This window comes from uncultured Porticoccus sp. (genome assembly GCF_913061305.1).
Classification (GTDB): Bacteria; Pseudomonadota; Gammaproteobacteria; order Pseudomonadales; family Porticoccaceae; genus Porticoccus.
Map to the genome: position 1 here is coordinate 1 of NZ_CAJXST010000007.1, position 57,671 is coordinate 57,671.

General features: G+C 55.7%; 50 protein-coding genes, 1 other RNA gene and 1 pseudogene (1 of these 52 running past the window's edge). 20 read left to right on the forward strand and 32 right to left on the reverse strand.

Annotated elements, in window-relative coordinates:
• Window positions 1–613: sodium-dependent transporter (locus QZ516_RS09560; protein ID WP_297188804.1), on the reverse strand; the 613-nt coding region annotated here is incomplete at its 3' end.
• Between the two features lie 126 nt (window positions 614–739).
• Here QZ516_RS09560 and smpB point away from each other — a divergent pair.
• Both smpB and ssrA read left to right on the forward strand, forming a co-directional pair.
• On the forward strand, window positions 740–1,219 hold the full coding sequence (smpB, locus tag QZ516_RS09565; RefSeq protein ID WP_297188807.1) for an SsrA-binding protein SmpB: 480 nt from the start codon (window positions 740–742) through the stop codon (window positions 1,217–1,219).
• A 120-nt stretch (window positions 1,220–1,339) separates the two neighbouring features.
• Window positions 1,340–1,717: a transfer-messenger RNA gene (ssrA, locus tag QZ516_RS09570) on the forward strand.
• Window positions 1,718–1,973: 256 nt separating this feature from the next.
• On the opposite strand, the gene katG (QZ516_RS09575) is transcribed toward ssrA, so the two are convergent.
• The gene (katG, locus tag QZ516_RS09575; RefSeq protein WP_297188810.1) at window positions 1,974–4,148 is read right to left on the reverse strand and encodes a catalase/peroxidase HPI; all 2,175 of its coding nucleotides are present in this window, start codon (window positions 4,146–4,148) and stop codon (window positions 1,974–1,976) included.
• A gap of 259 nt (window positions 4,149–4,407) precedes the next feature.
• On the opposite strand from katG (QZ516_RS09575), the gene katG (QZ516_RS09580) reads away from it, so the two are divergent.
• Window positions 4,408–6,621 carry a catalase/peroxidase HPI gene (gene katG / locus QZ516_RS09580; protein WP_297188813.1) on the forward strand — a complete coding sequence of 738 codons (2,214 nt, stop codon included), beginning with the start codon at window positions 4,408–4,410 and terminating at the stop codon, window positions 6,619–6,621.
• Window positions 6,622–6,913: 292 nt separating this feature from the next.
• Window positions 6,914–8,605 (forward strand): diguanylate cyclase, encoded by a 1,692-nt coding sequence (locus QZ516_RS09585; protein WP_297188816.1) that lies wholly within the window; start codon window positions 6,914–6,916, stop codon window positions 8,603–8,605.
• A gap of 143 nt (window positions 8,606–8,748) precedes the next feature.
• Here QZ516_RS09585 and QZ516_RS09590 read toward each other — a convergent pair whose 3' ends face one another.
• The 6 genes from QZ516_RS09590 to QZ516_RS09615 form a co-directional block, all read right to left on the reverse strand.
• Window positions 8,749–8,931, reverse strand: coding sequence for a DUF6435 family protein (locus QZ516_RS09590; protein WP_297188819.1), 183 nt, complete (start codon window positions 8,929–8,931; stop codon window positions 8,749–8,751).
• A 169-nt stretch (window positions 8,932–9,100) separates the two neighbouring features.
• Window positions 9,101–10,123, reverse strand: a complete 1,023-nt coding sequence (locus QZ516_RS09595) for a hypothetical protein (RefSeq protein ID WP_297188822.1) — start codon at window positions 10,121–10,123, stop codon at window positions 9,101–9,103.
• A gap of 184 nt (window positions 10,124–10,307) precedes the next feature.
• Window positions 10,308–10,691 (reverse strand): hypothetical protein, encoded by a 384-nt coding sequence (locus QZ516_RS09600; protein WP_297188825.1) that lies wholly within the window; start codon window positions 10,689–10,691, stop codon window positions 10,308–10,310.
• A gap of 136 nt (window positions 10,692–10,827) precedes the next feature.
• Entirely contained in the window at window positions 10,828–11,352 is a 525-nt protein-coding gene (locus QZ516_RS09605) for a pyridoxamine 5'-phosphate oxidase family protein (protein ID WP_297188828.1), read from the reverse strand.
• Window positions 11,353–11,371: 19 nt separating this feature from the next.
• Complete coding sequence (hutX, locus tag QZ516_RS09610) at window positions 11,372–11,770, reverse strand: heme utilization cystosolic carrier protein HutX (RefSeq protein ID WP_297188830.1); 399 nt, start codon at window positions 11,768–11,770, stop codon at window positions 11,372–11,374.
• Window positions 11,771–11,796: 26 nt separating this feature from the next.
• Window positions 11,797–13,869 (reverse strand): TonB-dependent hemoglobin/transferrin/lactoferrin family receptor, encoded by a 2,073-nt coding sequence (locus QZ516_RS09615; RefSeq protein WP_297188833.1) that lies wholly within the window; start codon window positions 13,867–13,869, stop codon window positions 11,797–11,799.
• Between the two features lie 221 nt (window positions 13,870–14,090).
• Between QZ516_RS09615 and QZ516_RS09620 the strand changes: the two genes are divergently transcribed.
• The 6 genes from QZ516_RS09620 (at window position 14,091) to QZ516_RS09645 (ending at window position 18,641) form a co-directional block, all read left to right on the forward strand.
• Entirely contained in the window at window positions 14,091–14,846 is a 756-nt protein-coding gene (locus QZ516_RS09620) for an energy transducer TonB (RefSeq protein ID WP_297188837.1), read from the forward strand.
• 202 nt (window positions 14,847–15,048) lie between these two features.
• Entirely contained in the window at window positions 15,049–15,600 is a 552-nt protein-coding gene (locus QZ516_RS09625) for a MotA/TolQ/ExbB proton channel family protein (protein ID WP_297188840.1), read from the forward strand.
• Window positions 15,597–16,010: a biopolymer transporter ExbD gene (locus QZ516_RS09630; protein ID WP_297188841.1), complete on the forward strand. Its 414-nt coding sequence runs from the start codon at window positions 15,597–15,599 to the stop codon at window positions 16,008–16,010. The genes QZ516_RS09625 and QZ516_RS09630 overlap by 4 nt, the downstream gene beginning before the upstream one ends.
• Complete coding sequence (locus QZ516_RS09635; protein ID WP_297188844.1) at window positions 16,007–16,849, forward strand: ABC transporter substrate-binding protein; 843 nt, start codon at window positions 16,007–16,009, stop codon at window positions 16,847–16,849. The genes QZ516_RS09630 and QZ516_RS09635 overlap by 4 nt, the downstream gene beginning before the upstream one ends.
• Window positions 16,849–17,871 carry an iron ABC transporter permease gene (locus QZ516_RS09640; protein WP_297188846.1) on the forward strand — a complete coding sequence of 341 codons (1,023 nt, stop codon included), beginning with the start codon at window positions 16,849–16,851 and terminating at the stop codon, window positions 17,869–17,871. The genes QZ516_RS09635 and QZ516_RS09640 overlap by 1 nt, the downstream gene beginning before the upstream one ends.
• Complete coding sequence (locus QZ516_RS09645) at window positions 17,862–18,641, forward strand: heme ABC transporter ATP-binding protein (RefSeq protein WP_297188849.1); 780 nt, start codon at window positions 17,862–17,864, stop codon at window positions 18,639–18,641. Before QZ516_RS09640 ends, QZ516_RS09645 begins: the two co-directional genes overlap by 10 nt.
• Window positions 18,642–18,651: 10 nt before the next feature.
• Here QZ516_RS09645 and QZ516_RS09650 read toward each other — a convergent pair whose 3' ends face one another.
• Window positions 18,652–19,332 carry a TetR/AcrR family transcriptional regulator gene (locus QZ516_RS09650; RefSeq protein ID WP_297188852.1) on the reverse strand — a complete coding sequence of 227 codons (681 nt, stop codon included), beginning with the start codon at window positions 19,330–19,332 and terminating at the stop codon, window positions 18,652–18,654.
• Window positions 19,333–19,639: 307 nt separating this feature from the next.
• Here QZ516_RS09650 and QZ516_RS09655 point away from each other — a divergent pair, with 307 nt between their 5' ends.
• Window positions 19,640–20,824: an efflux RND transporter periplasmic adaptor subunit gene (locus QZ516_RS09655; RefSeq protein ID WP_297188855.1), complete on the forward strand. Its 1,185-nt coding sequence runs from the start codon at window positions 19,640–19,642 to the stop codon at window positions 20,822–20,824.
• A 27-nt stretch (window positions 20,825–20,851) separates the two neighbouring features.
• Window positions 20,852–24,004, forward strand: coding sequence for a multidrug efflux RND transporter permease subunit (locus QZ516_RS09660; protein ID WP_297188858.1), 3,153 nt, complete (start codon window positions 20,852–20,854; stop codon window positions 24,002–24,004).
• Window positions 24,005–24,014: 10 nt separating this feature from the next.
• Here the strand turns inward: QZ516_RS09660 and QZ516_RS09665 are convergent, their stop codons facing one another.
• The 5 genes from QZ516_RS09665 to QZ516_RS09685 form a co-directional block, all read right to left on the reverse strand.
• On the reverse strand, window positions 24,015–24,872 hold the full coding sequence (locus QZ516_RS09665) for a PA2778 family cysteine peptidase (RefSeq protein WP_297188859.1): 858 nt from the start codon (window positions 24,870–24,872) through the stop codon (window positions 24,015–24,017).
• A gap of 113 nt (window positions 24,873–24,985) precedes the next feature.
• Entirely contained in the window at window positions 24,986–25,366 is a 381-nt protein-coding gene (locus QZ516_RS09670) for a PA2779 family protein (RefSeq protein WP_297188862.1), read from the reverse strand.
• Between the two features lie 272 nt (window positions 25,367–25,638).
• Window positions 25,639–27,006: a Do family serine endopeptidase gene (locus QZ516_RS09675; RefSeq protein ID WP_297188865.1), complete on the reverse strand. Its 1,368-nt coding sequence runs from the start codon at window positions 27,004–27,006 to the stop codon at window positions 25,639–25,641.
• Window positions 27,007–27,222: 216 nt separating this feature from the next.
• Window positions 27,223–27,714: an Hsp20 family protein gene (locus QZ516_RS09680; RefSeq protein ID WP_297188868.1), complete on the reverse strand. Its 492-nt coding sequence runs from the start codon at window positions 27,712–27,714 to the stop codon at window positions 27,223–27,225.
• A gap of 186 nt (window positions 27,715–27,900) precedes the next feature.
• Complete coding sequence (locus tag QZ516_RS09685; protein WP_297188871.1) at window positions 27,901–28,320, reverse strand: universal stress protein; 420 nt, start codon at window positions 28,318–28,320, stop codon at window positions 27,901–27,903.
• A 215-nt stretch (window positions 28,321–28,535) separates the two neighbouring features.
• On the opposite strand from QZ516_RS09685, the gene QZ516_RS09690 reads away from it, so the two are divergent.
• Together QZ516_RS09690 and QZ516_RS09695 are read left to right on the forward strand one after the other, a co-directional pair.
• Entirely contained in the window at window positions 28,536–29,543 is a 1,008-nt protein-coding gene (locus tag QZ516_RS09690) for a zinc-binding dehydrogenase (protein WP_297188873.1), read from the forward strand.
• A 60-nt stretch (window positions 29,544–29,603) separates the two neighbouring features.
• Complete coding sequence (locus QZ516_RS09695) at window positions 29,604–30,953, forward strand: sodium-dependent transporter (RefSeq protein ID WP_297188876.1); 1,350 nt, start codon at window positions 29,604–29,606, stop codon at window positions 30,951–30,953.
• Window positions 30,954–30,962: 9 nt separating this feature from the next.
• Here the strand turns inward: QZ516_RS09695 and QZ516_RS09700 are convergent, their stop codons facing one another.
• Both QZ516_RS09700 and QZ516_RS09705 read right to left on the reverse strand, forming a co-directional pair.
• The gene (locus tag QZ516_RS09700; RefSeq protein WP_297188879.1) at window positions 30,963–31,730 is read right to left on the reverse strand and encodes an SDR family oxidoreductase; all 768 of its coding nucleotides are present in this window, start codon (window positions 31,728–31,730) and stop codon (window positions 30,963–30,965) included.
• 115 nt (window positions 31,731–31,845) lie between these two features.
• Complete coding sequence (locus QZ516_RS09705) at window positions 31,846–32,406, reverse strand: HNH endonuclease (RefSeq protein ID WP_297189300.1); 561 nt, start codon at window positions 32,404–32,406, stop codon at window positions 31,846–31,848.
• A gap of 546 nt (window positions 32,407–32,952) precedes the next feature.
• Between QZ516_RS09705 and QZ516_RS09710 the strand changes: the two genes are divergently transcribed.
• The 3 genes from QZ516_RS09710 to dxs all read left to right on the forward strand — a co-directional run bounded on the left by QZ516_RS09710 (window position 32,953) and on the right by dxs (window position 36,103).
• On the forward strand, window positions 32,953–33,186 hold the full coding sequence (locus QZ516_RS09710) for an exodeoxyribonuclease VII small subunit (protein ID WP_036859363.1): 234 nt from the start codon (window positions 32,953–32,955) through the stop codon (window positions 33,184–33,186).
• Window positions 33,186–34,076 carry a farnesyl diphosphate synthase gene (locus QZ516_RS09715; protein ID WP_365333466.1) on the forward strand — a complete coding sequence of 297 codons (891 nt, stop codon included), beginning with the start codon at window positions 33,186–33,188 and terminating at the stop codon, window positions 34,074–34,076. The genes QZ516_RS09710 and QZ516_RS09715 overlap by 1 nt, the downstream gene beginning before the upstream one ends.
• Window positions 34,077–34,165: 89 nt before the next feature.
• On the forward strand, window positions 34,166–36,103 hold the full coding sequence (gene dxs, locus QZ516_RS09720; RefSeq protein ID WP_297188882.1) for a 1-deoxy-D-xylulose-5-phosphate synthase: 1,938 nt from the start codon (window positions 34,166–34,168) through the stop codon (window positions 36,101–36,103).
• A gap of 41 nt (window positions 36,104–36,144) precedes the next feature.
• Here the strand turns inward: dxs and QZ516_RS09725 are convergent, their stop codons facing one another.
• The 10 genes from QZ516_RS09725 to QZ516_RS09770 all read right to left on the reverse strand — a co-directional run bounded on the left by QZ516_RS09725 (window position 36,145) and on the right by QZ516_RS09770 (window position 47,614).
• Complete coding sequence (locus QZ516_RS09725; protein WP_297188884.1) at window positions 36,145–36,984, reverse strand: SDR family oxidoreductase; 840 nt, start codon at window positions 36,982–36,984, stop codon at window positions 36,145–36,147.
• A gap of 75 nt (window positions 36,985–37,059) precedes the next feature.
• Window positions 37,060–37,425, reverse strand: coding sequence for a YqcC family protein (locus tag QZ516_RS09730; RefSeq protein ID WP_297188887.1), 366 nt, complete (start codon window positions 37,423–37,425; stop codon window positions 37,060–37,062).
• Window positions 37,426–37,450: 25 nt separating this feature from the next.
• A complete protein-coding gene (gene dinG, locus QZ516_RS09735) occupies window positions 37,451–39,583 on the reverse strand; it encodes an ATP-dependent DNA helicase DinG (protein WP_297188891.1) in 2,133 nt (710 codons plus the stop codon).
• Between the two features lie 2 nt (window positions 39,584–39,585).
• Window positions 39,586–40,734, reverse strand: a complete 1,149-nt coding sequence (locus tag QZ516_RS09740; RefSeq protein WP_297188893.1) for a 1-acyl-sn-glycerol-3-phosphate acyltransferase — start codon at window positions 40,732–40,734, stop codon at window positions 39,586–39,588.
• 58 nt (window positions 40,735–40,792) lie between these two features.
• Entirely contained in the window at window positions 40,793–41,809 is a 1,017-nt protein-coding gene (locus tag QZ516_RS09745) for an aspartate carbamoyltransferase (RefSeq protein WP_036859352.1), read from the reverse strand.
• Window positions 41,810–41,883: 74 nt separating this feature from the next.
• A complete protein-coding gene (gene sbcB / locus QZ516_RS09750; RefSeq protein WP_297188899.1) occupies window positions 41,884–43,302 on the reverse strand; it encodes an exodeoxyribonuclease I in 1,419 nt (472 codons plus the stop codon).
• 89 nt (window positions 43,303–43,391) lie between these two features.
• Window positions 43,392–44,363 (reverse strand): OmpA family protein, encoded by a 972-nt coding sequence (locus tag QZ516_RS09755; RefSeq protein ID WP_297188902.1) that lies wholly within the window; start codon window positions 44,361–44,363, stop codon window positions 43,392–43,394.
• A 140-nt stretch (window positions 44,364–44,503) separates the two neighbouring features.
• Complete coding sequence (locus QZ516_RS09760) at window positions 44,504–46,018, reverse strand: fumarate hydratase (RefSeq protein WP_297188905.1); 1,515 nt, start codon at window positions 46,016–46,018, stop codon at window positions 44,504–44,506.
• Window positions 46,019–46,067: 49 nt separating this feature from the next.
• On the reverse strand, window positions 46,068–46,841 hold the full coding sequence (locus tag QZ516_RS09765) for a hypothetical protein (RefSeq protein ID WP_297188908.1): 774 nt from the start codon (window positions 46,839–46,841) through the stop codon (window positions 46,068–46,070).
• Window positions 46,842–46,975: 134 nt separating this feature from the next.
• Complete coding sequence (locus QZ516_RS09770; RefSeq protein ID WP_297188911.1) at window positions 46,976–47,614, reverse strand: antitermination protein NusG; 639 nt, start codon at window positions 47,612–47,614, stop codon at window positions 46,976–46,978.
• Window positions 47,615–48,085: 471 nt separating this feature from the next.
• On the opposite strand from QZ516_RS09770, the gene QZ516_RS09775 reads away from it, so the two are divergent.
• Together QZ516_RS09775 and QZ516_RS12775 are read left to right on the forward strand one after the other, a co-directional pair.
• A complete protein-coding gene (locus QZ516_RS09775) occupies window positions 48,086–48,667 on the forward strand; it encodes a Fe-Mn family superoxide dismutase (RefSeq protein ID WP_297188914.1) in 582 nt (193 codons plus the stop codon).
• A 106-nt stretch (window positions 48,668–48,773) separates the two neighbouring features.
• Window positions 48,774–48,878: pseudogene (locus QZ516_RS12775) on the forward strand (DDE-type integrase/transposase/recombinase); the annotation flags it as partial.
• A gap of 367 nt (window positions 48,879–49,245) precedes the next feature.
• On the opposite strand, the gene QZ516_RS09780 reads toward QZ516_RS12775, so the two are convergent.
• The 6 genes from QZ516_RS09780 to QZ516_RS09805 all read right to left on the reverse strand — a co-directional run bounded on the left by QZ516_RS09780 (window position 49,246) and on the right by QZ516_RS09805 (window position 56,817).
• Complete coding sequence (locus QZ516_RS09780; RefSeq protein ID WP_297188916.1) at window positions 49,246–49,872, reverse strand: peroxiredoxin; 627 nt, start codon at window positions 49,870–49,872, stop codon at window positions 49,246–49,248.
• A gap of 211 nt (window positions 49,873–50,083) precedes the next feature.
• Window positions 50,084–51,805 (reverse strand): sulfate permease, encoded by a 1,722-nt coding sequence (sulP, locus tag QZ516_RS09785; protein WP_297188919.1) that lies wholly within the window; start codon window positions 51,803–51,805, stop codon window positions 50,084–50,086.
• Window positions 51,806–51,821: 16 nt separating this feature from the next.
• The gene (locus tag QZ516_RS09790) at window positions 51,822–53,495 is read right to left on the reverse strand and encodes a bifunctional protein tyrosine phosphatase family protein/NAD(P)/FAD-dependent oxidoreductase (RefSeq protein ID WP_297188922.1); all 1,674 of its coding nucleotides are present in this window, start codon (window positions 53,493–53,495) and stop codon (window positions 51,822–51,824) included.
• 52 nt (window positions 53,496–53,547) lie between these two features.
• Window positions 53,548–54,444, reverse strand: a complete 897-nt coding sequence (locus tag QZ516_RS09795; protein WP_297188924.1) for an MBL fold metallo-hydrolase — start codon at window positions 54,442–54,444, stop codon at window positions 53,548–53,550.
• Window positions 54,445–54,466: 22 nt separating this feature from the next.
• A complete protein-coding gene (locus tag QZ516_RS09800; RefSeq protein WP_297188927.1) occupies window positions 54,467–55,459 on the reverse strand; it encodes a cytochrome d ubiquinol oxidase subunit II in 993 nt (330 codons plus the stop codon).
• Entirely contained in the window at window positions 55,459–56,817 is a 1,359-nt protein-coding gene (locus tag QZ516_RS09805) for a cytochrome ubiquinol oxidase subunit I (protein ID WP_297188929.1), read from the reverse strand. The genes QZ516_RS09800 and QZ516_RS09805 overlap by 1 nt, the downstream gene beginning before the upstream one ends.
• A 272-nt stretch (window positions 56,818–57,089) precedes the next feature.
• On the opposite strand from QZ516_RS09805, the gene QZ516_RS09810 reads away from it, so the two are divergent.
• A protein-coding gene (locus QZ516_RS09810) for a sigma 54-interacting transcriptional regulator (protein ID WP_297188932.1) crosses the window boundary here: on the forward strand, window positions 57,090–57,671 show its beginning. 726 nt of this gene lie beyond the right edge of the window; 582 of the gene's 1,308 nt are visible here — the first part of the coding sequence; its start codon is at window positions 57,090–57,092; the stop codon falls past the right edge of the window.

The following is a 57,671-nucleotide window of genomic DNA, read 5'->3' on the forward strand; positions in this document are numbered from 1 at the left end:
GCAACAGCACAAACAACACCGGCATCAATACTCTTACCGCAACACCGAGCCCACGGGTTACCCCGCCAATCACCACTAACAGGGTCAGAATCATAAAGACTGTCTGCCACAGAATCAGCGCTTTCGGGTCGGACAACAGGTCTGCAAAAATAATGGCAACCTGATCGGCACTGGCGCCCTGGAATGCACCACCGGCCATCTTCCCAATGTAATTGAGCGCCCACCCGGCAATCACCGCGTAATAGGAAAGAATCATCAGTCCGGCCATGACACCCAGCCAGCCTATCGCATGCCAGTGCCGTTCCAGACCCGCCTCTGTGGTCAGGCGACGCATCGTATTGATCGGACTCTGTCGGCCCCGCCGACCCAACATGACCTCCGCCACCATGACGGGAATGCCTACCAGTAAAATACACAGCAGATACACCAGCACAAAAGCGCCGCCGCCATTTTCACCGGCAATATAGGGAAACTTCCAGATATTCCCCAGACCGACCGCCGAACCAGTTGCCGCCAGCACAAAGGTCCAGCGACTGGACCAGACAGGGTGCCCCCCGGGAACCGGTCCAGACCCATCAACCTCTGCCGGGGATTGCTGCTGTTGTTCCGCCATCGGCGATACCCTTGTCAAAACTGAACGGATTGTACCGGCAATCCCCGTTATACAAAACCAAGGCAATCACGCATAACGCCACAAAACCATAGGCGCACCCCAATGCAATCCTTATAATGCCGCCCCATGGCTAACAAATCCCAACACCCTCAAAAAAACCCCACCATTGCACTCAACAAGCGGGCCCGCCACGAATACCAGCTCGAGGAAAAATTCGAAGCGGGTCTTGTTCTGCAGGGCTGGGAAGTAAAAAGCCTGCGCGCCGGCAAAGCCCAGCTCACCGACAGCTATGTATTACTGAAAGACGGCGAGGCTTATCTGATTGGTACACATATCACCCCATTGGGAACCGTGTCTACCCACTACGTCACCGACCCCGGTCGCACCCGCAAACTGCTGCTCAATCAGCGTGAACTCGGCAAATTGTTCAGCGGTGTCAATCAGAAGGGCTACACCTGTGTAGCCACCGCGCTGTATTGGAAAAATCACCTGGTAAAGTGTGAAATCGCGCTGGCCAAGGGCAAGAAAGAACACGACAAACGCGAAACTGAAAAAAATCGTGACTGGGCGCGGCAGAAACAACGCCTGGTCCGTCACGCCCGGTGATCAATTAACGTCCTCGTAGTGAACTTCATCCACAGAATAAGTCTAATGAACCAATGGTCTCTGTGGTAACATCCAATTTGAGACGATGTTTTTTAACAGAAACACTCAACAGCAGTTTCAGGGGGCGATTTGGATTCGACGCCGGTTACAAAACCCTGGGTGCATGCCGAGATGGCGACCAATCTCGTAAATCCAAAGTCGCAAATTATAGTTGCCAACGACGACAACTACGCACTCGCCGCTTAATACCCGGTAGGGTGCCATCTGACCGGAGCCGTGCTTGTGCGTCCGGAGCCTTTCGGGGCTATCAGGTGTCATATCTCACATGATCGCGATGAAGCTCGTCCGGGGTGGATTCGTTAAAAACTCACCGGAATCGCGGTTTGCGCGCCCTGTCTGTCGGGTTGCAACCCGCTAAATTTAATAGACTGTACTAAGCATGTAGATCTCTCGGCAGAGGACTGACGGACGCGGGTTCAATTCCCGCCGCCTCCACCATATAGCAAAAAGGCCTCACCTTCGGGTGGGGCTTTTTTTGTGGGAAGCAGACTGAGCACCCGCGTAGCGGGATCAGCCGCAGTGAGCACAGCGAACGGAGACAGCGCCCGTATGGGCGACCCGAAGGGCGAGCCTCGCAGAGGCGAATAATTCCCACCTCCACCAACATTAAAAAGCCCCAGCTCAAATCCACCGGGGCTTTTTAATTATTGTGACCTGACCAGCACCCGCATGACGGGTTCAGTCAGTCCAAACATTACACAAGATCAAAACGGTCGGCGTTCATGACCTTGGTCCAGGCAGCAACGAAGTCCTGCACGAACTTTTCTTTGCTGTCGTCCTGGGCATAGACCTCGGCGTAGGCGCGCAGGATCGAGTTGGAGCCGAATACCAGATCAACCCGGCTCGCCGTCCACTTGACTGCACCGGTCTTGCGGTCGCGGATTTCATACAGGTTGTTGCCGGTGGGCTTCCACGTGTAAGCCATGTCCGTCAGGTTGACGAAGAAGTCGTTGCTCAACACACCCACGCGGTCGGTGAACACACCGTGCTGGCTATCACCGTGATTGGTACCCAAAACACGCATGCCGCCCACCAGTGCGGTCATCTCGGGCGCTGTCAGCCCCATCAACTGAGCGCGGTCGAGCAGCATTTCCTCGGGCTTGACCACATAGTCTTTCTTTTGCCAATTGCGGAAACCATCGGCCAGCGGCTCCAGTGGTTCAAAGGATGCGGCATCCGTCATCTCGTCGCTGGCATCGCTACGACCCGGCGCGAAGGGAACGGTGATATTCACACCTGCGGCCTTGGCCGCCTGCTCAACACCCAGATTACCGGCCAGCACAATCACATCGGCCACACTGGCACCGGTGTCGGCGGCGATCTTTTCGTAGATGGCCAGGACCCTGGCGAGGCGTTCCGGCTCGTTGCCGGCCCAGTCCTTCTGCGGTGCCAGGCGGATGCGTGCGCCATTGGCACCGCCGCGCATGTCGGAGCCACGGAAGGTGCGGGCGCTATCCCAGGCGGTGCTGACCATTTCACCGATGGACAAGCCGCTGTCGGCAATTTTGGCTTTTACCGCTGCCACATCGTAGTCGCGATTGCCGGCGGGGACCGGGTCTTGCCAGATCAGGTCTTCAGCGGGCACTTCCGGACCGATATAGCGGGATTTTGGCCCCAGATCACGGTGGGTCAATTTAAACCAGGCGCGGGCAAAGGTATCGCGGAAGTACGCCGGATCGGCCATGAACTTTTCACAGATGGCCCGGTATTTGGGGTCCATCTTCATCGCCATGTCGGCGTCGGTCATGATCGGGTTAAGGCGGGTGGTCATGTCTTCCACATCCACCGGCTTGTCCTCTTCCCTGATGTTCACCGGCTCCCACTGATTGGCCCCGGCCGGGCTCTTTTTCAGCTCCCACTCGTAACCGAACAGCAGGTCGAAGTAACCCATATCAAACTTTGTGGGATAGGTGGTCCAGGCGCCCTCAATACCGGAAGTGACGGTGTCGCGACCCTTGCCGGAACCATTGGGGTTTTTCCAGCCAAAGCCCTGTTCTTCCACATCGGCGGCTTCGGGTTCGGGGCCGAGCGCCTCGGCGTCGCCATTGCCGTGGCATTTGCCCACGGTGTGGCCACCGGCGGTCAGCGCTGCCGTCTCTTCGTCATCCATCGCCATGCGGGCAAAGGTCATACGTACCTGCTCGGCAGTTTTGAGCGGGTCGGGTTGACCGTTGACGCCTTCCGGATTCACGTAGATCAGACCCATTTGCACCGCAGCCAACGGGTTCTCCATGGTCTCGGGCTTATCGACATCGCCATAGCGCTCGTCGGAGGGAGCCAGCCACTCTTTCTCGGCACCCCAATAGGTATCCTTCTGAGGGTGCCAGATGTCCTCGCGACCGAATGAAAAGCCGAAAGAGGGCAGGCCCATGGACTCATAGGCCACGGTGCCGGCCAGAATAATCAGATCGGCCCAGCTGACTTTGTTGCCGTACTTTTTCTTGATCGGCCACAATAAACGACGGGCCTTGTCCAGGCTCACATTGTCCGGCCAGGAGTTGATCGGCGCAAAACGCTGGTTGCCCTTACCACCGCCACCACGGCCATCAGCGATCCGGTAAGTACCCGCAGAGTGCCAGGCCATACGGATCATCAGACCACCGTAGTGCCCCCAGTCCGCGGGCCACCAATCCTGACTGTCGGTCATTAGGGCATGCATATCTTTCTTGAGCGCCGCGACATCCAGTTTTTTGACCTCTTCGCGGTAGCTGAAGCCCTCTCCCATCGGATTGGTCTTCATATCGTGCTGATGCAGGATGTCTAGATTCAGGGCCGTCGGCCACCACTCCATATTCGATATGCCGGTCGATGTAGCGCCGCCATGCATCACCGGGCATTTGCCACCGGTCGTCGTGTTGGTGTTATCCATCGTCAAGTCCCTCTTGGGTATCCAGAAAATTCACAGTAGCAGAATGCCAGGTATCAAACTACAGAGAAAAATGCTTGAGCAGCGGCGTTGACTGTAACCGCAACCATGTTCTTGCAAACATGAAACGATCAGTGTGCTCACCGTTACCAATATAATTTTTCAATCCATTTCATAGTGAATGTAAATGCTGTATTCACACTGGGCTACGCTATATTGAGTATTGAAATATTGTATTTCTTATATAAAGGGAGCTACGTCAATGCTTACAAAAACAATACCTATAGTTGCCGCTCTGGTGATAGCCGTGTCGCAGGTCGTGACACCAAGTACGGCGATGGCTGAGGGTGAGCCAAAATCAAACCAGTTCTGGTGGCCTGAAAAGCTGAATCTGAGTCCACTTCGCCAGCACAGCGAGGAGTCCAATCCAATGGGCGACGACTTTGACTATGCCAAGGCGTTCGCCAGTCTGGATCTCGACACCGTCAAGCAAGACATTGAGACGTTGATGAAAACGTCGCAGGACTGGTGGACGGCGGACTATGGCCACTATGGGCCCTTCTTTATTCGGATGGCCTGGCACTCTGCGGGCACCTACCGTGTCGCTGATGGCCGCGGTGGTGCTGGCGGTGGTCAACAGCGGTTTGAGCCACTGAATAGCTGGCCGGACAATGTGAGCCTGGACAAGGCCCGTCGTTTATTGTGGCCGATCAAGCAGAAATACGGTCGCAGCCTCTCTTGGGCCGATCTGATGGTTCTGACTGGCAATGTGGCGCTGGAATCCATGGGTTTTGAAACCTACGGCTTTGCCGGTGGCCGTCAGGACGACTGGGAACCGGATATGGTGTACTGGGGACCCGAGAAACAATGGCTTGCCGACGAGCGCTACCATGGCGACCGAAAACTGGAGAATCCCCTGGCCGCAGTCCAGATGGGTCTGATCTACGTGAACCCGGAAGGCCCCAACGGCAATCCTGACCCACTCCTTGCTGCCAAGGATATTCGCGAAACCTTTGGCCGTATGGCGATGAATGACGAAGAAACCGTCGCCCTGATCGCCGGCGGACATACTTTTGGTAAGGCCCACGGCGCCCACAAGCCCGATGAGTGTCTTGGCGCCGACCCCGCCGGGGCACCCATTGAACAACAGGGGCTGGGCTGGAAAAACAAGTGTGGCAAAGGTAATGCAGAAGATACTCTCACCAGTGGCCTGGAAGGTGCGTGGACGGCCAACCCGACTGCCTGGACTTCATTGTATTTGGAGAACCTGTTTGCCTTTGAATGGGTACAAACAAAAAGCCCCGCAGGCGCTGTTCAGTGGATTCCTGCGAACAACCAGGCAACAAATACCGTTCCGGATGCCCACGATAAATCCAGGCGTCATGCTCCCATCATGTTTACTACGGACTTGTCTCTGAAAGAAGATCCCGTTTATCGGGAAATCTCCTTGCGCTTCAAGGAAAACCCGAAGGAGTTCGAACTCGCTTTCGCCAAGGCATGGTTCAAACTGACGCACCGTGATATGGGCCCCCGCGAGCGCTATATTGGCAGTGATGTCCCCGATGAGAACTTTCTGTGGCAGGATCCTGTCCCTGCGGTCGATCACCCGCTGATTGATGCGAGCGATATCGCCAAGCTGAAGTCTGACATTCTGGATTCCGGCTTGACCACGTCCGAACTGGTCAGAACCGCATGGGCATCGGCCGCCACTTTCCGCGGTACCGACATGCGCGGTGGTGCCAATGGCTCACGGATTCGTCTGGCGCCACAAAACCAGTGGGCCGTTAACAATCCAGCGGAACTTGCCAAGGTGCTGAAACGCCTGGAGGGAATCCAGAAAGGCTTCAACGATGCACAATCCGGTGACAAAAAAGTATCACTCGCCGATCTGATTGTCCTGGGCGGTGCCGCAGCCATTGAGCAGGCCGCGGAAAAAGCCGGACAGGATGTGGATGTTCCCTTCAAACCGGGTCGCACAGACGCCACCCCCGAACAGACTGATGCCGACGCTTTCGCCGTGCTGGAACCCACTGCAGACGGCTTCCGCAACTACTTCGGCAAGGGCCATTCCAGATCGCCTGCAGATATGCTGGTGGATCGCGCTAACCTGCTCACCCTGACGGTGCCTGAAATGACCGTTCTCGTGGGGGGTATGCGGGCACTGGATGCAAACACCGGAAAAGCCAAACACGGTGTATTTACCGACCGGCCCGGAACATTGAGCAATGATTTCTTTGTCAATCTGCTCGATATGTCCACCAAGTGGTCAAAAGCCAAGGCTGACGGGATTTATGAGGGCAGTGATCGCAAAACAGGCAAGCTCAAATGGACAGCAACACCTGTCGATCTTGTTTTTGGATCGAACTCCGAATTGCGAGCCATTGCAGAAGTCTATGCTGCCAATGACGCAAAAGAAAAGTTCGTCAATGATTTTGTCGATGCATGGCACAAGGTAATGACGCTCGACCGTTTCTAACCCGGTCAACTTTAATCTCAATGGGGAAGGTGCTCGCAACGGCAGCAAGACGAGGTCATTCGAGCACCGGACTCCGGTTCTGAGAAGCGGTTATTTATCCTTTTCGGAACTGACACAAAAAACGGCGGTGTTACCGACACCGCCGTTTTTATTGATTAACGAAGAAACAACAGCACACTGTTCCCCGACCAGAGCTCCCGCAGGCCCAATAATTGATGTTAGATTTATTGTCCGGACTGTTTAATCAAGGGATAATAACCTCAACAATTACAGGGGCACTTCTTTCTTGAGTTTGAGCATCAAGACACGTTTTCAACTTCTGACGGCAGCCCTGATCGTTATTTCCTCCCTGTGCGCCTGGTTGCTGTTCCAGCAGGTTGCAAAAAATATTATCGAGGAATGGGGGCTGCGCGCCGCCGATATTCAGGTGCGCTACGACAGCACCCGCCTACTCAAACCGATTGAGCGGGAAATTGCGCTGGCCCGGCAGATGGCCGATTCCCGTACTATCCAGAACTGGGCAAAGAACGAAGACAATCCCGCACTCGCCGCCGAGGCCATCCGTGAGATGGAGAGCTATCGCCGGAACTTTAGTGCGCACAATTATTTTGTAGCACTCAAGCAATCCGGCTCCTATTACTACAATAACGTCGACGACGAGTTTGCCGGCAAACAGCTTCGCTACACGCTGGACAATGACAAACCCGATGACGCCTGGTTCTACCAGCTACTAAAACTGAACAAGTCCTTTCATATCAATGTCAATCCGGATACGCAGCTGGGCATTACCCAGCTGTGGATTGATGTGCAGATGAAAGACGGCGATGACACGCTGGGTATTGTCGGTACCGGCCTGCCTCTGGAAGCGTTCCTGGAGGAAATCGTCGATATCGAGCAACCCGGTATCACGACTGTGTTTGTGGATCATACCGGTGCTATACAGTTACACCGCGATCCCGGCATCATCGACTACGCCAGCCTGGTAAAGCCGGAAGGCCAGAAGAACACAATTGAGCTGCTCTTTGACCAACCACGTGATCAACAGGCACTTCGTAATATGATGACCACCCTACGCGAGGTCGGCGGGAAAACCAGTGAAGTAAAAAGCCAGTTCGTGGTCATTGACGGCAAGCGCTATCTGGCGGGTGTTGTCTACCTGCCCTCGCTGGACTGGTTTGAGATCACACTGCTGGATCTGGAGGAAGTGATTCCTGTCAGCAGTTTTGCAGCAATGATGCTGCTGTTTACCCTCATCCTGTTGATCGCCATATTGCTGGTCCACCTGGCTTTAAAAAAACTGATTCTGGCGCCTGTCGCGGCACTGGATAATGCCATGCTGAATGTAAAAAGCGGCGATCTTCGACCTGCCGACCTGCCGACCGGGTCGGGAGAAATCGGTCGACTGATCAACCATTTTTCCGACATGGCCGAGGCAATTCGCACTCATACAGAAGAATTGGAGACCCGGGTCAAGAATCGCACACAGGCGCTCAATGAACTGACCAAACTCGATCCGCTGACCGGCCTGCTCAACCGCCGGGGCATGAATTTTCAACTGACCCAGGAGATCGACCGTTCGAGTCGTCAGCAAAACACCTTCGGCATCATCTGGCTCGACCTTGATCACTTCAAGACCATCAATGACAGCTTCGGACATGCGGTCGGCGACCGGGCACTGGTCAATGTTGCCGGGCTCCTGAAAGCGGGTATCAGGCCCTATGATCATGCGGCTCGGTGGGGCGGGGACGAATTTCTGGTGTTGCTATCACCCTGTGATGAGACGACGCTACAGCAGATCGGGGAGCGTCTGCGACTGAGCATTGAGCAGGCCAATCTGCCGGAGGGTCGGAAAATCACGGTCAGCGTTGGCAGTTGTCTGGCTCAGCCGGGAGACCAGCTGGAACAGCTGCTGAAATCCGCAGACGATGCACTTTATGAAGCCAAGGCTTCAGGCCGCAACAGGATGATCAAGGTCAGCAACTGACCGAAGGACATAGCCAGGAAGCCGGACGTTCCAGTAACGGTTGTCCAAAGCTCGGGCTGATAGTGTGAGCTCAGCTCGTTGGTGAACCAGAATGATCCTGTGGTCAGGTGGGGTGAGGTTCTCGTACAGAGGCGCCCGACGAATTACTCCCGGCTGTCGGTATTCTCCAACGCTTTGATTTTCTGATAGATACCGTCAGCCTCTTCGCTCAATTCCGCGAACCGCTGAATGTTACCCGATCGCTGTGCTTCCATGGCTTGCTGAAGCTTGCTCTGGTACGCCTTATTCAGTTTTTCCAACGGATTTTTTCTGAACAGTCCAAACATAATGATTCTCGCGCCGCAGGGTTCATAACAACCGCGATGACAAAGCGGTCAGTCACTACTCCTACGACCCGAGCGACGTTTTGGACCGGAACCCGGCAGTGGACGGGAAAATCCAGCCACCGGGTTTTGATATCGCCCCCTCGTACCTCCTGACCACAAGGCGAATCTGTCAGGACAAGTAGGTTTCCAGACTGAATGCCCGATAGCGCAGCCTGGGTAATTTCTCGACAGTGATAAAGCCGGGCCGGGCGTTGATCACATCGGGGATTCGGTTGACCAGTTGGGTACAGGTAGTCATGGCGGTGGGAACAGCCCCGTTGGACAGTTCAACGTCGGGCTCACCCGCTATTTGCCAGTGGTTCATGTCGGCCTGATCAGGCCGATACACACAGCCGGTCATTTCGAACACAAAGCTCGGCCCTTCACTGGTTTTAATTTCATCGATATCGGTAAAACCCAGAACATTGCCGACCGGAACCGTGATTCCCAGAGAGGCAACCGGCAGAGGTTCCGTCGCCAGTACCGGCCGCGATGTTGTGGTAATCGACAGGGGCGTCAGCCCGGTATCCGCCACCAGAGCATCCAGCACGTTGCGACCAAAGGTGGGTGGGCGCGAGGCGGACTCCAGCCACGCCTTGAACTGCGCCGGGGTAGTACCAACCTGCTGTTCGCGGGCCAGCTCGGGGCCGTAATCATCGACATTCCAGCTGGCCTGCCCCAGGACTTTGTCTATACGGTGGGTCGTACCCATCAGCATGCTCACCATATTGAGCCAGTAGCTGTCCTGATGACCGGAACCCGTCAATGTCACACCGGTGCGTTTGGCGATCCCGTCCAGCTCAGCAGTAATCTCGGGCGAGGTGTCCCACGGGTACAGTGCTTCTTCAGACAGTGTCACCGCATTCACACCGTGCTCGGCACAGAGGCGGAGCTGCTCCTGTGCATCGGACATATAGCTGTTGACGGCGATCACCGCGATATCGGCTCCACGGCTCAACACCTCCGCGGCATCATCGCTCACGGCAACCCCCAGCTGGCGTCCGAGTCCGGTGAGCTCCCCCAGGTCCTTGCCGACTTTTGCCGGACTGCGGGAAATGGCCCCGATAATCTCGACGCCTTTGTCGAGCAACATACGGGTAATGATCGAATTCATTGTCCCGACACCATAGACCACGGCTTTGATTTTTTTCATGGATACCACCCTCATCGTTATTATCGTGTTCGGTTACATCGGTATAAGGTCGATATAACAGTGCCACAGTATAGGCAAGCTCAAGGGCAGATGGTAACCCCGACCCATGTCGCTGTTATTCCACAGATAACTGACTCGATGGAGAACAACCCGGATGGGGGCAATGATGAATTGTGAGCAGGCCCTAGTGCATCGCACGGCTCAGCACAAGGCGCTGAGCCGGATCGCTATCGGGCAGGCCATAGCTGGCCAGGGAGGCTTCACTGATTTTTTCCAGCGCCCGGGAAATGGCTTCCCGATAAATCACTGACTGGTCTCCACGGACAAACTCACCTGCCTCGAGTACCGCATAGTACGTCGTGAACAGATAGTTTTTCTCGAGATAAAATTGCCCCAGTTGCCTGTAACAGGCAGCCGTGCCATGACCGGCATCCACCAGCCTTTCCACATCGGCACACCCCCCGGCCTGAACCTGTACCGGCTGACAGTCATTGGCCAACAGAATCATGGCAATCTCAAAACTGCTACCGAAGTGGGGCAGCGCTGCCCGATAGTGGCTGCGAGTCATAAAGACCTGCCCCTCCTGCATACACCGCTCCCAGTAACGCCTTGCCATACAGGGATTGGCCGACAGAAATTGTCTGTGATGTACACACAGGAATTGTGGCTCCATAGCGATTTCCCCTCTCCGGTTGATGGATATGTCAGGCCACATCCCTTTTCTGGTGACCATCCCTGAGGTGATCCACTGTTTCACCGGCGAGGGTTTTTCCCGCCAGAGAAAATGCCCGACCAAAGCCTTTCACATAACGCCCACCCTGGGGAATAAGTCGAAACAGCTTGAAATCTGCCAACTGACTGAGGTGATTAATGCGCTCGCCATGCCTGTCGGCCAGTCGGGCTATGCCCTCGGCCCAATGCTTGCCATCCGGCTCAATGTGTTTTGCCTGCACGCTGTAATTCACCCTGATCCGGGCGAACAGCTCGCCGGCACTGTCCTCATCCTCAATGATCAGGACAGAGGCTTCCGGAAAATGCTGAAGGTTAACGGCATGCAGGGCAATTTCACTGATCAGCACATACAGACATTCCTCACCAATCGCAAAAGGGGCGTAGGAGGCATAGGGTGTTCCCTCCATCGTGAGGGTCGACAACATCAGACTTTTGCGGCTACTGATAAAGTTGATCACCTCTTCATTAATACGTTTCTGCACAATAGACTCTCTCATTCTATTCTCCTGACATTCGTCACTGCACCGAGCGGTGCTCGCTAATACGATGAAATTCGGCCACCTGTCCGGGACACAACGCGCCATCGTTATCCCTGCCCAGGAAGACCTTGAAAATGGGTTCGTTGTCCTTGTCCAGAAAGACAAAGGCATAGCTCTCCCTGCCCCGGTGGGGGCGCGCCTGGAAAGCCACTTGCCGGATCCTGCCGAGATTGATGTGCCCGTGCAGCCCCGAACTGCCACCGTCGAGATTGTAGTAACCCTCGCCGAGGCTACCGGCGGGAAAAGACCCCTTGAACTCGAACACACAACCGCCGTGCACGATGACGGTAGTTGTATTGCCCCACTCGGCCAATAGCCGAAGCAGTGCTTCTGCCTGATCCCCGGACATCCCCTGATTGTCGTCCCACGCTGTCATTGTTGGTTACCCATACCCTGTCGCCACTAGAAACGGTAAGTTGCCGTCAGGATAATTTCGCGTCCTGACTCATAGAGTTCTTCCCAGGCCCGCCGATAGTGCTTGTCCGTGACGTTGTTGACCGTGAGATCAAGCTTGACGCCGTTCAGACTTTCCGGCTGCCAGCTGGCATACAGGTCCGTGATGTTGTAATCACTGTACTCCTGACCCGCCGTGTTCTCCGGGTAGTCGGTACGATCCTGCCTGGCGGCATGGGTAAAGCGTACTCCGGCCAACCATGGCCTGGCACCGAAACGGTAATTCAGGTCAGCCGAGAAAGTATCGGCAGGAATATTGGTGAGATCATCACCGGTTTTATCGTCCTCACCCCGTGTTTGGCCATAGGCCAGTTTCAACTGCCACTGGTCAAGCCGATAATCCGCACTCAGCTCATAGCCTTTTATCTCCGCCTCATCCACATTCACCCAGGTGGTATAACCGGGATCCATCACCGGGAAGAAGGTGGGGTCTGTGACGATCTGTTCGATAAAGTCATCCACTTTGTTGCGGAAAACCGCGGCATTGATACGCAGGCTGTCATCGGCAAACAGGTTCTCGAATTGCATATTGGCCAGCAGTTCTGTGTTGGCCGCTTGCTCGGGCTTCAAATCCGGATTGGGCAGGAAGCTGTTGCAAAATCCCGGGAACATACAGAAATGGGTTCCCGTACTGTAAAGGGCTTCCGCCCCGGGGGCCCGAAATGCCCGATCGTGGCGGAGGGTCAGTTTCAACCAGTCCGATGACTGCCAGATGACAGCAATCGATGGGGAGACATCGCTGTCACTGCTGTCAGCATTGAGGTTCCTTGCCTCGGTTTCAAAGCGGTCATAACGGACGCCAAGCTCCAGTTTCCAGGCTTCCGAGAGAGGCACGGTAGCCTGTACAAATGCGCCCCAGACATCCGTTTCCGCATCCGGAGGTGCAGGGCGGTCTGTGCCACCCCGACGGGCATCGAATTCTTCTCGATAACCATCAATCCCGTAGAGCAGTGCGATATCACCTATCATGGAAAGATTGTTCAGATTAATTCCCCGCACCACCAGTTCAGTAGAGTCGGAGCGTCCATCACCGACCCTGGACTCATCCATTTCCACCTTGTTTCTATAGGCCAGCAGCCGACTGTTCACCAGGGGTGAATCGGTATCCAGGTGGTATTCCATCGACCAGGTGGTCGCGCGCTGATCCCGGTCTATCAGGAAGTTGCTGCTACCCAGATTAGCGGAGCCATTGGAAGGCACACCGCCCTCCACCTCGGCACGGCGGTAATTAATCGCCAGGGATTGCTGGTCGTCGATTTGCCATTCTGCCTTCAGTAATCCCCCCTGATCCCGAGTGGATGAGCCCGCCAGGGCGTCGCCATTACCGAGCTCAATATCATTGGCATCCCGGTAATAACCACTGGCCAACAGGTCCACATTACCCACGCGCCCGGCCAGCGCCGTGGTGGTGGTTTGCTGATGGTTGTTACTGTTGTAGCCCGATTTGACCAGGCCACCCAGACTGGCGCCAGGCTTCAACATATCTCTGGCAGAGATTGTATTTTGTGAAACCACCCCGCCAAGTGCACCTGAACCCCACAGGCTGCTGGTAGGCCCTTTGAGAACTTCCACTTCACGGATTAGCTCAGGATCCAAAAAGTAGGTGGGCCGATGACCGGATTCAAATGTCTGACGTACACCATCTATCGTTTGCAGAACTTTCTGGCCGGTCAGCCCCCGGATATTGACAGACTGATTACCGGGCCTGGGGCCACCAGACACCGTAATATTTGGCTGATAGCGCAATATTTCCGCCACCGACTGGGGTTGCATGGTTCTTATCTCGTCCTCTTCTACCACCGCAATGGCGCGGGATACGTCATCAATGTCCTGCTCTACCCGCGTTGCACTGACCAGCACCGGTGCGACTTCAAAGGCCGAGGATTCTGGAGGCTGACCAGAACTGTCGTTGACATCGACGGCAAAAGTGGCCGCCGGGTACGACAGGAGCAACGTTGGCAGCAGGCCCAGCTGATACCAGCCAACTGCAAAAGGATTTTTCTGTTTTTGCCGATCGTTCATAACGGATTCCCCATCACTATTCCCTATTCCCCATCACTAATTGCACCCGGGAACGCGACGCTTTTGGCAACAAGCCAAATTAACCTGCCCGACTACTTACTTGACTATGGGAACAGCAATTTACACACACCAATCTCAAATGTAAATACGAATCATTATCATTTACAAAAAGATATTGACTGTATACCATGGGCACCACTGACATTTGAATCATCTCGGCTATGGGCAAAGCACTGAAAAAATACTGGCCAACACTACTTTGGCGGAGCGGGGGCCTGGTGATGGCTGTGGCTGCCCACAGCTGGGCAATCACTGTCCCACCAACGGAAGCACCGTCTGCTGAATCGGCATCCTCGTTTCACACCGCGCCAGTGGCGGTATCGCTCTCATTCCGCCGCGAACCGTCCGGGCAAAAAGCTGTCGAGCCCGTTGCCACCGCGCAGCACAGACCATCCCCTGCTCCAGAGCCAGTGGTCACCCGCACCCCTGAAAAAAAACAGCCTCAGAAGACAGCTGAGCCGGCTGTCGAGCCCCCTGCAGAGACAAAACCATTTCGGGAAAAAACACCGGAAGCGCAGCAGCCTCTCGCCACAACGGAGGACAACACTGGGCAGCCTGACGATACGGCAAGCGTTGCGGCGAGCCAGCCTGAGTCACCAAAACAGCAGGGCATTCATACAGCGCCGCTGGTTACCGAACCTCTGTTCGCCAGGCCGCCAACACCGCCCAATTACCCCACTGTTGCCCGCAAGCGGGGCCAGCAGGGCACAGTCTGGCTGGATATCTGGCTCGACGACGAGGGGGAACAGCGCCAGCTGTCAGTCAGCAAAAGTTCGGGAATTGCTGTCCTGGATGATGCCGCGCTACAGGCCGTTGCCAGTTGGGAGTTCATGCCTTATCGGATAAACGGCAAGAGCGCCGCATCAAGGGTCAGGGTTCCGGTGCAATTCGCCCTGAAAAAATCAACCTACCACTAGGGCCTGTTAACACTAATTGGATTGCCACTGTTGTGGCTAAAAAAGCGCCAATCAAGGCGCGAGGAGCGTAGTTTGGTGATTCTAAATAAGAGACGAGCAACGAAGAGTGGCGTTTTTTTAGCCGCAACCCTTTGGGCTGGGGACATTTTTGCCGCCAGCAGAGATAACCCAATTAATATTAACAGGCCCTAAGTAATTTCCCATGAGTCTGATGACACTGCTTGAACAACAACTTGGCCCACTGGCATATCCACTCTCGCTGTGCGCGCTACTGTCCTTGATCATCCTGACAGAACGGCTGGTTGTGATTGGCTACACAACCGTGCGCGGCAAACTCAGACAGGACAGCCTGGCGGTCATGATGGGACACGCTGGACAGCCAAAACATATCCAGCAGGAAATTGCTGCCGTGTGGTTGCAACACCGTCAACGGCGGCTGGCGAGTGGCATCCGGCTGCTGCAGATTCTCGCCCTGCTGTCGCCACTATTGGGGCTGTTGGGTACTGTGGTCGGACTGATCCAGGTCTTTGATACCCTGGGAGAACAACGGGGCCCCATTGAGCCCGCCATGCTTGCCGGTGGGCTGGGGGTCGCCATGAAGACAACCGCCGCCGGGCTGATCATTGCGGTGCCAGCGCTGGTGGGCGCACATGGCTTCAATATGTGGGTCGACCAGTTGGTCAGCAGCACTGAACAGTTTATCAACCTGCAACTGCTGAAGCTCGATGGCGTCTCGATGGGAACCCTGCCGTGATTCGCTCGCCCCGCCAGGTCAAGCTGGAAGCCGGACTGGAACTGACCCCGTTGATTGACATCATCTTTATCGTCGTGGTGTTCCTGCTGCTTACCGCCAACCACCGACTGCTGTCCCTGCCGGTGGATATTCCGGACACCGATCAGGCTGTCAGCGAACTGGAGGCCGGGCCTCAACGGCTGCTGATCACGCTCTATCGGGATTCTCCCCAGTGGGGTATCGGCGAACAACGCTACAACCATTGGCAGGAATTTCAGTCCCGGCTTTTGCCCCAGCTGGATGACCAAAACCGGCCTGTGACGGTCGCCCCCGACAGCCGTGCATCCGTGGAATCGCTGGTCAAACTGCTGGCGCTGTTAAATGACCGACAAATGACCGACACCCAAATCTTGATGGAAGCGAAACCATGAACAGATCCCCCCGCTCGTCCCTGATGTCAGCCCTGTTGGCCGGGGTATTATTTGGCGTCGTTGCCACGGCACAGGCCGACACACGGCTGGTCAGCACCGATGCGCTGGCCACCGAGCTGATCTTTGCACTGCGGGCAGACCAGCATCTGGTCGCCGTGGATGTCACCAGCCATCTGCCACCGAATTACCGGCCACTGAAAATCGTCGGTTATCACCGCAATCTGTCTGCAGAAGGCCTGCTGAGCCTGTCACCCACCCTGGTGATTGGCAGTGAACATATGGGTCCGGCACCCGCACTTGATGCACTCAGGCAGGCGGGTGTCACTCTGCTGCAACTACCCTCTCCAGATCATCCGAGGCAGTTGCGTGACAATATTCAGCGGGTGGCCAAACCACTGGGTCTGACTGAGACAGTGGCACCCTTGCTGGCCAGACTGGATCAACAGTTGCTCGCCCTGGAAAGCCAGCCTATAACAGGCAGCAGTGCCGCTTTCCTGCTGGCCACGGATCCCGCCAAGCTTCGTCTGGCCGGCCACGGCACCACTGGCGAAGCATTCATTCGCCTCACCGGCGGCCACAATGTTGCAGATTTCACCAATTACCGCACTGTCTCGGCAGAATCCCTGCTGGCCATGGATCCCGACATCATCATTCTCGCCGGACAGGAAAAAGACAGCGCCCTGGACAGCTTTCTCAAAAGCAATCCGGTACTGGCGCACAGCCGGGCCGCCCGATCCGGGCACATTATCGCCGTTGATGGCAGCACGCTGGTCGCAGGGCTGAGCCTGGCGTCCATCGAAGAAGCCAGACAACTGACCCTCGCAGTAAAGGCGGACTGATGCGACTTCCCGTTCTGATCTGCGGTATCGCGCTGGTCGCCATGATTATCCTCGGCAGCTTGCTGTCGCTACTGCAGGGCGCGCTGGATTTACCACCAACAGAGTGTCTGCTGGCACTCTGCGATACCCTGTTCGGCACCCACTGGAGCACACTGGACGACTACCAGCGGGTAGTAGTCACTGAGCTGAGACTGCCAAGACTGGTGCTGTCTGTGTTTGTCGGCGCCATGCTGGCACAGTGTGGCGCAGTGATGCAGGGACTGTTTCGCAACCCGCTGGCAGACCCCGGCATTATCGGCGTCTCCTCTGGGGCGGCGGTCGGCGCTATTGTTGCTATCGCTATCTTTCCCGCCTCCATAGACCCCCTGGCCGTGCCCGTGAGCGCTTTTGTCGCCGGTCTGCTCACCACAATGCTGGTCTACAGCCTGTCCCGGTCAAAACAGGGCACCTCCGTGCTGGTACTGCTGTTGGCCGGAGTGGCCATCTCCGCCTTTGCCGGCGCGACCATCGGGTTTATCAGCTACTTTTCAAACGACGAAAAACTTCGCCAATTGAGTCTGTGGCAGATGGGCAGTCTTGCCGGCGCCAGCCAGGTAAACCTGTGGCTGGGATTTTTCGCCGTTGTTGCCCTGGCTGTCGCGTTCCAAAGGAAGGCTTTCGCACTGAATGCCTTGGTACTCGGAGAATGTGAGGCCCGTTATCTAGGTATCAACGTGGAAGCACTCAAACGGCAACTGATTATTCTGGTCGCCGTAGGGGTGGGCGTTTCCGTCGCCTACGCCGGCATTATCGGCTTTATCGGTCTGGTGGTGCCGCACCTGGTAAGGCTGGTGACCGGGCCTGATCACCGCAGCCTGATTCCGCTCTCTGCACTCTGTGGCGCTCTGCTTCTGCTGGTGGCGGACCTCATGGCAAGACTGGTGGTACAGCCGGCCGAACTGCCGGTGGGTCTGGTCACCGCACTGCTGGGGGCGCCCTTTTTTCTGGCGCTGTTGATTCAGCAACGACGCCAATGGAACTAGACCCTACCGCTATGCTTGAATTGACCAATCTCCGTTCTCAACACGGCAAAGTGCCACACCTTGCCGTTGAGCAGCTGCGTATCGGGACGGGCATGATGGTGGGGGTCGCCGGTCCAAACGGGTCGGGAAAATCCACCTTGCTCAGGGCCATCGGTGGAGAGCTGTCAGTCACTGGTGACATCCTTTTTTATCAACGATCCTTGCACCAGTGGGATCCACTGGACAGGGCGCGGCACCTGGCCGCACTCCCCCAGTTCAGCCAGATCGGCTTTTCATTTACCGCCGACGAAATTGTTGCCATGGGAATGATCCCCCTGTCCCTGTCACGTCAGGAAGGCAGGCAGCAGGTGGCCGCTCTGATGAAAGACACGGATTGCCACCACCTGATGGGCAGGGCATTTCCATCACTGTCCGGAGGAGAGAAGCAAAGAGTCCATCTGGCCAGGGTGCTACTGCAATTGAGCCAGGCCACACAGCCACCCCTGCTGGTACTGGATGAACCCACGTCGGCACAGGATCTCAAACAACAGCACAGGATACTGGCACTGACCCGTTCCCTGTGCCGCCAACGCGGTTACGCGGTCATCGCCGTACTGCACGATCTCAACCATGTGCTGCGCTACTGCGACCATTGTGTCTTGATGAAGGAAGGCAGGTTATCTGCACAGGGAAAACCCGGCGATGTGCTCACCCAGGATACCATCGAGGCACACTGGGAATACCGGCCACAGCTGGCTGGTCATATGGAATCCATCCCGGTTTTTGTATAACCGTACGCGGCTACTTGAGCCTTGGCAGCAGTATCTCGCCGACCAGCGGGGAAACCCCCGGCTGTGGCTCCCAGGTGGGCCTGGCGCTAAACCAGTAGCCCGTTTTCAATGCCAGCAACCGGTAGAGGCCAGTGGGCAGATCACGTTTGATTTCCTCGTCATCACTGTGCACCTGGGCATAACTGAGCACGCCGTGGATGTAGTGATAGAGCAATCTGGCGGTTTGCTCGGCATCAACACCGTCATCGAGATAACCCGCTGACTGCAGGGCATTTACCAGTGACAGGTTGTATTTTACTGCGGTTTGCGACAGCAGCTGGAGCGCTTCGATCACTTTGTCGTCACTGGAGCCAATCTGTGCACCGGCATTGTAAAAAGGGCAACCCCGGATACCCGCACGATCGTTGCCCATCTTCGCCACAAACAGGAAATGCACCAGGTTTTCAAGTTGCTCCAGCGGGGTATTGACCGGGGAAAAAACCGCATCCAGATCACTTTTTATCGCCTGCCAGTAATAGGCAGTGGCCTCACAAAACAGCGCCGCTTTCGAATCAAAGTGGTGGTAAAAGGCACCCTTGGTGACACCCGCCTGTTTGCAGATTTCATTCACACCGACACTGTTGTAATTACTCTGCCAGATCAGCTCAAGCGCTGTTTCCAGCAGGCGCTCGCGGGTTTCGGTTAACGACATATCAGGTATCTTTCAGGTTGGCGTCAGGCCTTACAGTATAGATACCTAACGGTTTGCCCGGCAACCCACGTCAGGTGGCAAAATTCCTGACACCGCTCTCATCTAAAAACCTGCAATGGGCCAACTGCGCTTACCTGTTGAAATATAGCTATAAATTATTCAAATACAAAACAATGCCCTAAGCAGCCTATTTTAATTTCAGCAATTGACGGACATACCGGTCGGTATGTAAGCTGCTCTGTTAGATAACAAATAGCCGCCTGCGGCAACAGAAAGCCGTTTAACACCTTACATCTGGAGCTCAACCATGCCTGACACATCCGGCAAGAGGTACCCTCGCTTTGCTGCGGGCACAACCGTCGCTGTATTGTTGGCCCTGCTGGCGGTCATCTATTACATCGCATTCCCCCACCAGGGCTATTCCAGTGACGAGACGGCATCAGCGGCACCACCCGCAAGACAGGTCTTCGTTACAGCGGTGGCGCTGGAATCCGTTCGCCTCTGGACACGCTTTGCCGGCCGCCTGACCGCAGTGCATACCGCCGAGATAAAACCCCGGGTGGGCGGCGAGATTCAGCAGGTGCTGTTTCAGGATGGACAGCTGGTCGAGCGGGGTGAACTGCTCTTTGTTATCGACCCCCGGCCCTACCAGGCCGCTGTGCAACAGGCAAAAGCACAACTTGCCTCTGCAGAGTCCCGCACCACCCTGGCGCGAGACGAACTGGCACGGGCCAGCAAGCTGGTCGAGCGGAAACTGGTATCAGACAGCATTTATGATGCGGCGAAAAATGAATACCAGGTAGCCAGCGCGATGATACGGGAAGCGGAAAGCGCTGTGGTCAGAACGGAGCTGGATCTTCAGTATGCGCACATCAAGGCCCCCTTTTCAGGCCGGATAAGCCGTGCAGAACTCACCGAGGGCAACCTGGTGGAAGCCGGTGCCAGCGCACCCGTACTGGCAGCACTGGTATCCAATCAGCAGCTGTACGCCGAATTCAATGTGGACGAGCAAACTTATCTGCAATCAATCCGGAGTGCCGATCATACAGAGGCGATGCCGGTAGAGCTGACACTGGCAAACGACGAGAGGGTGTATCGGGGCACAATCCATGCCTTCGACAACCAACTGGATATTTCCAGCGGCACCATCCGGGCGCGGGCCATCTTTGACAATACCGACGGCGCTCTGACACCCGGCATGTACGCCAATGTGCAACTCGGTGCAGCCACTGAAGTCGAGGTATTACTGATCCCCGTCGGCGCTGTGGGCACCAATCAGGACAAGAAGTTTGTCTATGTGGTCGGCGAAGACCATATCGCCGCCTACCGGGAAGTCACCCTGGGCTCCTATCACAAGGGGCAGCGGGTTGTGCTGAGAGGGTTGCAACCTGGCGATCAGGTGGTGATCAACGGGCTCGCCCACATTCGACCGGGTATGCCGGTCGATCCCGCACCTGCACAGCCCCGGACTACCGACACAACGGCTGAATAAGTCTCAATATTTCCCTGAAGGACCGCCATGAACATTTCCAGATTTTTTATAGATCGCCCGATCTTCGCCGGCGTGCTCTCCCTGATGGTGATGATCGCCGGTCTGCTGGCGATGTTTCAGTTGCCGATTTCTGAATACCCCGAGGTTACGCCGCCCTCAGTGGTGGTGAATGCTTCTTTTCCCGGCGCCAACCCCAAGGTCATTGCCGAGTCAGTGGCGACGCCGCTTGAAGAGCAACTCAGTGGTGTGGAAAACATGATTTACATGTCGTCCCAGGCCACCTCGGATGGGCGAATGACCCTCACCGTCACCTTCAAAATAGGCACGGACCCCGATCTCGCCCAGCAGATGGTGCAAAACCGGATATCCCAGGCCCTGCCCCGCTTGCCGGAAGTCACGCGGCAGCTTGGGGTAACGGTCGTGAAAAGCTCGCCGGATCTCACCCTGGTGGTCCACCTGGTGTCACCGGATCAGCGCTACGATGAACTCTATCTGCGCAACTATGCGCTGATGCATGTCAAGGACGAGCTGGCCAAGGTCAATGGGGTTGGCACAGTGCGCCTGTTTGGCTCCGGTGACTATGCGATGCGTATCTGGCTCGACCCGGAAAAAATTGCCGAGCGCAATCTCTCGGCCAATGAAGTAATTGCGGCGATCCGGGAACAGAATGTGCAGGTGGCAGCGGGCATCATCGGCGGCGCGCCCATGGCGGAGCCGGTGGATGTGCAGCTGCCCGTCAATGCCATGGGGCGACTGGAAACCCCGGAGGAATTCGCCGACATCATCGTGCATGCCGGCAACAGTGGTCAGATCACCCGACTCAGGGATGTCGCACGCATTGAGATGGCAGCTGCCGATTACAACCTCAATGCCATGCTGGATAACAAACCCGCTGTGGCAATCCCGATCTTTCAGGCGCCCGGTGCCAATGCCATCGCCATCTCCGATGAAGTACGCCGCACCATGGAGGCACTGAAGCCACTGTTTCCCGAGGGCCTCGATTACGAGGTGGTCTACGATCCCACGGTATTCGTCAAGGACTCAATCAAGGCCGTGGTGAAAACCCTGCTGGAAGCCCTGTTGCTGGTGGTGATTGTGGTCGTGGTCTTCCTCCAGACCTGGCGTGCTTCGATTATTCCGCTGCTGGCTGTGCCGGTGTCGATTATCGGTACCTTCGCCCTGATGTGGCTGTTCGGCTTTTCCATCAATACCCTGTCACTGTTCGGGCTGGTGTTGTCCATTGGCATCGTGGTGGACGACGCCATCGTGGTGGTGGAGAACGTCGAGCGCAACATTTCCGAGGGGCTTGACCCCCGCGAGGCCACCTATCGGGCCATGCAGGAAGTCAGTGGGCCGATTATCGCGATCTCGCTCACCCTGGTGGCTGTATTTGTGCCGATTGCCTTTATCAGCGGGCTGACCGGCCAATTCTACAAGCAGTTCGCCCTGACCATTGCCATCTCAACCACCATCTCGGCTTTCAACTCCCTGACGCTGAGCCCCGCCCTGGCGGCGTTGCTGCTGAAAAGCCAGGATGCACCCAAAGATCGTCTGACAAGAATCATGGACAAATTGTTTGGTGGCTTCTTCCGGTTGTTCAACCGGGGCTTCAAAAAATCGTCCAGCGCCTACTCCACATCCATCGCTGGCTTGCTGAGTCATAAAACCACGTCTTTTGCGGTTTATCTGGTGTTGATCGGCGTGACCGCTATTGGCTTTAGCAGTCTACCGAAAGGGTTTGTCCCGCCCCAGGATAAGCAGTACCTGATCAGTTTCGCGCAGCTGCCCGATGGTGCGTCCCTGGCCCGAACGGAAGCCGTCATCCGGGAGATGGGCAGCATCGCCATGGCCGAAGAGGGTGTCGCCAATGCGGTGCAGTTCCCCGGCCTTTCGGTGAACGGCTTTACTAATAGCGCCAGTGCCGGCATCGTCTTTGTCACGCTGGAAAACTTTGACAGGCGCAATTCGCCGGAGCTGTCCGCCGCGGCCATCGCCGAACGCCTGCAAATGCAATACGCCGGTATCGAAGAGGCGTTCATTGCGATTTTCCCACCACCGCCGGTCATGGGCCTCGGCACCACCGGCGGATTCAAACTGCAGATCGAGGATCGCGCCAATCTCGGCTATGAGCAGCTGGCCGCGGTTGTAGACAATGTTCAACAGGCCGCGTGGCAGGACCCGGCACTGGTCAATGTCTATTCCAACTACAAGATCAATGTCCCCCAGCTATACGCCGATCTTGACCGGACCAAAGCCAAACAGCTCGGCCTGGATATCAAGGAAATCTTCGATACCATGCAGGTCTACCTCGGCTCGCTGTATGTGAATGATTTCAACCGTTTCGGTCGCACCTACCAGGTTATTGCCCAGGCGGATGCCGAATACCGAACCAACCCTGAAAATGCCTTGAACCTCAAAGTGAAAAATGACCGGGGGGAGATGGTACCGCTGGGCAGCGTGCTGGAAATGAAAGAGAGTTACGGCCCGGAAAGCGCCATTCGCTACAACGGCTATCTGGCGGCAGATATGAATGGTGATGCGGCACCCGGCTATTCCAGTGGTCAGGCTCAGGATGCCATCAGCAAAATCCTCGACAGGGTGTTGCCACTGGGCATGACCTTTGAGTGGACGGACCTGACCTACCAGCAGGTACTGAGTGGCAATACCGCCATCTTTATTTTCCCCCTGTGCCTGTTGCTGGTCTTTCTCGTGCTGGCTGCACAGTACGAAAGCCTGGTGCTGCCGTTGGTGGTAATCAGTATTGTGCCGCTGTCGGTATTGTCGGCGGTGGCCGGCCTGTGGCTGACCGGTGGCGACAACAATATTTTTACCCAGATCAGCCTGTTCGTGCTGGCGGGTCTGGCCAGCAAAAACGCCATTCTGATCGTGGAGTTTGCCCGGGAGCTGGAGCACAAGGGCATGGACACCTGGCACGCTGCGGTGACGTCAAGCCGGATGCGGTTGCGGCCAATTCTGATGACGTCCTTCGCATTCATCATGGGTGTAGTCCCGATGGTACTGTCCACCGGCGCTGGTTCCGAAATGCGCAGTGATATCGGGATTGCGGTTTTCTCCGGCATGCTCGGCGTGACGTTTTTCGGGTTGTTCTTTACCCCGGTTTTCTATGTGCTGTTCAGAAAACTGTCACGCACCAGCAAGGTGCATGTGCCGGCAGAATAAATCGGGCGGATCACTGCCGAAGCGCGTCGAGGGTCTTCTGATACAGCGATGCGTGTGGCCCGCCCAGGGCCACCGCTTTTTCAGCCATGGCAATCGCCTCGGTGTGCTCACCGAGTTCCGAGAGCAATTGGGCGAGATTGTTATAGGCGGGGGCATAGTTCGGGGCGACGGTGAGTAACCGGCGATACCCGGCAAGCGCCTCCGACAGTTTGCCCATGCCGTAGTGCAGGTTGGCCAGGGCAAACCCGAGTGTCTTGCTGTTCGGCCAGCGTTCCAGTCCCACCTGATAGGCTTTCACCACGTCCACTGCGGGATTGTTGCGCGCAAAGTCGACCACCGAAAGGAAGTATTTCTGCTCATCCGCCTGCCGGGGCAACAGCCCCGGCTTCAGCAAGACGACACCCCAGTAACCACTGCGCCTCCAGGTCTGTTCAAACACCCCCAGCCTGGTCATGCGCCGCTTCTTCTCACCGGAATGCATCACCAGTTTTTCACTGTCCAGGTCGTAACCAACCACGACCGCGTAGTGCCAGACCTCATACCAACTGACGCCGAGATTCTGCAACACTAACACCGGGTTGCCGGCCTGCACTTCACTGATCAGATGTTCGATATGGGGTTCGATGAGGTAGGGGATACGTCCGTAGGACCTGGCCGCAGCCAGCATTTCCACCTGAAAGCTGCCCTTTCTGTCGGGCACATACACCTTGCTCACCAGATCGTCGGGCACCACGGTGGAAAGCCCGGAGGCAGAGAGCACCGTGGCGAGAGCAGCGGGACCACAGTGATAATCGTTTTGCGGAAAAAAAGGCACCCCCTCTATGATGTGGGATACATGCCGGGAGCTATCTTCCGCTTGTCCAGCCAACAGCTGGTCTGTCTGGGGTGTACTGACACACCCGGAAAGCAGAACAGAACACAGAAAAAAAACACGCGAGATCATCGCGTGTTTTTGAAGGACCAGATTACTGTGAATCAATTTCAGACACCGGGGAAGATATCTGTCACCCCGGCAACATCAAGAAGAATCAGAATCAACAGTACCAGTACGATTGCACCCAACACACCACCTGCGGGCAAGTCGGCCATCTGCTGGTTCAGCTCGGCGACCTCCGCATCGCTCATTGAGTCCACCCGATCACTGACATCGGCAATATCGACACCCAGACTGGTCAGTTTGTCGGATACATCCTGACGAGCCAGAAGGTCTTTGATCTCTGCACGACCCAGATCGGAAGAAACCTCGGCGGCAACCGTATCGGTACCCACCATCACCGCATGGGACTGGCTAACCAACCCAGCGAACATCACCATGGTAACCAGTATGTAGCAGACCAGTTGTCTAACGGATTGATTGTTCATACTTAAATTCCTTGTTGAAAAAATATTGACCATTGCAAACCTGCAAGAACCTCTCCTTTGAGGATAGCAGACAATGTTACTGACTTCCCGACACCGGCTGGCCACTCAGGGAACACCTTCATCCTACTCCGGTTCCGGCTGAATAACTGTTAAATCGCTCATTGCATGACAAATGAATGCAATCGGCACAGGAAAAGGGATTTTCCATGACAAAAAAGGGGGGGTATCCGGTGAAACCTGCAAGACACAGGTCCACCGGATAATAGAAAAAGCTAGCGAATCACCAGGTAAAGGGAATTGCCATTCCTGCTGACGTGGAGCAAGACTGACTGCTTGCTCAGGGAAAGCGCTTTTTTGAAGCTGTCGAGGTTGGTGACGCGCTGCCGGTTGGCACCCAGAATCACATCACCGGGGCGCAGACCGTTATAGGCAGCAATGGAGTTCGGGGACAAGCCCGACACCAGTACACCCTCGCCATCCGGGTTGTTTTCAAAGCGGGCACCCTCCAGCAGCTTGTGCAACTCACCGGTGGTGGACGTCAATTGCTGTGGCTCACCCACCTTGACATCAGCTTTTTTCACCTTGCCATCGCGAATGAAGGAAAGCTGCACCTTGTCACCAATGGATTTGATACCTATCTGGCTGCGCAACTGCCCGGAAGAGTTGGTCGCTTCACCATCGACCGCAATAATCACATCACCCGCCTGCACACCTGCTTTCTTGGCAGTGGAGTCGTCACTGACGCCTGTCACCAGTACGCCTCGCTGGCCGTTCTCGAGGTTGAAGGCTTCGCGCAACTCGGGCGTAATATCCTGGATACCAATACCCAGCTGACCACGCTTCACTTCGCCATGTTCAAGAATCTGCGCCATACTGGCTTTGGCCATGTTGATTGGAATGGCAAAACCGATGCCGATATTGCCGCCGGCCGGTGCCAGAATGGCCGTATTGATTCCCACCAGTTCCCCGCGCAGGCTGACCAGTGCACCACCGGAGTTGCCGGGATTGATGGACGCATCTGTCTGTATGAAATTTTCATAGCCTTCGATACCCAGGCCAGTGCGATCCAGCGCACTGACGATACCGGTTGTCACGGTTTGTCCGAGCCCAAACGGGCTACCGATGGCCACAACAAAGTTACCGACCTCCAGTTTGCCGGAATCACCCAGTGGTACTTCAGCCAGATTGTCGGCCTCAATCTGCAAAATGGCGATGTCCAGCTCGGGGTCGGAACCTCTGACTTTGGCGGTAAACGAACGGCCATCCTCCATGGATACCTGAACTTCGTCTGCACCTTTGATCACGTGATAATTGGTCATCACAATACCGTCATCGGCGTTGACTATCACCCCTGAACCCGCACTTTGCTGGCGTTTTCTGGGCGGCTGCTGGCGCTGCTGACGAGGGTCGGGTGCGTTGAAAAAATGCCGAAAAAAGGGATCGTTCATCAGGGGATTATTTGTAGCCTGCTGACTGGAAAATGTCGCGATATTGACAACCGCCGGACTGACACCCTTCAGCATCGGCGACAGCGAGGGCAGCTCCCTGCCCGAGCCATCGTGCAGCGGCAGCGCCGCCTGGGTAAAACCGGCCACCAACAACATGGATACCGCGAGCATGAAATGTCTGAACTGATGCATGCTAAAAACTCCTGAGGATTACCGAAGGCCTGGCTGTCTAATGACAGTGCCCAACCCGTTTACTATTACTTGTTTGATCATGGAACCACTTGCCTTGACGCCGGGCCGATCAGCTACGTTCTCGCCCCTGACAATGTTGTGGGACACGGTTTGGAAAAAATAATTCCCAACTATTTTTAGTGGGTGGGGCGGCAATCACCTTGCCGCCCCGTTTGTTCAGGCCGCCTTGCTATTCATCTGGCTGCTGTCCTCGCTACTGTCCTTAGTACCTTCAAGCACATTTCCGCCATCACTGATCGGGATGGTTTTTGGCTTCATGGCCTCCGGAATTTCCTTGAGCAGGTTGATGGTCAGCAGGCCATTGTTAAGATCCGCAGAGGTCACTTCAATATGATCCGCCAGGTTGAATTTGCGTTCGAAGGCGCGCCGGGCGATCCCCTGATGCAGGTAGTTGCGGGATGTCTTGTCACTCGCCTTTTTGCCATACACCGTGAGCACCCCTTTCTCGACCTGGATATCCAGTTCGGTGCGCTCAAAGCCAGCCACAGCTATGGTGATGGCATAACGGTTTTCATCAAGCACCTCAATATCGTAGGGCGGGTACACCGTCGAGGTCTGCTCAGTGCGCAACGCGGTTTTCAGCATCGGTTCGAGACGATCAAAGCCGATTGTGCTGCGATACAGCGGGGTCAAATCAATAGTTGCCATAACATATCCTCCATTAGAAGCAATATAAAAAGTAATGGTCGTGGGCATGCACTCTGCGAGAGACGTGACACCCACAGGGCTTATGTAGGTACGGCAATCTGAATTTCAAGGGTCGCTGTTGATGGTTGCTGAAACCACTCTAATCCTGGACACTCTCCTCCTGGAAACAAGGACAAAAAAGGCGTTTCAGCGGACCATCAACACGGATACCGGCGCGAACAGGGCGACCTGATGGCTCAGGGTGCCAAACGATTTTTGCCCCGGTTTGACGGTGCGGGCTGCCATCACAATCAAGTCTATCTCCTCTTCCTCACAACAGTGGATGATTTCAGGGGCCCGCTTACCCACTGCAATCACCTTTTCAATTGGCACGCCGGGATACTCTGACTGAAAATGTTGCTGCCAATGCGTCAGGGTCTCGTCGGCCTGACTGGCAAGCTTCTGGTAGAAGGCCTCCAGCTCTCCATCGATTTCACCACCCAGTTTTTCCAGTACATGCAGCAGACGTAGCTGGCCGCCGGACCGAATAGCTATCGACAGTGCCTCCCGGATAGCGGGCTCACTTTTATCCGTCAAATCTGTCGGAACCAGAATATTTTTATACATCACTATGCCCCTTTTAAGTATTCCAATATGACTCGGTTATGTAACCATCCGACCTGCCAAACCGGTAAGGATGACTGTCGCAACTGTTTACACTCCCTGCCCATAATGACATGTTAGTATCATTGCGGTGTAGTCGATATCCATGACCCAAATCGCAGGCAACGCGGCTACTGTCACGGTTATCTGTTTTCGCCTGTGAACAATGGAGAGTCAACATGAAGGCAGTGGTACTCGACAGTCTTGGTGGACCTGAAAAACTGACACTGCGTGATATTGAACAAAAAGCCCCCGGGCCGGGCGAAGTAAGCGTAAAACTGGCTGCCAGTGCACTGAACCGCCGCGACCTCTGGATCACACAGGGCAAGTACCCAAAAATAGCGTTGCCCTGTGTTCCCGGCTCTGACGGCGCAGGGGTTGTCGATGCGCTGGGCGATGGTGTCCAGAGCGACCTGCTGGGACAGCAGGTGGTGATATACCCTGCCAAAAACTGGGGCCCCGAACAACGTCACTACGGCCCGGATTTTCGGGTATTGGGTATGCCGGACCAGGGCACTTTTGCCGAATACATCTGTGTTGCCGCGAGCGATGTTTACCCGAAACCTGCCCACCTCGACTGGCCACAGGCGGCCGCCATTCCGCTGGCGGGACTGACGGCCTGGCGTGCCGTGACTACCCAGGGGCATGTGCAACCCGGTCAGCGGGTATTGATTACCGGTGCCGGCAGTGGTGTTTCGACCTTTGCCATTCTCTGGTGCCTGAATCTCGGCGCCGAAGTCTATGTCAGCAGTGGCAGCGATGAAAAACTGGCTGCCGCCAAGGCCATGGGGGTAGCCGGTGGCGAAAATTACTGCGACCCAGCGTGCTATAAAAAACTTCGGCAACAATCCGGCGGCTTTCACACGGTGATCGACAGCGCTGGTGGCGACGCGCTCAACAGCCTGCTGGACAGTTTGTTGCCCGGTGGACGGCTGGTCTTCTTTGGTGCGACCCTCGGCAACCCGACCAAAGGGCTGGAACTGGCAAAGCTTTTCTTCCGACAGATCCGTATACAGGGTACCACCATGGGCAGCAATGCAGAGTTTGCCGCCATGATCGACTTTGTGGCAGCACACCGGATCCTGCCTGTTATTGATCGGGTGATGGCGCTGGAGGACGCGGTCGCGGCCCATCAGCGGATGGAAGGGTTTTCACACACCGGTAAAATAGTGCTGCTGAATGACTAATATCCCAGCAAGACGGCAATTTCGGTCGTCAGAACTCACCGCTCAACACGAGTGATCGCCATGTCATCCCCCCGCGGGCAGTTCTCATCCAGGATTGGCTTTATTCTGGCGGCCTCGGGGTCGGCAGTGGGGTTGGGGAATATCTGGGGGTTCCCCACCAATGCTGCCGAGAATGGCGGCGGCGCCTTTGTACTGGTGTATTTTCTGCTGGCGTTTTGCCTGGCCTACCCGGCACTCATGGCCGAATTGATTATCGGCCGTCATACCCGCGCCAATATGGTTTCTGCACTGCAAATCATATCACCCGGAAAAACCACCAGATTGCTGGGAAAACTGACCGGTTTTTACGGCATTATTGTCGCAGCACTGATCCTCAGCTTTTACAGCATTGTGGCCGGCTGGATGCTCGCCTATCTGCTGGAGCCGATGGTCAGTCTCAGCGGACTGCCGGGATTGGCCAACTGGCTCACGGAATTCAGCGCACCCAGAAACCTGCTGTTTTGCGCGATTTTTCTGATTGTTACCTGCGCAGTTATCAGTGCCGGCGTTGAGCACGGCATCGAAAAATGGTCGTGTCGGTTGATGCCAGCCCTGCTGGCGATGATGATTTTTCTGATCGTCTATGTGCTCACCCAGCCCGGAGCAGTCGATGGGCTCAAGCTCTACCTGATCCCCGATTTCAGCCGTATCGGTGATCCCAAGTTGATCCTCAGCGCCCTCGGCCAGGCTTTCTTTTCCCTGTCGCTCGGGGTCGGCACCATGCTGATCTACGGCTCTTACCTCAGGCCAGACGACAACCTGCCCGCCATGGGTGCCATTGTCACGGCACTGGATTCATCCGTGGCCTTTTTGGCGGGACTGCTTGTGCTGCCAGCGATGTTTGTCGCCCAACATCAGGGGGTGGAAATCTATACGCCCCAAGGGGCGTTGATGGCAGGACCAGACCTGATTTTTCAAACACTGCCCGCCCTGTTTAAAACCATGGCTGGCGGCACTGTGGTTGCTTTACTGTTCTTTACCCTGCTGTCAATCGCGGCGCTCACATCATCGATTTCCATGCTCGAAGTGCCCGTGTCCTACACCCTCGAACAACATGTTGCCAGTCGCCCTATGGCTACCTGGCTATCCGGCGCGATAGTCTTTGCCATAAGCGCGGTGATCGTGATGAATTTTGACACCCTGTTTGCGGCCGTTGTGACCCTCACCACCCGCTACAGCCAGCCCCTGCTGGGACTGATGTTATGTGTTTTTGCCACCTGGGTCTGGCGCAGGGATCGGGTTCTGGAGGAGATTCGCCGAGGCTTGCCCGACGTACAGCACAGCCTGTTCTGGCGAATCTGGCCCGGCTACGCAAAATTCTGCTGCCCGGCACTGATACTGTTGGTGCTGGCACAGAGCCTGATGAACTAGCGCTACACCTCAGAAAGTGCCGCGGTAGTTACCACCATCAATCAGGATATTCTGGCCGGTGATATAGGCTGCCTGTTGGCTGCAAAGGAACGCACAGGTGGCACCAAATTCCTCGACCATACCCAACCGGCCGGCGGGCAGACCGGCGATAATGTCCTGGGCAGAAAGCCCCTTGCTGTTACCGATCAGTGTAGCGGCACCATGGCCCCGCTCGGTATCAAAGAGTCCCGGTAATAAATTATTGATGGTCACATTAAAGCGCGCCGGGTCCCGGGAAATTCCGGCAACAAAACCGGTCAACCCGGAGCGGGCGCCGTTGGACAATCCCAGCGGCTCAAACGGCTGCTTTACCGCAGCACTGGTGATATTGATAATCCGCCCAAACCGTCGCTCGATCATGCCATCCAGGGTACGGCGAATCATGTCAATCGGGCTATACATATTGCCATTGACCGCTTCGAACCATTCTTTCTGCCCCCAGTTGCGAAAGTCTCCCGGCGGCGGCCCTCCGGCATTATTCACCAGAATATCCGGTGCAGGGCAGGTGGCGAGGACCACATCCCGACCCGCCTCCGTCGTGATGTCACCCACCACGGTGGTCACCTCGGCGCCCGTGGCCATCCGGATCGCCTCGGCGGTTGCTGCCAGCGTATCCGCCTGCCTTGCCATAATCACCAGCTTGGCGCCCTCCGCTGCCAGGGCCATCGCACACCCTTTGCCCAGCCCTTTACTGGCGGCACAAACCAACGCTGTTTTTCCGGCAATTCCGAGCTCCATTCAATGATCCTCAACAATGGGTTAATGGCTTTCGGGGCAAGAGGCTAGCATGAAATCAGCAAAAAGTGACGGCTGTTAAAACTGCAGGATCGCCGGGAAGTGTCGAACAAATAGACTACAACAGTCTCGAATTTCTGGAAAACTGGCTCCGCAGAAATTCCATCTGATCCCCCAATATCCGCCTGGAGTTAATCAGTGCCAGATATTCCGCGTTGTTGGGCCTGAACGGCAGAGCGACCAACTGCATATTCAATTCATCGAGCAGACGGTCAGCTTTGTGCTGATTACAACGGCGACAGGCGGCAACCACGTTCTCCCAGCGATCCTCCCCACCCCTGGAAGTGGGCACGATATGATCACGTGTCAGCGCATTGCTATCAAAGGGACGGGCACAATACATGCACAAATAACCATCGCGGGCAAACAGTGCAGGATTGCTCAGCGGGTGCCGTGTCTGAGGACGCGCCAACTGCTCACCGGTACAGGCAATGATACTGGGCAATACCATACGGGACTGCTCTCCGGTATGGCGGCTATAACCCCCATGAACGTTTTTGACCACATCACCCAGCGTCCAGACGACAAGCTCCCTGGCAAACAGGCACACGGCTTCCTGCCAATCCAGCCATTCGATAGGCTGGCCTGCCTGATTGAGTCGTAAAATTCTCGGTTGTATCACGCCGACCACCACTGCTGAATTCCAGAGTGAGCTGCAGACCGTCTTTCCAAAATGTAAAAAGCCCCGTCAAGAACAAACGGGGCCTGGGGATCAGAGCAAAAAGGCATAAAGCATACCCACCGCAGCATCACGGGTATTTTTTTGGGGCGGCACACTGCTTTGGGCTCATTGCTGCAACTGAAGGCCTATTGCTCCTGCGAGGTACAACTTCAGCAATAATAAACCCGGAGAAAACACTGTCAACAGATAAAAAATAAAGCCCTGATACAGGAGATATCAGGGCTTTAGGGGCAGTACAGGAAATTGTGGTTCCCATCTGGAAACCACAGAATAACCTAACATCCATGTTTTTCCTTGGTCATCGCGTTACACATCCATGTGTCACAGCGTCCATGCCACATCACTATCTACTTTTTCCAATGCCGCCACCATTGGTATTTTTCTGTTTTTTTTGTAGGAAAAAGATTACAGATGCGCGCTCACAGAATTGACCACATCACTTGGCTCGGTTAGTGTTGCAGCTTGATTTTTGGAGCGTAAAACGTGGCCAGCCGCAAAAAACCATTGGATTTTGAGGAAAAACTGCACCAGCTTGAAGAACTGGTCAATGACATGGAAAAGGGGACTCTAAGTCTGGAGGACTCACTCAAAGCCTTTGAAGCGGGCATTAAAATAACCCGCGAATGCCAGCAGGCACTCAAGGATGCCCAGCTTAAAGTCGATATGCTGACTAGCGGATCCTCTGAACCCAAGGTCTTTGATCCTGAGAGCGGCTGATGGACACCCTACGTTTTGCAGACTTTCAGCAGCAGTCGCAGCAGCGGATTGATCAACACCTCAATGCCATGCTCCCCATTGCCTGCCAGGGAGAAACCACCCTTTTCGAGGCAATTCGCTACAGCCTGTTCAACGGCGGCAAACGCATTCGCCCTCTACTGGCCTACGCTGCGGCCAATGCCGTGGGCGAAATCAATCCTTCCACCGACCGGGTAGCAGCGGCACTGGAAATGATTCACGCCTATTCGCTGATTCACGATGATCTTCCCGCCATGGACAACGATGATTTGCGTCGTGGCAAGCCCACCTGCCATATTGCCTTCGACGAAGCCACAGCGATTCTGGCTGGCGACGGCCTGCAAACACTCGCATTTGAACAGCTCCTCGAGGCACAGCAGTTGCCCCCGCAGACAATACTGCGCTTACTCGCGATGCTGACCAAAGCAGCCGGCATCGATGGTATGGTTTACGGTCAGGCCATCGATATGGCTGCCGTCAACCAAACGCTCACACTCCCGCAACTGGAACATATGCACCGCCACAAGACAGGCGCCATGATTTCCGCCAGTGTCATGATGGGGGGGATGACAGCCGGCGCCTCGGAAGGGCAACTCGGTGCGCTGAAAGATTATGGCGAGGCAATCGGCCTCGCGTTTCAGGTGCAGGATGATATTCTCGATGTCACAACCAATACCTCTGTGCTTGGGAAGCGGCAGGGATCGGACCAGGCCCGCAACAAACCCACCTATCTATCGCTGCTGGGCATTGATGGCGCCCGGCACAAAGCCGCAGAGCTTCACAGCAAGTCACTGACCGCGCTGGCCAGTTTCGATGAGCGCGCAGACCAGCTTCGCGCCATAGCAAACTATATCGTCAAAAGGGAATACTAACGTACAGGGCTATTGACCTCGGTAAGGTGGGGACGTTTCACACGACTTTTTGGTGTAAGATTGCACCCTTTACCCAGAATTGATCTTGCATGCCAAAGACCTTTGATGACATACCACTGGTTCGTCCGGAAACCCCACTGCTGGACACCATCGATCGGCCCTTTCATCTCCGCGAACTGGAACCGGAGCAGCTGCCAGAGCTCGCAAACGAATTGCGCGCCTACCTGCTTTACAGTGTCGGAAAAAGCGGCGGCCATTTTGGTGCTGGCCTGGGAACCGTCGAGCTGACCATTGCCCTGCACTATGTCTACAACACCCCCCATGACCGTCTGGTATGGGATGTTGGCCATCAGGCCTACCCCCATAAAATCCTGACCAGTCGACGCGACCTGATGCTCCAGATCCGGCAGATGGAAGGCCTCTCGGCATTCCCAAAACGCTCAGAGAGTGAATATGACACTTTCGGTGGTGGTCATTCCAGCACATCCATCAGCGCCGCCCTGGGGATGGCGCTGGGCTCCGCCCTCAATGGTGAGAAACGCAAGGCGGTGGCAGTTATTGGCGACGGTGCCATGACCGCAGGCATGGCCTTCGAAGCACTCAATCATGCCGCCCACACCGATGCCGACCTGCTGGTGCTACTGAACGACAACAATATGTCCATCTCCCACAATGTGGGGGGGCTCGCCACCTATTTTTCCAAAATCTGGTCAAGCCGGTTCTATAACTCCATCCGCGAAGGGGGCAAAAAGGTGCTCCGCTCAATACCCTCAGCGGCCACCTTTGTTCGCAAAACCGAAGAACACCTCAAAGCCATGGTGGCGCCCGGTATTGTCTTTGAAGAGTTGGGCTTCAACTACATCGGACCTATCGACGGACACAACCTGCCACTGCTGGTGCAAACGCTGCGCAATCTGCGCTGCCTGAACGGCCCTATCCTGTTGCATACCATTACCCGCAAGGGCAAGGGATTTGGCCCCGCCGAAGCAGACCCGGTGGGGTATCATGCACTGAACAAGATTGAGCCAAAAACCAAGCCCCAGATAGCGGTGGCAAAACCCGTCGCCAAGATCAGTCCGCCAAAACTCAAATACCAGCAGGTATTCGGTAACTGGCTGTGCGATATGGCAGAGAAAGATTCACGCCTGGTGGGGATTACACCGGCCATGTGCGAAGGCTCTGGGATGGTCGAATTTGCCAACCGCTTTGCAGATCGCTTCCACGATGTAGCCATCGCGGAACAACACGCCGTCACATTGGCCGCAGGGATGGCCTGTGAGGGAATCAAGCCTGTCGTGGCTATCTACTCCACCTTTCTGCAGCGCGCCTATGATCAGCTGATTCACGATGTGGCGCTACAGGGTCTGGATGTACTTTTTGGTATTGATCGCGCCGGGCTTGTAGGAGAAGACGGACCAACCCATGCCGGCAGTTTTGATCTTACCTACCTGCGCTGCATCCCGAACATGCTGGTGATGACGCCCTCTGATGAAAACGAAACCCGCCAGTTGCTCTATACCGGCTATATTCACAACGGCCCGGCTGCAGTCCGCTACCCCAGGGGGACGGGGCCCGGCGTAGCAATCGAACAGGCGATGACCGCACTGCCAATAGGCAAAGGGCTGATCCGTCGAAAAGGCCATCAGGTGGCCATACTAAACTTTGGCACCCTACTACCTGCAGCTATGGAAGCCGCCGAAAAACTGGACGCCACCGTGGTGGACATGCGCTTTGTAAAACCCCTGGACAAAGAACTGATAACTCGGCTGGCTACACAACATACCCTGCTGGTCACTCTCGAAGAAAATACCACCCAGGGTGGCGCTGGTGCCGCTGTCAGCGAGCATCTGGCCTGTATGGGTTTTCTGGTACAGGTAATGCATCTGGGTCTGCCGGATATCTTTCTGGAACATGGCAGCCATCAACAGCAACTGACGGCGGCCGGACTGGATGCAGCCGGCGTCCTGCGCAGTATCCAGCAACGGCTGCAACAAAAAGACAATAACCTGTCGGATACCGCGTACTGAAACCACGCCGCTGGCATTGGCAACGGAGGCTGGCAACGGCTTCACTGCTGGGGAGGGTTTTCACCGCGTTCAGTTTCGGGCTGGCCCGACAGGATCTGCCCAATCAGTCCGGCACCGCCGAGGCTCCAGCCACCGTCCACCGGTAACACAGCGCCACTGATGTAGCTCGCGGCAGAAGAACCGAGAAACATCGCCGCAGCGGCAATATCGGCCGCTGTGCCCTGACGTTTCATTGGCACTGAATCGGCTATCTGTCGGGCACCCTTCGGGCCCGGTGGCGACAGTCGCTTCATTCCCTCAGTTCCCTCAATAGGGCCCGGCACCAGCGAGTTTACCCGGATGCCTTCCGCCCCCCACTCCAGTGCCGTGGTGCGGGTGAGCATATCGACACCCGCTTTGGCAGCACAGACATGGGATTGCATTTCCATTGGCACAAAGGCCTGTGGCGCGGAAATATTTATCACACAGCCGCCCGGTTTCCGCAGGTAGGGATGACAGAAACGGAGCACCTGAAAAGTCCCCAACAGGTCAATATCCATCACTGCCTTGAATGCATTGCCGGACATGCTCTTGGCCGCCGCCGGGAAATTGCCCGCCGCACCGGAGACCAGCACATCAATGGGACCCAGTTGGCGGTGGGTCTCCTCAAAAACCACTTCCAGTCGCCCGGCATCGCGCACATCGGCAGCAAAGCCCAATACAGTGCCACCATATTCCTGCAATGCCAGCACCGCCGCATCGACTTTGGCCTGGGAGCGACTGAGTACGGCAACAGACGCACCGGCCTGCGCAAAACCCCGGGCAATACCTAGGTTGATACCGCTGGTGCCACCGGCAACAAACACCACGCTGCCACGATAATCGAAAGAACACTGGGGCATAAATCTGTCTCCTGAAATGGTGGGACTGAACAGGTCCGGTCGTCAGCCAGCTATGAAGGCTAACAGACGGTTCAGTCAGCCGGACAGCAGCTGGTCAATTGCTGTCAATGCGGCGATCAACTGCTCCGCATCCGCCTCGATTGATTGTCCCCTGGCGATTGAGTCTCCCCTGGAAATTGATAGCCCTCTGAAATACTCCTCTGCCATGGGTGCGATCCCACAGGCGGCGGGCAGTGGAGCACCGCACTGCACCAGATCCTGCATACGCGGGAGAAAAATAAACTGCAACCATTCGACAAATTCCAGCGTATCAATGGCAAAGGGTTGGTCACTGGCCAGGGCTTCTGCGCTCGGTGCCGTTTCAGACCAGACATTGAGATCGCGCAAATGCTGTTCCACGGCAAAGAGCCGGATAGTCAGTTGCCGACGGACATCACTCATTTTTGTCTCCCGACAGCTTGTATCATCAATTCAACTCACGGCGAAAAGGGGGCAGATCATCGAGCATTTGCCTGCCATAGCGTTTGCTCACAATCCGGCGGTCGAGGATAGTAATTCTACCGGTGTCCTGCTCCGTTCGAATCAGCCGCCCACAGGCCTGGTGCAACCGCAGGGAAGCATCGGGCAACATCAACTCCATAAACGGATTGATGCCGCGGAGTTCCAGCCAGCCCGACAGGGTTTGATAGACCGGATCATCCGGCACCGAAAACGGCAGCTTGGCAATCACCACATGGCGGCAGTAGTCACCGGGAAAATCCATGCCCTCGGCAAAGCTGGCCAGACCAAAAATCGCGCTACCTGAACCCTTATCAATCGCTGCGCGATGCCGACGGACAATCTCCTGGTTGGCCCACTGCCCCTGGAGCAGAATGGACTCCCGACAGGCGTCTGGTAACTGCTCGTAAACCTGCTCCATCTGTCGCCGCGAGGCAAACAGTACCAGCGTCCCCTCTGACCAGTCCACCAGCTCTGGCATGGTTCGGACAAGCGCATCGGTATGGGCCTTGCTGTCACTGCCATCGGCACCGATATCCGGCACCGACAACGACCCGGCCCGGGCAAAATCAAAGGCGCCGGCCACCGCCGTGAACACCGTATCCGCAGGCAAACCACAACGTTTGCCAAAATTTTCGAATTTGCCAAGGGTGCGCAGGGTCGCCGAGGTAATCACCGCCCCATGACAACGTTGCCAGAGATTTTCCCTGAATAGACCACCCGCATCCGTCGGCGATGCCGATACCTGAATGTCCAGGGTACCGCCGGCCTGTTGCTCAAGGGAGAGCCAGCGGGCATAGGGCGAGCTGTTGGCAAGATCATCCTCGCGGGCATAACAGCACCAGAGTTTCAGTACACTATCGGTACGCCCCTGCCAAATTCCCACCTGTTGAAAAAGCTGCTCAAGATCTACCCTGGGTACGGGAAAATGGGGCTCGTCCATCGCGTCACCCAGTCGGTCAGAGAGTACGTCGAGAAGGGTAGATAGAACACCAAAGGTTTGCGCCAGATGACCTGCCAACTCACGTATATCCTCACCGGGATCACCATTCGGAAAACACCAGCGTGGCTCCGCATCCCCGTCGGCAGCATGGGCCAGAGATTTTTCCAACACCGGGTAGACCAATCCCAGTAATTTTTCTGCATCACCAGCAGCGGCCGTCATCTTTTCAAGACGGCTCTGTATTTCCGGCGCGTCTTTCAGCAGTTCGTGCCAACTATCCACCTGCTTCTGCAACTTGCCCAGCCAATGAGTTGTAGTTCGCAGTCTGCAGCTACCGGCAAAGTGATTGAGCGCTGTGCCAGCGATGCGGTGGCCTTCATCAAACAGGTAAATCGTGTCCTCCGGCGGGGGAAGGATGACACCACCACCCAGGGCCAGATCTGCCATGACCAGATCGTGATTGGCCACAATACACTCAGCCTGATCCAGTTCATCGCGGGCGTTGAAAAAACAGCACTCGCGGATCAGGCGACAGCGACGACCAGCGCATTGACGCCGGTCTACGGTCAGGGGACGCCAGTCGCTGTCTTCCAGTGATTCCGACCAGGTATCCCGGTCACCCGCCCATTGATCTGCTTGCAGGGCGTCATTCATGGCGCGATAGCTGGCAATCAATTTGCCGGTGGGATTAAAGCTGATCTCGTCTTCGAACAGGAACTGACCACTGTCTTTCGCAGTGGCACTGTCCAGGCATTGTTCAAGGCGAACCGGACAAAGATAGCGACCGCGCCCCTTGGCCAGGGAGATCCGGTAATCCCAGCCGGTACTTTTGAGCAGGGCCGGGATATCGCGGTTGACCAATTGCTCCTGCAGCGCCACCGTGCCGGTGGCAATCACCACCCGCTTGCCGCGATGACGTGCAATCGGTAACGCCGCCAGCAGATAAGCCAGTGTCTTGCCGGTACCGGTGCCCGCCTCCACCACACAGACCGGGTTGCCCGCTTTGCGGTGCCCCTCCGCATCACTCTCAATGGAACCCAGACTGTTGGCAATGGCCGCAATCATCTGCTTCTGGCCCAACCGGGGCCGCAAACCGTTGCTGTCGAGAAAAGCGCGGTAGCCTCCCTGGATAGTGTCCCTCAGTTCCGCTTCCAGCACGCCTAAACCAGACCGAGTTTCAGTTTGCTGCGCACCGGGTTGGCGTACATATCCAGCGCAATCTCCCGGTAAGCCTCCGGCATGGCGAGAATACGCTCCTCAAAAGCCCGGGTTTTCTTCACCCAGTCACAGGGGTGCTGTGCTTTCCAGTGAGCCAGTTGCGGCGAGTCGCCTTCCAGCTTCTGGAAGGCAATCAGGTTGGTGGGTTGCAGATGGTAATTGCCGATAATTTGTCGATCCACTGCCTCGGCCATGGCCTCAGGAGAGTCGATTGATCTGTCCAGCGGATCACCAAAAGCCACATGGACAGCGCCCTTGCGCCCCACAATACCCTGATAAATGCTCAACAGGTCTTCGTGCGCCTCTTTCTCATAAGCCCCCGCTGTTTGACGGGTATACAGCTCTTTAGCCTTCGCCTCATCCAGCGGATCCAGCTCATAGGAAATGGCCACTGGCACTACCTTTAATTCACGGATGGCTTCGGCAAAACTCTGCTCCTTGGTCTTGCTCAATGAGAGCATTTTCAACAGGGCTTTTTCCGTTTTATCCACACCGTCCTTTGCTCGACCCTCCCGTTGTGCTATCCACACAGAAGCCCGCTCTTCAAGCAGGGAAAAACGGATGTAGCGTGACAATTGTACCAGCGCAGTGAGTTTTTCCCGCCGCCCTACCGGGGAGCGTTTGACGATGAAACTTTTGTTGATGCGCATCAGATCGGACGTAAAATCCTTGGTCAATAAATTGTCACCAATAGCAATCCGCACCGTATCGCGGCCGTTGTGGTAGAGCACAAAATTGACAAACGCGGGGTCCATGGCGATATCGCGATGGTTGCTGATATACAAATAAGCCGAGCTCGGCTCCAGTTTATCCAGCCCCGATACGGTTACATCGGTACCGATATTGCGCAGCAGGTTGGCCATGCTGGTACCCACGGCCTCCTGAAAATCCCGTACGTTATCGATTTTGGCAAAGGCTTTTCTGAGTACACGGCTGATCAGTGGTCGCATCAGCCAGGGCATCCAGCGACCCAGACGCCGATATTTGATGGACATCAGCGTATCGATGAATTCCCGGTCAATGGCCAGGCGGGCCAGCACATCTGGCACTTCGCTATCGTAGTAGGGACGAATATCGTCAAATTCGTTCATAGGACCTGCATGGTAATAAATTATTATCGACTGCCCACAGGGAAGACCGTGGGATGGATCAGGGTGACAAGCGCGGGTTATACCAACAGACCTCAGTGGCGTATTTTTCCACCAGATGGGTGACATCCAGAATCATCGAAAACAGGGCCATTCTCACCAGCAGGCCATTGTCCGTCTGACGAAAAATGGCCAGATTCGGATTGCTGTCCAGATCACAATCCAGCTCGTTGGCTTCTGCCCGGGAGTCTCGCGGCAGTGGATGCATAATGACCGTATTGGGTTCACAGTTCGAGGTATAAATCGCCTGGTTAAGACGAAACCGTCCGCGATACAGGTCCGCCTCATCTTTACTGGAAAAACGTTCTTCCTGAATGCGTGTCGAGTAGACAATGTCCACATGCGCAATGCTCGGTTCAAGCCGGTCTGATTCATCCACTTTGATTCCCGCCGTGCGCATCTCCTCCACCAGCTCCCTGGGCATGGCCAACTCCCTTGGGGAAACCAGCTCCACTGAAATGTGCCGGAACAGCATCAGCAACCGGCACAGGGAATGCACCGTACGGCCATGCTTGAGGTCACCGATCATGGCAACCCGCAGTCCGTCCAACTGGCGTCCGCGACCTTTAAGCTCTTTTTCAATGGTATAGAGATCCAGCAGCGCCTGACTGGGGTGTTCATTGCTGCCGTCGCCGCCATTGATCACAGGAACCCGGCTGGAGGAGGCGAAGGCCGCTGCAGAACCGGACTGGGGATGGCGCAGGCAGATAATGTCGCTAAAACCGGATAATACCCGTGCCGTATCCTGGAGGGACTCGCCCTTGGTCAGGGCCGATGCCTCGAAACCGGCGGTCTCACGCACCTCACCACCGAGGAGATTGAAGGCACTGCCAAAGCTGATACGCGTTCGGGTGCTCGACTCAAAAAACATATTGCCGAGGATCGCACCCTCCAGTACGCGGGTGATTTTCTGCCGCTGCGCGTAGGGCTCCATGCGATCGGCCACCCGGAAAATCCGATCAATATCATTGCGCTCAAACTGACTGATGGAAAGAATACTGGCGCCTTTGAATTCCACACACTGCCCCTAGATGAATAACAAAACCGCTGCATTTTAGCGACTTTGTCAGGTGTGAACCAGCAGCCCACCTACTATAAAATCTGATCGCCCCACTCTCGCAGAGCGTGGAGAATAGTTCTGTCCCGCTCGGACAAATCTTCCCTGGCATGCAACGCTTCTATCTGCGCGTAAAAATCGTTCAGCGAGAGATAACCATCCCTGCCATTGGTCAGCTGCTGAAAACGGCACGCCTGCCAACGGTCTTGCTCCTCATCCGTGAGGGTCTCGGGGAAATTTTTCGCTCGATACAGGAAAAGCAGTTCACGGTAACGCTGATCCCGAAAATGCAGGCTGTCACTGGCCAGCTCGCTCGCACTGGCAGACCTCACCGCTGAGAAAATTGCCTTATCGGCTTCACTGGCAAAACCCTCATAGAGGGCCTGTTCGGCGTTCTCACGGGGCTCATACTGCTGGCTTGAAAAAACCGCAGCCAGCTTGGCGGTCAAATCCTGTTGAAGAAGCAGCTGCCATTGTTTTTCGCACCTCGCAAGATCAATACCCAGCCGATGCGCGGCCGCAGCATCCATCAACCGTGGCGTTGCCACGACCGGGCAGCGGTTCAACTGCACACCTTTCAAGGGTATCCGGCTTACCCCTTCGGGCAATGCATCCGTGCGGGTAAAGAGCCGCTCACTGATCTGCTCGGCTGACAATTCGAGCAGCGCACGAGCATCTCCCATCAGGTTAAAACAGATAATGGCATTTTTGTTCACGGGATGTTGGGCGAGGGGCATCATAAGTGCTGTATAGCCATTTTCCCTGGGTAGTTTCCCGGAAACATGTAAAAAAGGTTTGCGGTGATTGAGATTGATCAATTCAGCCACCTTGTGTTTCAGGCGGTGCTCATAGACATACTGATACAACTGTGGCTGCTTCTCCCGGACAAGTCTTGCCATGGCAATGGTCGCCATAACATCCGACAGGGCATCGTGGGCCGACTCATGACTGATGCCATTGGCCTGAGTGAGTTGCTCCAGTTTAAAACAGGGAGAACCATCGTCGTAATCGGGCCACTCGATACCACCGGGCCGCAGGGCTCTGGCAAGCCGGACCATATCGATAATATCCCAGCGGGAATTGCCCTGCTTCCATTCCCGCTCATAGGGGTCATAGAAGTTCCGGTAAAGGGTATAGCGGGTCACCTCATCATCAAACCGGATACTGTTGTAACCGACGCCACAGGTACCTGGAACCGACAATTCACGGTGAATCTGCTCAATAAAAGTGCGCTCTGGCACACCTTCCTCGAGCGCTTTCTGGGGGGTGATGCCGGTCACCAGTGACGCCATCGGAGAGGGCAGGCGATCCAGGGGCGGCCGACAATACAGTCGCAACGGCTCACCGATAATCTCCAGTGATTCATTGGTGCGAATCCCGGCAAACTGCGAGGGACAATCGCGGGCGGGATCAATACCAAAGGTTTCGTAATCGTGCCAGTAAAGTGTGTTCACACCTATATCCGCCGCCCCCACACATCCGTCAACGAAAAACGGCGTCCGAGGACGCCGTTAGTATCGTGCAATAAACCATCAAACCCGGTTTATTTAACCACTTCGGTGTAAGTCATTTCGCCGACCACACGACGGTTCCGGGCACGCCCTTCGTCAGTGTTGTTGTCGGCAATCGGACGGGTTTCACCGTAGCCGTTGGTAGTAATGCGGTTGGCAGCAATGCCGTAATCTTCAACGATTTTCGCTTTAACCGCTGCGGCACGGTCTTCTGACAACTTCTGGTTATATTCATCCGGGCCAAGCGAGTCAGTGTGACCTTCAAGTTCCAGAGTAATGTCATCATGCACCTTCATCGCGCTAGCCACTGCCTGTAATTCATCACCGTAGATGGCACGAACGACTGCCTTGTCAAATTCAAATTCAACATTCAGACGAATCGTGATGGTGCGTTTTTCAGGCTCTGGTGCCGGCGGTTCTGGCTGAGGAGCAGGGGCCGGGGTAGGCTCGGCAGCGACCGGCATAACCGGCTTGTTGAAGTAGTAATTCACGGCGAAGTTGACGGAAGCATCGTTAACGCCCTGAAAACCACCTTCACGCACTTTGCTGTGCAAACGCGCGTCGCCACGGAATTCCCACTGCTCGGCAATCATTTTGGAGAGACCAACACCGATCTGCAGCTGATGCGTATATTTTTCTTCGGACTGCAGGTTATTTTCATTGCTGCCACTGCGATCGTAGTAGCTTGCACCCGCCAGCATGTAGGGACGCCAGCCACCGTTGTCTTCACCAAACCAGTAGTAGGCATTGATCTGCGAAACTTCGAGATCCGCATCGGCGATATCGTGACCGTAGCTCGCTTCAATAGCCCAGTCATTTGAAAAACGATAGCCAAGGTTCAGACCCAAAACACCCGATTCATCATGCCCGCTGATGACACGCTCACTATCCAGATAGTAGTAACCGAGTGACGGACCCAAATATAAACCTTCCGGTGTCTGTGCTGTCGCTGACACAGATACGGCTAAAAGTAATGTACCCATTACAGCTGAAATCTTCTTCATAATATCCACCATAAATTCCAATTTAATAAAACCAGGCTTCTCGCCTTGTTACAACAGTAACTGTGTCCAGTTTACTACATCTCCGGTTTTTTTTCCTGTGAAGACGCTCATTTTGCAGAAAAGACTGTCTAACCATCCGATTAAATGACCAATTCACGCTCTTCGATACGGGCCTGCCAGATTTTTGGACCAGTCTGGTGCACAGACTCACCTTTCGAGTCCACCGCCACGGTCACCGGCATATCGACAATTTCGAATTCGTAGATCGCCTCCATGCCGAGATCTTCAAACGCTACCACCTTCGCGCCGGTAATCGCCTTGGACACCAGGTAGGCCGAACCACCCACCGCCATCAGATAAACGGCCTCATTATCGCGAATCGCCTCAATGGCCACCGGTCCGCGTTCTGCTTTGCCGATCATGCCAATCAGCCCGGTCTGCTCCAACATGGTGCGGGTAAACTTATCCATCCGGGTTGCAGTGGTCGGACCGGCGGGACCCACCACCTCATCCCTGACAGGATCCACCGGGCCAACGTAGTAGATAAACCGGCCCGTCATATCCACCGGCAGTTTTTCGCCTTTGGCCAGCATGTCCACCATCCGTTTATGAGCGGCATCGCGCCCGGTCAGCATCTTGCCAGACAACAACAGAGTTTCACCGGTTTTCCAGGCCTTGATGTCCTCCTTGGTGACGGTATCCAGATTGACCCGACGGACGCTGTCACCGACTTCCCAGGCAATGTCCGGCCAATCATTGAGATCCGGTGCTGTCTGATAGGCCGGTCCGGAGCCGTCCAGCTTGAAATGGGTATGGCGTGTGGCAGCGCAGTTGGGAATCAGCGCCACAGCCTTGTTGGCCGCATGGGCGGGGAAATCCTTGACCTTGATATCCAGCACGGTGGTCAGACCGCCCAGGCCCTGCGCGCCGATGCCCAGGTTATTCACCTTCTCAAACAGTTCCAGACGCAGCTCTTCCGCGCGACAGGATGCCCCACGGGCTCGCAGCTCCTGAATATCGATGGGCTCCATCAGTGACTCTTTGGCCAGCAGCATGGCTTTTTCGGCGGTGCCGCCGATGCCGATACCAAGCATCCCCGGGGGACACCAACCAGCACCCATTTTAGGTACCTGTTCCAGCACCCAGTCCACCACCGAATCAGAGGGGTTCAACATGGCGAACTTGGACTTGGCCTCGGAACCGCCGCCCTTGGCAGCCACATCGATTTCCACGGTGTCACCCGGCACAATTTCGTAATTGATCACTGCCGGCGTATTGTCGCCAGTATTTTTGCGGGCTCCATCCGGATCCGCCAGCACCGAGGCGCGCAATACGTTATCCGGGTTTTTGTAGGCGCGGCGGACCCCTTCGTTGATCATGTCGGTGACGCTCATGTCACCCTGCCACTGCACGTTCATACCGACCTTGACGAACACGTTGACGATGCCGGTGTCCTGACAGATCGGACGGTGCCCCATGGCACACATGCGCGAATTGATCAGAATCTGTGCCATGGCGTCCCTGGCAGCCTGGGATTCCTCCCGCTCATAGGCTTCGTTGACGGCCTGGATAAAATCCACGGGGTGGTAGTAGGAAATAAATTGCAGCGCATCGGCCACACTATCAATCAGATCGTCTTGTCGAATTACAGTCATGTCACTCTCTCAGGGGTAATCTATCCGAAATGGTTTCAGTGACAGGCGATCAGCCTGCGGGGGCGCCCAACTGTTGCTTGATCAACTGCAGATCGCGATTGACCTGAAGCCGGTAGGCGTCAATGGCACGAATGGCCTCTTCATTTGCCGCAGTTCGGGCACTGGAATCCTTGGCCGTTTTATCGACCGCGTTGAGACGGGCAGTAATCTCCTGCAACTGACTCGCCAAATCGTTCACCTCCAGCTTGGCTGCCATGGCAGAACTCGCTGCGGTTTCCACCGATTGACCGGCCTTGTCAACTTTCGCGGCTAAAGCAGCGATCTCCTGCTTGCGCGCCGCAGCAGAGGACTGCAAACCTTTAATGGTCTTATCCTGCGCAGCGAGGGTAGCACCCTGGGATTCGATGTTTTTACGGTTTGTATCATAGGAAACACCCCACAATTTACGAATTTCCGACCAGTGCTTATCCAGTGTTTCACTGTGTTCGCGTATTTTCATACCGAGGGTGGCACCAGACTGATTGAGCGATTCATCCGTGGATACGATCTTGGCTTCCAGCTCGTCAAAGCGGGACTGCAATTGCGCCAGGCGAGCTTTCTCCTGAACCAGCAGATAGCCCATTCCGGCAAGCCCAAGCACCAGCACCAGCACCAAAAACTTCCAGACCCCGCCAATGGATCCACCACCGCGCGAATCAGACGGTGGCGGCCGTTTCGCAGCTCGCCTGCGGCCGTCGTCAACCGTACCACCCGAGGATCGACCAATACGGTCATCACTTTCCGGGACGATTGGATCAAAGCGCTTAAAATCCCTGTCTGTCATGATGGCGTTAACCTTTGGTTACAAAACATCGTTCAAGTATGGACACACCCCCGCCCGAGCGGAGCGCATTATTATATACGCCTCAAGCACAAAAAAACCGGCCCCAGGGCCGGCTTTTTTATGCCGTACAGTGATTACAGATAGTAGAGAATACCAAACAGCACCACCGTCAGACCGAGACTTGCATGAATAACGCCTTTCACTGACGCCATGGGTCCCTGCTTACCCATCAGCGCATTTACTTCGAGCGCAGCAATGATCACGAGGCAGACAATCAGATCGATCCCACCAACGCCGGTACCGTAACCACTGCCACCCCACTGTGATGCATGGGGACTTGCCAGCATGCCAAAGGCCATAGGCCCGGAAAACAGCACATTCGTGCGCGAGGCCAGCAGCGCCTTGGCACCGGCTGCGGGGCCATCACCCTCTTTCATGCCCAGGGCGACTTGCTGGTTTGGCCAGATAATCAGCCAGACGTTCAGAAACATCAACGTACCCATAAGGGCAGCGATGACGATGGAGTTGTTGAATTGGTTATTGTGGGATAGCCCACCCAGCAACAAAACACCGGTAATAAACGTAAACATGGCGCCCCAGCGGAACCACCACAAGGCGTTGGGCGCCAGCTTGGCTTTGGCATCGGCCAGCGCTTCAGGGGTAGCCTGCTTGAAATAGCCACCCTGTACAAAATTGAAGTAGTACAACATGCCAATCCAGGTAATACCGAACAGCAGATGCCCCCAGCGGATGAGAAAGTTAATGAATTCCATGTAAATCTCCTTACAGACAGCGAGTGATTGTTATAGTTAATTTTCTTGTTATTAAAGCATTTGAGCACTTGTTGGGCTATGGATAAATCCCCCCGACGCCGCAATTATAGCAACCGGGACCACCCACCACGTCTGTTTAATTCTGTCACAAAATGCCCTGAAGATAAAAAGCCGCCGCCAGGCAGTGGTTTTTCCTGGCAGGTCGGCTAAAACCCGGCCCAGCTCAGTGCGGGCCAGGCCTTTCCTTCCAATGTTTGCTACACTGACATATCCAATGGACGCCAACTTTTCTCGGCAGGCTTTTGGAAGGTCTTTCCGGATAATCGGGTGGTATCGCCCCCGGTTGTCCATTCGCAAACTTCCCCACCCCAGCCGCGTCCACCTGGAATAAATCTCTCCGCCAAACGGATGCGCGTTGCTGCAACAACGCATCCACGGCGCCTTTATCGTTGTAACCAAAGGATGACCATCATGGCTTTTACATTACCTGAACTTCCCTATGCGATGGATGCCCTCGCCCCGCAGATATCCCAGGAAACCCTGGAGTACCATTACGGCAAACACCACAAAACCTACGTCGACAAGCTGAACGGCCTGGTTCCCGGTACCGAGTTCGAAGGCAAAAGTCTTGAAGAAGTTGTGAAAACCGCCTCCGGGGGCACCTTCAACAACGCCGCCCAGATATGGAACCACACGTTCTACTGGAACTGCCTGAGCCCCCATGGCGGCGGAGAACCCACCAGCCCGCTCGCCGACGCCATCAACCGTGCTTTCGGCTCTTTCGACAAGTTCAAGGAAGCGTTCAACACCAGCGCTGCCGGCAACTTCGGCTCAGGCTGGACCTGGTTGGTGAAAAAAGCGGATGGGTCCGTCGCCATCGTCAATACCAGCAATGCTGAAACCCCGCTGACCGACGACAGTGTCACGCCGCTGCTCACGGTCGATGTCTGGGAACACGCCTATTACATCGACTACCGCAATTCCCGCCCCAACTACCTGGAAGCCTTCTGGAAGTTGGCGAACTGGGAGTTCGTCAACGGCAACTTTGCCTGAGCAATTTGCTGCCCCAATAAAAAAGGCTCCCACTTGGGAGCCTTTTTTATGTAGGGTGACAGAACCATCTGGAGCGCAACTTCACGGCGCGAAATCTGAAACCAGGTGGGTTACTGATATCACTGAGGTATCTCCTAGCGAAGGCAAGCTCTATCTGTGTGTGGTTATCGACCTGTTCAGCAAGTTAGTTGTCGGCTGGGCTATGCGGCAGATGGTGATGCGTGCTGTTGAGATATTCTAAAACCCCTCTCACACGACGTTCCGAATAGCGGCCCGGGTACTTAGTTTTGGCCCTGCTCGCTGCGGCAGTGGTAAGCGTAATAGGCAACGGGTAAAACCAACAGGGTCAGAGCGGCGGACACCCCGATACGAGGATCAGTGAGACGGCGCGGCAGCTAAAAAAGGGATCGTCGAGGATGAAGAACACCCCTGTAGTGACGGCTACGGCGGTCAGCGCGATGACGAATTACGCCTGCACTGCGGTGCGGAATGCTCCGAGTGGTCGACCAGGAAGCGGTTGCCACGCCGACAACCGGCGTGGCGACTACTGAAAGCCGGCGTCGTGCCAGCTCCGGAGCCTACACCTTGGTCAGCCGCAGGTAGGGGCGTAGTTCATCCCAGCCGCTGGGGAAGAGGTCTTTCGCCTTGTCGTTGGAGACACTCGGGGGGATGATCACCTTGTCACCCTTCTTCCAATCTGCGGGAGTGGCGATACCCTTTTCATCCGACAGCTGCAGGGCATCGATAACCCGCAGTATCTCCGTAAAATTGCGACCCACGCTCATGGGATAAGTCATGGTGAGCCGGATTTTCTTGTCCGGATCGATGATGAAGACCGAACGCACTGCGGCAGTCTCGCTTTCCCCGGGATGGATCATGCTGTAGAGCTGGGCCACCTTGTGATCCTTGTCCGCGACGATGGGAAACTTGAGACTGGTATTCTGGGTATCATCCACATCCTTGATCCACTTCAGGTGCTCTTCCACGGTGTCGGTGGACAGGCCCAGCGGTTTGACGTTGCGGGCAGTGAATTCGGCATCCAGCTGTGCCGTTCGGCCCATCTCCGTGGTACAGACCGGGGTGAAATCCGCCGGGTGGCTAAAAAAGAACACCCAGGAATCACCGGCCCACTCGTGAAAGTCGATATCACCTGTGGTGGTGGCAATCTTAAAATTGGGGGCAGTATCGCCAAGACGTAAACTCATAGTTGACTCCTTCTGATTAACAATTGTAATGACCGCGGAGTTCGGACAACCTAGCCCGCGATCAGTTTGGTAAATCTGTGCCATTACACAAATAGCACTTCTCGTCACTTCCGGCAAAAACACCGGAATCAACGGCAACAGAGACATCATCAACCCTGCTCAAGCTGTCGTCAGTGCGCCACACTGGTGATCAACAGCCTCGCTACCGACATCAGGACGTATCCCCATCACCGGACAGCGCTTTCACTGACTGATAATGACTGAGGTAGACTTCACCTGAAAGGTGCTCGAGAAAGTCCGTACACTTCAGCATATCCATGACCGGCCCCTTAACTTCCGACAGATGTAATTGAATGCCGGCTTCCCACAAGCGGGTGTTGATCGCCTCCAGTGATTCCAGGGCACTCATGTCGATTTCATTGACTGCGGTGCACTGGAGGATGACGTGTTCGAGTTCCCGACGCTGAGCAAGCAACTCGTAGACACGATCTTCCAGGTAATTCGCGTTGGCGAAGTACAGACTCTCGTCCACACGCAACGATAGAATGCGGGGGTCGGTGATGACCTCGTGTCGATTAACATTGCGAAAGTGCTCGGTACCCGGCACCTGTCCCACCACAGCAATATGGGGCTTGGCCGTCTTGTACAGATGCATACCAATGGACGCGAGCACACCGCATAGAACGCCCAGCTCCACACCCCATATCAGAGTGACACCGATGGTGATTGCCACGGCGAGAAAATCTGACAGGGAGTAATTCCACGCACGTTTCAGGATCGCCAGATCCACTAGGGATAGGACCGCGACAATAATCGTTGCTGCCAATGTCGCTTTGGGCAGGAAAAACAGAAGGGGTGTCAGCAACAACGCCACCAGCGCGATGCCGACTGCTGTGAAGACACCGGCTGCCGGGGTGACAGCGCCGGCGTCGAAATTAACTACTGAGCGGGAAAAGCCGCCCGTAACCGGCATGCCCCCGGAAACCGCCGAAGCCACATTGGAAACGCCCAGACCGATCAACTCCTGATTGGGAGAGATACGTTGGCGACGCTTGGCCGCCAGCGTATGGCCGACAGAGACTGATTCCACGAAACCGATAACCGACAGCAAAAGCGCGGAACCGGCCAGCTCACCCCAAAGCTCCAGTGAAAATGTGGGTATCGTCAAATCCGGCAGGCCCTTGGGCACTGCACCGACCAGAGCCACACCCTGCCCCTTCAGATCCAGGGCATAGGCGGCCAGCGTGGTGACAATTACTAATAATACCGGCCCGGCCTTGGCAGCCATCCCGGCAGCCTCAGGATTAAGCCCTGTGCGCACCAGAAGTGGCGCAAGTCCACTGCGCACCCAGAAGAGAAAGGCAACTGCTCCCACACCTACCACCATGGTGGAAATATTGGCATCACCCAGATGTTGATAAAGCGAGGCCAGCAAATCGAAGAGATTCTCCCCATGGGCTTCAATGCCGAGAATGTGGCGTACCTGGCTGACCGCGATAATGATCCCGGACGCCGTTATAAAGCCCGCGATCACCGGATGGGCCAGGAAGTTCGCCAGCATGCCGAGACGGAGAACCCCCATTAACAACAACATCATGCCCGACAAAAGAGCCAGAACAATGGCCGCCATCATGTACTCCGGCGAGCCTTGCTGAGCCACCTTGCCCGCAGCGGCGGCGGTGAGCAGCGATACCACCGCCACTGGCCCCACAGCGAGGGTGCGGCTGGTACCGAACGCGGCATAAGCAACCAACGGCAGGATACTGGCGTAAAGCCCCATTTCCGGCGGCAACCCCGCCAGCATGGCGTAGGCAAGTGACTGGGGAATGAGCATGATGGTCACGATCACCGCCGCAATCGTGTCGCTGATCAGCATCTTGCGGTCGTATTGCCGCAACCACTCAACACAAGGAAACAGCTCTCTTACTGCCATCAGTGGCTGGCTCTTTTCATTCGTCACTGATCACGGGACTAGCCAGCCATTCCCTGCCACGCAGCATGCCCTTCCAGTAAAGCGGTGGCATGACCCTTTCCTTGAGCAACCAGGACAGGCGCGACGGACGGGTTCCATTGACCAACCAGCGCGGGAAACTGGGCAATAGTTTGCCGCCATAACCGAACTCGGCCAGCACCACTTTTCCGCGCTCCACCGTCAGAGGACAGGACCCGTAGCCATCGTAATGCGCCACACCTTTTATCAGCCCCATGTCCGACAGGACATTAGTAGCCACCACCGGTGCCTGCTTGCGGGCGGCCGCTGCCGTTTTGGCATTGGGGGCGTTTATGACATCCCCCAATGACCAGATGTTGTCGTATTTTTTGTGGCGCAAGGTGGTCTGGTCCACATCTACCCAACCGGCTTCATCCGCCAGTGGACTAACCCGGATAAAGTCCGGCGCGGTTTGCGGCGGACAGACGTGAATCATATCGAAAGTGCGCTCGACCACCTCGGTATTGCCGTTGTCATCCGTGTGCTCGAACCACGCCTTCTGTGCCGGACCGTCGATTTTAAACAGTCGATGCTGAAAATTGAGACTGGCGTTGTACTTTTTCACGTATTCCATCAGTGCCGGGACATACTCCTTGATACCGAACAATACGGCACCGCTATTGTAGAACTCGACATCGATATCCCCGAGCACCCCTTGGCGATACCACCAGTCCGCCGACAGGTACATCGCTTTCTGGGGTGCGCCGGCGCATTTAATGGGCATGGGCGGCTGGGTAAACAGGGCCCGACCGGAGGTCATGTTCTTCACCAGCTCCCAAGTATAGGGGGCCAGATCGAAACGGTAGTTGGAGGTGACGCCATTGCGGCCCAAGGTATCCGGCAGCCCTTCGATGGCATCCCAGTCCAGTTTTATGCCGGGCGCCACTACCAGCCGTTTGTACTTCACGGCTCGGCAGCCTTCCAGAATCACCGCGTCGTTTTTCGGGTCGAAGGCCGCCACCGCCGACTTGATCCACTCCACCCCCTTGGGAATGAGAGCGGCCATACGGCGTTCGGTTTTTTCCGGGCTGAACACGCCGGCACCAACGAAGGTCCAGCCGGGCTGATAATAATGAAGTTCAGCCGGATCGATGATGGCGATGGAAACGTTGCGGGAGCGTTGCCGAATACTCGAGGCAGCGGCAATACCCGCGGCACCCCCTCCGATGATGACAATATCGTACTGACCGACGGGTTCGACGGCCCCCTCGACGCCCTGTCCGGCGATCCGCTGCACCACGCCACTCATATCGTATCCAGCATCCCGGGCCGATTTCAGAATCTGTTGCAGATCCACCTGTCTGGCGCCTTCATTCAACGCCCAGAGTGTCGTCGAACGCATGCCGCTTCGACAGTACGCATGCACTGGCTGCGGCAAGGTCTGCATCAATTTGCCGAACTTGGCCGCGTCCTCATCCAGCACCTTGCCCGAGGTTACCGGCAGGTAGTATGTCTCCATACCTCTGGCCTGCGCCGCCTGCTCGATCTCCGAGAAGTTGGGCTGGTCGGCACCTTCGCCATCCGGACGATTGCAAACGATGCTACGAATACCGGCCTCCACCAGCTTGTCGATGTCCGCCGGACTTATTTGACCGGAGACGGAGTAGCTGTCATTGATTCGCTTAATTTCCATTAACTGCCTCTCTCATTGGATTGCAATGGTCACGATGCCGCCCGGTTACTTATCACAGGACATTCAGCGGTATTTTCAGATAGACCGTGCCATTGTCCTCGGCGGGCGGCGTATGCCCCGCGCGCATATTCACCTGCAGGGAAGGCAGTATCAGACGCGGCATGTCGAGTGTGGCGTCGCGCGCCTCCCGCATCTCGACGAAATCGTCCTCAGTCTTGCCGGCTCCCACATGGATGTTGTTCGCTTTCTGCTCCCCCACAGTGGTTGCAAATTCCACCTCGCGGCCGCCGGGCTGGTAGTCGTGGCACATGAAAATCCGCACCTCGTCCGGCAGTGACAGTACGCGCATGATGGACTGGTAAAGCACGCGGGCGTCACCACCCGGAAAATCCGCCCGTGCGGTGCCGGCATCCGGCATGAAAAGAGTGTCCCCCACAAACGCAGCATCACCGATGAGATGGGTCATACAGGCAGGCGTATGTCCCGGTGTGTGAATGGCATGGCAGACGATATTGCCGATGGAGTATTGTTCTGCATCGGTAAACAGGTGATCAAACTGGGAACCATCACGCTGGAATTCGGTACCGGCGTTGAAAATCTTGCCAAAAGTTTCCTGTACGGTAACGATTTCCGAGCCAATGCCGAGCTTGCCGCCCAGTTTCTCCTGGATATAGGGCGAAGCGGATAAGTGATCGGCGTGTACATGGGTCTCGATGAGCCATTCCAACTCAAGCCCCTGCTTGCGGATGTAGTCGATAATCCTGTCGGCACCGTCCAGATTTAAGCGTCCAGCCGCATAATCGAGGCCCATCACCGAATCCACCACTGCACAGGCACTGGAAGTCGGGTCCTTCACCACATAGGAAAAGGTACTGGTCTGCTCATCGAAAAACGGCACAACTGCGGGTTTGTGCTCAAAATCTACTTCAAAGTCGATGGCCTGGTTCATGGTTCCGCTCCTCAATCTCATGCTAGTCATAGGACAATTCGGTCGCCTTGCCGCGAAAAACACGGTAGACATAAATGGTGTAAAAAAGGATCGCGGGCAACGTGATAACAATGCCCACCAGAGTAAACAAAAGGGAACTGACAGAGGCCGATGCCTCCCAGATCGTCATCTCACCGATGATGATATCGGGATAGATACTGTAGGCCAGCCCCAGTGATGCCATCAGGCAGATCAACACAATCGCGACGAAAATCACCCAGCTGTAACCCTCGCGGAGCCAGTTGTCACGCCGCAGGAGCCATACGATGCCCGCGTAGAGCACCAGGCAGGACACTGGAATCGGCAACAGTCCTATGAAATTCGGCAGCGTGAACCATTTGGCGGCGATAGCCCCACTGGCAATCGGCGTGGCTACCGAAACCGCCAGCAGACCCAGCCCGGTGGGCAACACCGACCAGCGAGCCCAACGCAACGCCTTGTCGAACAAGGCGCCTTCCGTTTTCATTAGCAACCAGGTCGAGCCCAGCAGCAGATAGAACGCCGGCAGAGTCAGCCCGATTAACAGGGCAAACAGATGGCTGGTCAGATCACCGCGCAGGCCAGTGACATAGGCACCAAGCATCCAGCCCTGGGAGACCGCGGCGACCAATGACCCCAGAAAGAAGGCCCGGTTCCACAACTGCTTGCGATGGTCACCCGCCTTGACGCGCAGATCGAAAGCTACCCCACGCAGGATTAAACCCATCAACATCAGGGTCACGGGGATGTAAAGCGCTGTCAGGATGGCACCGTGAGCCATGGGAAAAGCGATCAACAGCACGCCCACACCTAGTACGATCCAGGTTTCATTGGCATCCCAAAACGGACCTATGGACGCGATCATGATGTCTTTTTCCCACTCGTCGGCGGCCGGCAAAAGCAGGCCTACCCCCAAGTCGTAACCATCCAGCACGACATAGATCAACAACGCCAGTCCCATGATGGCGACATAGATAATTGGTAACCAGAATTCCATCAGTGCGCTCCCTCCGTGCCTTGCTGCTGCGAAACGATTGGTTGTTGTTTTATCACCAGGGATGCCGCCGGTTTACTAGCCAGATAACGCAAGGCGCCGATATAGGCCATCAGGAGAAAGACATAGAGTGCGACATAGCCCAACAGAGTCCCCGTGAGCGTTGCGGAGGCGTGGTCCGCCACCACATCCGCAGTACGCAGCACGCCATCGACGACCCAAGGCTGACGGCCGATCTCGGTCACATACCAGCCGGCCACCACCGCAACCCAGCCGGAAAAAGTCATCCACGATAGTGCCCACAACAAGGCCGGACCAGGCGCCCGGTCGCGCCAGACATGCCAGGCAGCCCACCAGCTAACCAACAGCATTAAACTGCCAACCGCCAGCATGACCCGGAAGGACCAGAACACCCAACCCACAGGAGGATGATCGACGAATTCGCTCAAGCCTCTCACCTCACCGTCCAGTTCGTGGGTCAGAATCCAGCTGGCGGCATAGGGGATCTTCAGTGCAAATCGCGTTTCCCGGCTCTCTTCATCGGGCAAACCGAAGACCGTAAAAGACGCGCCTTTCTCCGTCTCCCAGATCGCCTCCATGGCCGCGATTTTCGCCGGTTGGTGCTCGAGCGTGTTCAGCCCGTGGATATCTCCCACCAGGATCTGCACGGGCGCCAGCACCGCGGCGATGACAATACCGGTTTTCATGACGTTCCAGGTTGCCGGCCCGTCGACCTTTTTTCTACGCCGCCAGGCACTAACCCCGGTGATCAAAAAGGCTGTGGTCAGAAACGACGCCAGCGTCATGTGAATAAACCGATAGGGAAACGACGGGTTGAAAATAACTGCCCACCAGCTGTCCACCATTACCCGGCCGTTTTCCATGGAAAAACCAGATGGCGTTTGCATCCAGGAATTGAGACTGAGAATCCAGAAGGCAGACAGGAGGGTGCCGAAAGCCACGAGAAAGGAGGCGATCAAATGCATGCGATTTGATACCCGATCCTTACCGAACAACATAATCCCGAGGAAAGAGGCTTCGAGAAAGAACGCAGTCAGCACTTCATAGCCCAGCAGAGGACCGGCGACATTGCCGGCGCGTTCCATAAAGCCCGGCCAGTTAGTGCCGAACTGGAAACTCATGGTGATCCCGGAAACCACACCCATGGCAAACGTCAGGGCAAAGACCTTCACCCAGAAATAGTAGGCATACTCCCAGGCTCTGTCGCCACTCAACGTAAAGCGGGCACGAAAATAAAACAACACCCAGGCCAGGCCGATGGAAATACTGGGAAAAAGAATATGGAAAGTTATGTTGGCGGCGAACTGCATGCGCGCCAGAACAAAGGCATCAAATTCCAAAAGGGACTCCCCCCAGTTATGGTGAATGGAGACGCCGGCTCCACTGTGGGGTGGGGTGGACTGCAATGTCGCGTTCCACTATGCCAGCAACTCTGATCTTGAGATTATTATGGCAATCCTTATGCCAAGTGTTTATCAAATAACACTATATGCAGTAGTCGATTGTTTTACCTGAATTTTTTTAGAAAAAAACTCAACAGTGATAAAAGCAGTTGCCGTAGCTGGCCCACCTTTGTCATTATTGACAAACACGTTTGCCGGATTTGACAACCATGCACTTGATTGCCAGCGATACCAATCAGGATGCCGCCCGCATACTCGACGGGTTTGAATGCCCGGCCATCCTGGTCACCAACGACTACCGGATCCTCGCCACCAACGAACGATACCTGGAGAGTTTCGGCGAGATCGAGCCCGGACGCCCCGCTCATTGTTTTGAGGTGTCTCATGGCTACGACCGCCCCTGCGATCAGGCCGGCGAGACTTGCCCCCTGGCCACCTGCACAGACTCCCGAAAAAAAGAGCGGGTTCTGCATATCCACAATACATCTCGGGGGAAGGAATATGTGGACGTGGAAATGCTACCCATCCTGGACGATGAGGGACGCCCCAAGTTTTTTGTAGAGTTATTAAAGCCGGTCAACATCGCCAGCGCAGAATCCAGCACTGTACAGATGGTGGGCCGTAGCCCCCCCTTCAACCGCATGGTGGATATGATCAACCTGGTTGCAGCCAGGGACACCGCCGTGTTGCTACTGGGCGAATCCGGGACGGGCAAGGAAATGGCCGCCAGCGCCATCCATCAAGCCAGCCCCAGGCGCGATCGCCCCCTAGTCACCGTAGAATGTGCCGGT

What these genes read in the sequence shown, in the direction of transcription:
- smpB (WP_297188807.1), top strand. Translation starts at nt 740, where the DNA reads ATGGCTAACAAATCCCAACACCCTCAAAAAAACCCCACCATTGCACTC.
- katG (WP_297188810.1), bottom strand. Translation starts at nt 4,148, where the DNA reads ATGGATAACACCAACACGACGACCGGTGGCAAATGCCCGGTGATGCAT.
- katG (WP_297188813.1), top strand. Translation starts at nt 4,408, where the DNA reads ATGCTTACAAAAACAATACCTATAGTTGCCGCTCTGGTGATAGCCGTG.
- QZ516_RS09590 (WP_297188819.1), bottom strand. Translation starts at nt 8,931, where the DNA reads ATGTTTGGACTGTTCAGAAAAAATCCGTTGGAAAAACTGAATAAGGCG.
- QZ516_RS09595 (WP_297188822.1), bottom strand. Translation starts at nt 10,123, where the DNA reads ATGAAAAAAATCAAAGCCGTGGTCTATGGTGTCGGGACAATGAATTCG.
- QZ516_RS09600 (WP_297188825.1), bottom strand. Translation starts at nt 10,691, where the DNA reads ATGACTCGCAGCCACTATCGGGCAGCGCTGCCCCACTTCGGTAGCAGT.
- QZ516_RS09605 (WP_297188828.1), bottom strand. Translation starts at nt 11,352, where the DNA reads ATGAGAGAGTCTATTGTGCAGAAACGTATTAATGAAGAGGTGATCAAC.
- hutX (WP_297188830.1), bottom strand. Translation starts at nt 11,770, where the DNA reads ATGACAGCGTGGGACGACAATCAGGGGATGTCCGGGGATCAGGCAGAA.
- QZ516_RS09615 (WP_297188833.1), bottom strand. Translation starts at nt 13,869, where the DNA reads ATGAACGATCGGCAAAAACAGAAAAATCCTTTTGCAGTTGGCTGGTAT.
- QZ516_RS09620 (WP_297188837.1), top strand. Translation starts at nt 14,091, where the DNA reads ATGGGCAAAGCACTGAAAAAATACTGGCCAACACTACTTTGGCGGAGC.
- QZ516_RS09625 (WP_297188840.1), top strand. Translation starts at nt 15,049, where the DNA reads ATGAGTCTGATGACACTGCTTGAACAACAACTTGGCCCACTGGCATAT.
- QZ516_RS09635 (WP_297188844.1), top strand. Translation starts at nt 16,007, where the DNA reads ATGAACAGATCCCCCCGCTCGTCCCTGATGTCAGCCCTGTTGGCCGGG.
- QZ516_RS09640 (WP_297188846.1), top strand. Translation starts at nt 16,849, where the DNA reads ATGCGACTTCCCGTTCTGATCTGCGGTATCGCGCTGGTCGCCATGATT.
- QZ516_RS09645 (WP_297188849.1), top strand. Translation starts at nt 17,862, where the DNA reads ATGGAACTAGACCCTACCGCTATGCTTGAATTGACCAATCTCCGTTCT.
- QZ516_RS09650 (WP_297188852.1), bottom strand. Translation starts at nt 19,332, where the DNA reads ATGTCGTTAACCGAAACCCGCGAGCGCCTGCTGGAAACAGCGCTTGAG.
- QZ516_RS09655 (WP_297188855.1), top strand. Translation starts at nt 19,640, where the DNA reads ATGCCTGACACATCCGGCAAGAGGTACCCTCGCTTTGCTGCGGGCACA.
- QZ516_RS09660 (WP_297188858.1), top strand. Translation starts at nt 20,852, where the DNA reads ATGAACATTTCCAGATTTTTTATAGATCGCCCGATCTTCGCCGGCGTG.
- QZ516_RS09670 (WP_297188862.1), bottom strand. Translation starts at nt 25,366, where the DNA reads ATGAACAATCAATCCGTTAGACAACTGGTCTGCTACATACTGGTTACC.
- QZ516_RS09675 (WP_297188865.1), bottom strand. Translation starts at nt 27,006, where the DNA reads ATGCATCAGTTCAGACATTTCATGCTCGCGGTATCCATGTTGTTGGTG.
- QZ516_RS09680 (WP_297188868.1), bottom strand. Translation starts at nt 27,714, where the DNA reads ATGGCAACTATTGATTTGACCCCGCTGTATCGCAGCACAATCGGCTTT.
- QZ516_RS09685 (WP_297188871.1), bottom strand. Translation starts at nt 28,320, where the DNA reads ATGTATAAAAATATTCTGGTTCCGACAGATTTGACGGATAAAAGTGAG.
- QZ516_RS09690 (WP_297188873.1), top strand. Translation starts at nt 28,536, where the DNA reads ATGAAGGCAGTGGTACTCGACAGTCTTGGTGGACCTGAAAAACTGACA.
- QZ516_RS09695 (WP_297188876.1), top strand. Translation starts at nt 29,604, where the DNA reads ATGTCATCCCCCCGCGGGCAGTTCTCATCCAGGATTGGCTTTATTCTG.
- QZ516_RS09700 (WP_297188879.1), bottom strand. Translation starts at nt 31,730, where the DNA reads ATGGAGCTCGGAATTGCCGGAAAAACAGCGTTGGTTTGTGCCGCCAGT.
- QZ516_RS09715 (WP_365333466.1), top strand. Translation starts at nt 33,186, where the DNA reads ATGGACACCCTACGTTTTGCAGACTTTCAGCAGCAGTCGCAGCAGCGG.
- dxs (WP_297188882.1), top strand. Translation starts at nt 34,166, where the DNA reads ATGCCAAAGACCTTTGATGACATACCACTGGTTCGTCCGGAAACCCCA.
- QZ516_RS09725 (WP_297188884.1), bottom strand. Translation starts at nt 36,984, where the DNA reads ATGCCCCAGTGTTCTTTCGATTATCGTGGCAGCGTGGTGTTTGTTGCC.
- QZ516_RS09730 (WP_297188887.1), bottom strand. Translation starts at nt 37,425, where the DNA reads ATGAGTGATGTCCGTCGGCAACTGACTATCCGGCTCTTTGCCGTGGAA.
- QZ516_RS09740 (WP_297188893.1), bottom strand. Translation starts at nt 40,734, where the DNA reads ATGAACGAATTTGACGATATTCGTCCCTACTACGATAGCGAAGTGCCA.
- QZ516_RS09755 (WP_297188902.1), bottom strand. Translation starts at nt 44,363, where the DNA reads ATGAAGAAGATTTCAGCTGTAATGGGTACATTACTTTTAGCCGTATCT.
- QZ516_RS09760 (WP_297188905.1), bottom strand. Translation starts at nt 46,018, where the DNA reads ATGACTGTAATTCGACAAGACGATCTGATTGATAGTGTGGCCGATGCG.
- QZ516_RS09765 (WP_297188908.1), bottom strand. Translation starts at nt 46,841, where the DNA reads ATGACAGACAGGGATTTTAAGCGCTTTGATCCAATCGTCCCGGAAAGT.
- QZ516_RS09770 (WP_297188911.1), bottom strand. Translation starts at nt 47,614, where the DNA reads ATGGAATTCATTAACTTTCTCATCCGCTGGGGGCATCTGCTGTTCGGT.
- QZ516_RS09775 (WP_297188914.1), top strand. Translation starts at nt 48,086, where the DNA reads ATGGCTTTTACATTACCTGAACTTCCCTATGCGATGGATGCCCTCGCC.
- QZ516_RS09780 (WP_297188916.1), bottom strand. Translation starts at nt 49,872, where the DNA reads ATGAGTTTACGTCTTGGCGATACTGCCCCCAATTTTAAGATTGCCACC.
- sulP (WP_297188919.1), bottom strand. Translation starts at nt 51,805, where the DNA reads ATGGCAGTAAGAGAGCTGTTTCCTTGTGTTGAGTGGTTGCGGCAATAC.
- QZ516_RS09790 (WP_297188922.1), bottom strand. Translation starts at nt 53,495, where the DNA reads ATGGAAATTAAGCGAATCAATGACAGCTACTCCGTCTCCGGTCAAATA.
- QZ516_RS09795 (WP_297188924.1), bottom strand. Translation starts at nt 54,444, where the DNA reads ATGAACCAGGCCATCGACTTTGAAGTAGATTTTGAGCACAAACCCGCA.
- QZ516_RS09800 (WP_297188927.1), bottom strand. Translation starts at nt 55,459, where the DNA reads ATGGAATTCTGGTTACCAATTATCTATGTCGCCATCATGGGACTGGCG.